Annotated in this window: 52 protein-coding genes and 2 pseudogenes (2 of these 54 only partly in view); 23 read left to right on the forward strand and 31 right to left on the reverse strand. The window is 71.7% G+C overall.

All coding sequences use genetic code 11. From position 1 onward, the window contains the following. The 4 genes and pseudogenes from AB0N90_RS21080 to AB0N90_RS21095 all read right to left on the reverse strand — a co-directional run. Positions 1-456, reverse strand: partial view of an extracellular solute-binding protein gene (locus tag AB0N90_RS21080; RefSeq protein WP_365198667.1) — the 5' end (the start) only. 897 nt of this gene lie to the left of the window's left edge; 456 of the gene's 1,353 nt are visible here — the first part of the coding sequence; it begins with the start codon at positions 454-456; its stop codon lies beyond the left edge, outside the window. Positions 457-587: 131 nt separating this feature from the next. Then, a complete protein-coding gene (locus AB0N90_RS21085; RefSeq protein WP_202441852.1) occupies positions 588-1,586 on the reverse strand; it encodes a LacI family DNA-binding transcriptional regulator in 999 nt (332 codons plus the stop codon). A gap of 120 nt (positions 1,587-1,706) precedes the next feature. Further along, entirely contained in the window at positions 1,707-1,940 is a 234-nt protein-coding gene (locus AB0N90_RS21090) for a hypothetical protein (RefSeq protein WP_365198670.1), read from the reverse strand. Between the two features lie 370 nt (positions 1,941-2,310). After that, positions 2,311-2,628: pseudogene (locus AB0N90_RS21095) on the reverse strand (metalloregulator ArsR/SmtB family transcription factor); the annotation flags it as partial. On the opposite strand from AB0N90_RS21095, the pseudogene AB0N90_RS21100 reads away from it, so the two are divergent. After that, positions 2,628-2,951 (forward strand): annotated as a pseudogene (locus AB0N90_RS21100) (hypothetical protein); the annotation flags it as partial. The pseudogenes AB0N90_RS21095 and AB0N90_RS21100 sit on opposite strands and share 1 nt — an antisense overlap. 181 nt (positions 2,952-3,132) lie before the next feature. On the opposite strand, the gene AB0N90_RS21105 reads toward AB0N90_RS21100, so the two are convergent. Then, positions 3,133-3,783, reverse strand: a complete 651-nt coding sequence (locus tag AB0N90_RS21105) for a TetR/AcrR family transcriptional regulator (protein WP_365198673.1) — start codon at positions 3,781-3,783, stop codon at positions 3,133-3,135. A gap of 74 nt (positions 3,784-3,857) precedes the next feature. Here AB0N90_RS21105 and AB0N90_RS21110 point away from each other — a divergent pair, with 74 nt between their 5' ends. After that, the gene (locus tag AB0N90_RS21110) at positions 3,858-5,462 is read left to right on the forward strand and encodes an FAD-binding oxidoreductase (protein WP_365198676.1); all 1,605 of its coding nucleotides are present in this window, start codon (positions 3,858-3,860) and stop codon (positions 5,460-5,462) included. A gap of 209 nt (positions 5,463-5,671) precedes the next feature. Here AB0N90_RS21110 and AB0N90_RS21115 read toward each other — a convergent pair whose 3' ends face one another. Beyond that, positions 5,672-6,055 carry a helix-turn-helix domain-containing protein gene (locus AB0N90_RS21115; RefSeq protein ID WP_361678689.1) on the reverse strand — a complete coding sequence of 128 codons (384 nt, stop codon included), beginning with the start codon at positions 6,053-6,055 and terminating at the stop codon, positions 5,672-5,674. Positions 6,056-6,147: 92 nt separating this feature from the next. Between AB0N90_RS21115 and AB0N90_RS21120 the strand changes: the two genes are divergently transcribed. From AB0N90_RS21120 to AB0N90_RS21135, 4 genes are all read left to right on the forward strand, one after another. After that, positions 6,148-6,999, forward strand: coding sequence for an NAD(P)H-binding protein (locus tag AB0N90_RS21120; protein WP_365198678.1), 852 nt, complete (start codon positions 6,148-6,150; stop codon positions 6,997-6,999). A gap of 167 nt (positions 7,000-7,166) precedes the next feature. Beyond that, complete coding sequence (locus tag AB0N90_RS21125) at positions 7,167-7,559, forward strand: VOC family protein (protein ID WP_361678683.1); 393 nt, start codon at positions 7,167-7,169, stop codon at positions 7,557-7,559. A gap of 211 nt (positions 7,560-7,770) precedes the next feature. Then, positions 7,771-9,780: an ABC transporter ATP-binding protein gene (locus tag AB0N90_RS21130; protein WP_365198681.1), complete on the forward strand. Its 2,010-nt coding sequence runs from the start codon at positions 7,771-7,773 to the stop codon at positions 9,778-9,780. 172 nt (positions 9,781-9,952) lie between these two features. Further along, on the forward strand, positions 9,953-11,464 hold the full coding sequence (locus AB0N90_RS21135; protein WP_365199120.1) for an MFS transporter: 1,512 nt from the start codon (positions 9,953-9,955) through the stop codon (positions 11,462-11,464). A 294-nt stretch (positions 11,465-11,758) separates the two neighbouring features. Here the strand turns inward: AB0N90_RS21135 and AB0N90_RS21140 are convergent, their stop codons facing one another. Then, positions 11,759-12,265 (reverse strand): MarR family transcriptional regulator, encoded by a 507-nt coding sequence (locus AB0N90_RS21140; protein WP_361678677.1) that lies wholly within the window; start codon positions 12,263-12,265, stop codon positions 11,759-11,761. Between the two features lie 131 nt (positions 12,266-12,396). On the opposite strand from AB0N90_RS21140, the gene AB0N90_RS21145 reads away from it, so the two are divergent. Beyond that, positions 12,397-13,614 carry an FAD-dependent monooxygenase gene (locus tag AB0N90_RS21145; protein ID WP_365198684.1) on the forward strand — a complete coding sequence of 406 codons (1,218 nt, stop codon included), beginning with the start codon at positions 12,397-12,399 and terminating at the stop codon, positions 13,612-13,614. 533 nt (positions 13,615-14,147) lie between these two features. On the opposite strand, the gene AB0N90_RS21150 is transcribed toward AB0N90_RS21145, so the two are convergent. Beyond that, a complete protein-coding gene (locus AB0N90_RS21150) occupies positions 14,148-14,318 on the reverse strand; it encodes a hypothetical protein (RefSeq protein WP_164932471.1) in 171 nt (56 codons plus the stop codon). A 274-nt stretch (positions 14,319-14,592) separates the two neighbouring features. On the opposite strand from AB0N90_RS21150, the gene AB0N90_RS21155 reads away from it, so the two are divergent. Further along, a complete protein-coding gene (locus AB0N90_RS21155) occupies positions 14,593-15,819 on the forward strand; it encodes a cytochrome P450 (protein ID WP_365198686.1) in 1,227 nt (408 codons plus the stop codon). 45 nt (positions 15,820-15,864) lie between these two features. Here the strand turns inward: AB0N90_RS21155 and AB0N90_RS21160 are convergent, their stop codons facing one another. Then, positions 15,865-16,347 carry a hypothetical protein gene (locus AB0N90_RS21160; RefSeq protein WP_361678667.1) on the reverse strand — a complete coding sequence of 161 codons (483 nt, stop codon included), beginning with the start codon at positions 16,345-16,347 and terminating at the stop codon, positions 15,865-15,867. Positions 16,348-16,593: 246 nt separating this feature from the next. Between AB0N90_RS21160 and AB0N90_RS21165 the strand changes: the two genes are divergently transcribed. Further along, positions 16,594-19,026 (forward strand): SpoIIE family protein phosphatase, encoded by a 2,433-nt coding sequence (locus AB0N90_RS21165; protein ID WP_365198689.1) that lies wholly within the window; start codon positions 16,594-16,596, stop codon positions 19,024-19,026. Between the two features lie 7 nt (positions 19,027-19,033). Here the strand turns inward: AB0N90_RS21165 and AB0N90_RS21170 are convergent, their stop codons facing one another. Continuing rightward, positions 19,034-19,660: a TetR/AcrR family transcriptional regulator gene (locus AB0N90_RS21170; RefSeq protein WP_365198692.1), complete on the reverse strand. Its 627-nt coding sequence runs from the start codon at positions 19,658-19,660 to the stop codon at positions 19,034-19,036. A gap of 109 nt (positions 19,661-19,769) precedes the next feature. Here AB0N90_RS21170 and AB0N90_RS21175 point away from each other — a divergent pair, with 109 nt between their 5' ends. Continuing rightward, positions 19,770-20,456 (forward strand): hypothetical protein, encoded by a 687-nt coding sequence (locus tag AB0N90_RS21175; RefSeq protein ID WP_365198694.1) that lies wholly within the window; start codon positions 19,770-19,772, stop codon positions 20,454-20,456. A 150-nt stretch (positions 20,457-20,606) separates the two neighbouring features. Here AB0N90_RS21175 and AB0N90_RS21180 read toward each other — a convergent pair whose 3' ends face one another. Then, a complete protein-coding gene (locus AB0N90_RS21180) occupies positions 20,607-21,215 on the reverse strand; it encodes a TetR/AcrR family transcriptional regulator (RefSeq protein WP_365198696.1) in 609 nt (202 codons plus the stop codon). 122 nt (positions 21,216-21,337) lie between these two features. Between AB0N90_RS21180 and AB0N90_RS21185 the strand changes: the two genes are divergently transcribed. Both AB0N90_RS21185 and AB0N90_RS21190 read left to right on the forward strand, forming a co-directional pair. After that, entirely contained in the window at positions 21,338-21,763 is a 426-nt protein-coding gene (locus AB0N90_RS21185) for a nuclear transport factor 2 family protein (RefSeq protein WP_365198698.1), read from the forward strand. Then, on the forward strand, positions 21,760-22,674 hold the full coding sequence (locus AB0N90_RS21190; protein WP_365198701.1) for an NAD(P)H-binding protein: 915 nt from the start codon (positions 21,760-21,762) through the stop codon (positions 22,672-22,674). Before AB0N90_RS21185 ends, AB0N90_RS21190 begins: the two co-directional genes overlap by 4 nt. Here the strand turns inward: AB0N90_RS21190 and AB0N90_RS21195 are convergent. Further along, positions 22,631-23,251 (reverse strand): TetR/AcrR family transcriptional regulator, encoded by a 621-nt coding sequence (locus AB0N90_RS21195; protein ID WP_365198704.1) that lies wholly within the window; start codon positions 23,249-23,251, stop codon positions 22,631-22,633. The two genes, AB0N90_RS21190 and AB0N90_RS21195, sit on opposite strands and share 44 nt — an antisense overlap. Before the next feature lie 127 nt (positions 23,252-23,378). Between AB0N90_RS21195 and AB0N90_RS21200 the strand changes: the two genes are divergently transcribed. Continuing rightward, positions 23,379-23,837, forward strand: coding sequence for a cupin domain-containing protein (locus AB0N90_RS21200; RefSeq protein ID WP_365198707.1), 459 nt, complete (start codon positions 23,379-23,381; stop codon positions 23,835-23,837). Between the two features lie 58 nt (positions 23,838-23,895). On the opposite strand, the gene AB0N90_RS21205 is transcribed toward AB0N90_RS21200, so the two are convergent. Further along, on the reverse strand, positions 23,896-24,723 hold the full coding sequence (locus tag AB0N90_RS21205; RefSeq protein WP_365198710.1) for an alpha/beta hydrolase: 828 nt from the start codon (positions 24,721-24,723) through the stop codon (positions 23,896-23,898). A 157-nt stretch (positions 24,724-24,880) separates the two neighbouring features. After that, positions 24,881-25,183: a MarR family transcriptional regulator gene (locus AB0N90_RS21210; protein WP_365198712.1), complete on the reverse strand. Its 303-nt coding sequence runs from the start codon at positions 25,181-25,183 to the stop codon at positions 24,881-24,883. Between the two features lie 167 nt (positions 25,184-25,350). Between AB0N90_RS21210 and AB0N90_RS21215 the strand changes: the two genes are divergently transcribed. Further along, on the forward strand, positions 25,351-25,479 hold the full coding sequence (locus AB0N90_RS21215) for a hypothetical protein (RefSeq protein ID WP_365198715.1): 129 nt from the start codon (positions 25,351-25,353) through the stop codon (positions 25,477-25,479). 424 nt (positions 25,480-25,903) lie between these two features. After that, positions 25,904-26,635 (forward strand): enoyl-CoA hydratase/isomerase family protein, encoded by a 732-nt coding sequence (locus AB0N90_RS21220; protein ID WP_365198718.1) that lies wholly within the window; start codon positions 25,904-25,906, stop codon positions 26,633-26,635. A 473-nt stretch (positions 26,636-27,108) separates the two neighbouring features. On the opposite strand, the gene AB0N90_RS21225 is transcribed toward AB0N90_RS21220, so the two are convergent. Then, positions 27,109-28,080 carry an SDR family NAD(P)-dependent oxidoreductase gene (locus tag AB0N90_RS21225; protein WP_365198721.1) on the reverse strand — a complete coding sequence of 324 codons (972 nt, stop codon included), beginning with the start codon at positions 28,078-28,080 and terminating at the stop codon, positions 27,109-27,111. 141 nt (positions 28,081-28,221) lie between these two features. Between AB0N90_RS21225 and AB0N90_RS21230 the strand changes: the two genes are divergently transcribed. The 3 genes from AB0N90_RS21230 (at position 28,222) to gvpJ (ending at position 30,216) form a co-directional block, all read left to right on the forward strand. Continuing rightward, a complete protein-coding gene (locus tag AB0N90_RS21230; protein WP_365199123.1) occupies positions 28,222-28,749 on the forward strand; it encodes a TetR/AcrR family transcriptional regulator in 528 nt (175 codons plus the stop codon). Between the two features lie 42 nt (positions 28,750-28,791). Beyond that, positions 28,792-29,619 (forward strand): DUF4097 family beta strand repeat-containing protein, encoded by an 828-nt coding sequence (locus AB0N90_RS21235; RefSeq protein ID WP_365198724.1) that lies wholly within the window; start codon positions 28,792-28,794, stop codon positions 29,617-29,619. A 225-nt stretch (positions 29,620-29,844) separates the two neighbouring features. Further along, positions 29,845-30,216: a gas vesicle protein GvpJ gene (gene gvpJ / locus AB0N90_RS21240; RefSeq protein WP_365198727.1), complete on the forward strand. Its 372-nt coding sequence runs from the start codon at positions 29,845-29,847 to the stop codon at positions 30,214-30,216. A 24-nt stretch (positions 30,217-30,240) separates the two neighbouring features. Here the strand turns inward: gvpJ and AB0N90_RS21245 are convergent, their stop codons facing one another. The 3 genes from AB0N90_RS21245 to AB0N90_RS21255 form a co-directional block, all read right to left on the reverse strand. Next, positions 30,241-31,689: an aminotransferase class V-fold PLP-dependent enzyme gene (locus AB0N90_RS21245; RefSeq protein ID WP_365199126.1), complete on the reverse strand. Its 1,449-nt coding sequence runs from the start codon at positions 31,687-31,689 to the stop codon at positions 30,241-30,243. 219 nt (positions 31,690-31,908) lie between these two features. Next, positions 31,909-33,159 (reverse strand): NAD(P)/FAD-dependent oxidoreductase, encoded by a 1,251-nt coding sequence (locus AB0N90_RS21250; RefSeq protein WP_365198730.1) that lies wholly within the window; start codon positions 33,157-33,159, stop codon positions 31,909-31,911. Positions 33,160-33,226: 67 nt separating this feature from the next. Continuing rightward, a complete protein-coding gene (locus tag AB0N90_RS21255; RefSeq protein ID WP_365198732.1) occupies positions 33,227-34,765 on the reverse strand; it encodes a DUF1254 domain-containing protein in 1,539 nt (512 codons plus the stop codon). Between the two features lie 319 nt (positions 34,766-35,084). Here AB0N90_RS21255 and AB0N90_RS21260 point away from each other — a divergent pair, with 319 nt between their 5' ends. Beyond that, positions 35,085-35,651, forward strand: a complete 567-nt coding sequence (locus tag AB0N90_RS21260) for a fasciclin domain-containing protein (RefSeq protein ID WP_233534319.1) — start codon at positions 35,085-35,087, stop codon at positions 35,649-35,651. 16 nt (positions 35,652-35,667) lie between these two features. Here the strand turns inward: AB0N90_RS21260 and AB0N90_RS21265 are convergent, their stop codons facing one another. From AB0N90_RS21265 to AB0N90_RS21280, 4 genes are all read right to left on the reverse strand, one after another. After that, positions 35,668-37,035, reverse strand: a complete 1,368-nt coding sequence (locus AB0N90_RS21265) for a cation:proton antiporter (RefSeq protein WP_365198736.1) — start codon at positions 37,033-37,035, stop codon at positions 35,668-35,670. Positions 37,036-37,213: 178 nt separating this feature from the next. Continuing rightward, positions 37,214-38,089 carry an ABC transporter ATP-binding protein gene (locus tag AB0N90_RS21270; RefSeq protein ID WP_365198739.1) on the reverse strand — a complete coding sequence of 292 codons (876 nt, stop codon included), beginning with the start codon at positions 38,087-38,089 and terminating at the stop codon, positions 37,214-37,216. 3 nt (positions 38,090-38,092) lie between these two features. Continuing rightward, the gene (locus tag AB0N90_RS21275) at positions 38,093-39,058 is read right to left on the reverse strand and encodes an iron ABC transporter permease (RefSeq protein WP_365199129.1); all 966 of its coding nucleotides are present in this window, start codon (positions 39,056-39,058) and stop codon (positions 38,093-38,095) included. 56 nt (positions 39,059-39,114) lie between these two features. Next, on the reverse strand, positions 39,115-40,149 hold the full coding sequence (locus AB0N90_RS21280) for an ABC transporter substrate-binding protein (RefSeq protein ID WP_365198742.1): 1,035 nt from the start codon (positions 40,147-40,149) through the stop codon (positions 39,115-39,117). A 284-nt stretch (positions 40,150-40,433) separates the two neighbouring features. Between AB0N90_RS21280 and AB0N90_RS21285 the strand changes: the two genes are divergently transcribed. The 3 genes from AB0N90_RS21285 to AB0N90_RS21295 all read left to right on the forward strand — a co-directional run bounded on the left by AB0N90_RS21285 (position 40,434) and on the right by AB0N90_RS21295 (position 43,755). Next, positions 40,434-41,486: a 2,3-butanediol dehydrogenase gene (locus AB0N90_RS21285; protein WP_365198745.1), complete on the forward strand. Its 1,053-nt coding sequence runs from the start codon at positions 40,434-40,436 to the stop codon at positions 41,484-41,486. Between the two features lie 250 nt (positions 41,487-41,736). Continuing rightward, positions 41,737-42,702, forward strand: coding sequence for an alpha/beta hydrolase (locus AB0N90_RS21290; RefSeq protein WP_365198748.1), 966 nt, complete (start codon positions 41,737-41,739; stop codon positions 42,700-42,702). A 54-nt stretch (positions 42,703-42,756) separates the two neighbouring features. Beyond that, positions 42,757-43,755, forward strand: a complete 999-nt coding sequence (locus AB0N90_RS21295) for a hypothetical protein (protein WP_365198750.1) — start codon at positions 42,757-42,759, stop codon at positions 43,753-43,755. Here the strand turns inward: AB0N90_RS21295 and AB0N90_RS21300 are convergent. Next, positions 43,748-44,143: a darcynin family protein gene (locus tag AB0N90_RS21300; protein ID WP_365198751.1), complete on the reverse strand. Its 396-nt coding sequence runs from the start codon at positions 44,141-44,143 to the stop codon at positions 43,748-43,750. The two genes, AB0N90_RS21295 and AB0N90_RS21300, sit on opposite strands and share 8 nt — an antisense overlap. 33 nt (positions 44,144-44,176) lie before the next feature. Continuing rightward, positions 44,177-45,070 carry an NAD(P)H-binding protein gene (locus tag AB0N90_RS21305; RefSeq protein ID WP_365198752.1) on the reverse strand — a complete coding sequence of 298 codons (894 nt, stop codon included), beginning with the start codon at positions 45,068-45,070 and terminating at the stop codon, positions 44,177-44,179. A 114-nt stretch (positions 45,071-45,184) separates the two neighbouring features. On the opposite strand from AB0N90_RS21305, the gene AB0N90_RS21310 reads away from it, so the two are divergent. After that, positions 45,185-46,186, forward strand: coding sequence for a LysR family transcriptional regulator (locus AB0N90_RS21310; RefSeq protein WP_365198755.1), 1,002 nt, complete (start codon positions 45,185-45,187; stop codon positions 46,184-46,186). On the opposite strand, the gene AB0N90_RS21315 is transcribed toward AB0N90_RS21310, so the two are convergent. The 7 genes from AB0N90_RS21315 to AB0N90_RS21345 form a co-directional block, all read right to left on the reverse strand. After that, positions 46,183-50,631: an amino acid adenylation domain-containing protein gene (locus AB0N90_RS21315; RefSeq protein ID WP_365198758.1), complete on the reverse strand. Its 4,449-nt coding sequence runs from the start codon at positions 50,629-50,631 to the stop codon at positions 46,183-46,185. The genes AB0N90_RS21310 and AB0N90_RS21315 overlap by 4 nt on opposite strands. After that, the gene (locus AB0N90_RS21320) at positions 50,618-50,875 is read right to left on the reverse strand and encodes a phosphopantetheine attachment domain protein (RefSeq protein ID WP_365198761.1); all 258 of its coding nucleotides are present in this window, start codon (positions 50,873-50,875) and stop codon (positions 50,618-50,620) included. The genes AB0N90_RS21315 and AB0N90_RS21320 overlap by 14 nt, the downstream gene beginning before the upstream one ends. A gap of 182 nt (positions 50,876-51,057) precedes the next feature. Further along, positions 51,058-52,641 (reverse strand): fatty acid--CoA ligase, encoded by a 1,584-nt coding sequence (locus AB0N90_RS21325; RefSeq protein WP_365198764.1) that lies wholly within the window; start codon positions 52,639-52,641, stop codon positions 51,058-51,060. A 25-nt stretch (positions 52,642-52,666) separates the two neighbouring features. Next, on the reverse strand, positions 52,667-53,215 hold the full coding sequence (locus tag AB0N90_RS21330; protein WP_365198766.1) for an FcoT family thioesterase: 549 nt from the start codon (positions 53,213-53,215) through the stop codon (positions 52,667-52,669). Then, a complete protein-coding gene (locus tag AB0N90_RS21335; protein WP_365198769.1) occupies positions 53,212-54,123 on the reverse strand; it encodes a TauD/TfdA family dioxygenase in 912 nt (303 codons plus the stop codon). Before AB0N90_RS21335 ends, AB0N90_RS21330 begins: the two co-directional genes overlap by 4 nt. A 39-nt stretch (positions 54,124-54,162) precedes the next feature. Next, the gene (locus AB0N90_RS21340; protein WP_365198771.1) at positions 54,163-54,402 is read right to left on the reverse strand and encodes an acyl carrier protein; all 240 of its coding nucleotides are present in this window, start codon (positions 54,400-54,402) and stop codon (positions 54,163-54,165) included. Continuing rightward, positions 54,399-55,251 carry the 3' portion of a beta-ketoacyl-ACP synthase III gene (locus tag AB0N90_RS21345; RefSeq protein WP_365198774.1) on the reverse strand. 197 nt of this gene lie beyond the right edge of the window, so 853 of the gene's 1,050 nt are visible here — the last part of the coding sequence; its start codon lies off the right edge, out of view — the gene reads right to left on this strand; the stop codon is at positions 54,399-54,401. The genes AB0N90_RS21340 and AB0N90_RS21345 overlap by 4 nt, the downstream gene beginning before the upstream one ends.

Here is a 55,251-nt window from a genome sequence, read left to right on the forward strand (position 1 = left end):
GGTGCGGGGTATGCCGTAGACCTTCCCGTCCACCGTGTAGATGTCCCGCAGCTGCTTCTGGAGGGTGCCGTAGCTCTTCAACTCCTTGAGGTACGGCGTGAGATCGGCGGCCTGGTTGATGTCCACGACATGCCCGGCGTCGGTGAAGTACGTGTAGAACACGTCCTCCATCTGGCCCCCGGCGAGCTTGGCGTCGAAGGTCTTGGGGTCCTCGCAGGGGAAGGCGTCATGGGTGACGACGTCGATGTCCGGGTTCTGCCGCTCGAAGGAGGCGACGTCGTCGTCGAAGAACTTCCGGTCGGTTCTGGAGCTCTTCGGTGGCTCGCAGTTGACGGTGATGCGTGTCTTGCCGCTCGCCGAACCGCCGCCGCCCGAACCGCAGGCGGTGGCGGCGAGGGCGAGGGAGGAGCAGACGCCGATCGCGACGAAGGTGCGGCGGAACCCGGTGCTTGTCATTCGATGGACCCCTCGGTGGCACTCATGGCGGGAGCTGCGGGCGCGGCACACTCAAGCACCGCCGACAAGGGTCCGCAAGATGTCGCGCGACTTCTGTAATTATTTGACAGCCACCCGGATGTACCGGTGCGTCAGTCGTGCGGCGCCTGCCCGGTCGATCCGCGCACCACCAGCTCGGGTTCGAACAGAAGCTCCTCGGCGGGTACGGCGGTGCCGCCGATCTGCGCGTTCAGCAGTTCCACGGCCGCGCGTCCCATGGCCTCGATGGGCTGGCGGACGGTGGTGAGCGGGGGCTCGGTGCAGTTCATGAACGCCGAGTCGTCGTAGCCGACGACGGAGATCCGGCCCGGGACGTCGTAGCCCTTGCGCCGGGCGGCCCGGATCGCACCGAGGGCGAGGGGGTCGCTGGCGCAGATGATGCCGGTGACGCCCCGGTCGATCAGCCGTGCGGCGGCGGCGTGGCCGCCCTCGATGGAGAAGATGGCCCGCGCGACCCGCTCTTCCGGCAGGCCGCCGGTGAGGGCGTGCGCGGCGGCCAGCTTGCGGGCGGAGGGCATGTGGTCGCCGGGGCCGAGGACCAGCCCGATGCGCTCGTGGCCGAGCGAGGCCAGGTGCCGCCAGGCCTGTTCGACGGCGACCGCGTCGTCACAGGACACGCCCGGAAAGCCGAGGTGCTCGATGGCCGCGTTGACCAGTACGACGGGGATGTTGCGGTCGGCGAGCCGCCGGTAGTGGTCGTGCGGGGCGTCGGCCTGGGCGTAGAGGCCGCCGGCGAAGACGACGCCCGACACCTGCTGCTGGAGCAGCAGTTCGACGTAGTCCGCCTCCGAGACGCCGCCCTTCGTCTGGGTGCACAGCACCGGGGTGAGCCCGAGCTGGGCGAGCGCACCGCCGATGACCTCGGCGAATGCCGGGAAGATGGGATTCTGCAACTCCGGCAGCACCAGGCCGACGAGCCGGGCGCGTTCGCCGCGCAGCTGGGTGGGGCGCTCATAGCCCAGGACGTCGAGAGCCGTCAGCACCGCCTGTCGGGTGGCATCGGAGACCCCGGGCCTGCCATTGAGCACCCGGCTGACCGTGGCCTCACTGACCCCGACCTTCTTCGCCACTTCCGCAAGTCGTCGCGTCATGCGCGCAAGAATAGCGCGGTCTACGTAAGCGGCTTGCGTAAAGTTGTTGGGGGCCGACCGGGGGCCGACCGGGCGCGCGGCCGACCGAACAGGGCTGTGGAGCGGGGCCCTGACGGGCGGTCACCAGTTGGCGACGGCTATGGGGTCGACCTCGCAGTGAGCGATCTCCTCGATGAGCCCACTGCTGATGGCGGAAACCCGGTAGGTCGTCCTGCCTTTCGCGGGTACCGACACCTGATCGCCCGCGGTCATGACGACGAGGCCGCGCCCGTTCTTGAAGGTCATCTTCACGAAGAAGACAGCGTCGCGTCCGTTCGGGTTCCTGACCTCGACGACCGCGTACGGATCCGCCACGCTCGCGCATCGCACGAGCGCCGCGGTGCCGTTCTTGAGGGGCCGGGGAGTGGCGGAGGGGGACGCCGTTGAGGTGGAAGGGGATGCCGTAGGTGTGGAAGGGCTGGTGGACCGCGGCCGGGACGAACCACTGTCGGACGCGTCACCGCCCGGCGACGGCGACGAACTGTCGTGGTCCTGGCGGGCACTGCTGCAACCGCCCCCGTCATCACCGTGCCGATCCCGGCTCCCCTGGGCATGGCCCGAGGAGAACCCCGTCAGTGCCAGCACGACCATCGCCGACACCGCTGTGACCTTGAGTCCCCGCCCCTGTGCATACATTCGGCCACCCTATCCACAGCCGTCACGGGCAGAGCCCCTCGGCCGCCGCTCAGCGCAGTACGGCCTCCAGCACATCGCTCCCCAGCGCCGTCAGATCGGGCAGATTGACGGTGTACCGGACGTATCGGCCCTCCCGTCGGGCCGTGAGCAGGCCCGCGCGGCGCAGGGCCGCGAGGTGGCGGGAGACTTCCGGTGCCGAGAGGCCCCAGGCGTGGGCCAGTTCACCGGTGGTGTGCGCGCCCCGGGCCAGGGTGCGCAGCAGCCGCAGCCGTACCGGATGCGCGAGCGCCTTCAGCCGTAACGTGACCGTCTCCAGCGAGACCGGCTCCGACGGGCTCGGCTCGGCGACGGGGTACTGCCTCACCGGCTGCCACCGCGCTCGTCACCGCCCTCGCCCCGGCCCATCTCCTGGGTCGCACCCTCGCCCGCTTCCAGCTCTCCACGGGCCTCGGCCTCGCCGTCTCCCCCGCGGCCATCACCACCCTCGCCGCCCACGGCTCGACCCCCCTCTGGGGCAGCCTCGCCGCCGCGACCCTCCTCTCCGCCTCCGCCGTCGCCGCGGAGAAGGACCGAACGACGCGGCTCAGCGGTCACCACGGCCGGACGCCGAGCGGCTGTGTGAGTTCGGCGGCCGTCACCACGCAGACGGGGCAAAGTGCCGTTGCACGGGAGGGAGTTGAATCGAGATGACGGTCGCCGGTGGAGCGGAGAGCGTGTCTGCCCTCCGGCCGCGGCGCACCCCGTGGCGACGGGCACCTACGACCTTCAGACGTACCGCTTCCGAGAACGGCCCCACCACACTTCTGACAGGTCAACCGATCCCCGTGACCGCCCACAGGACTTGAGCCGAGCGGTGGGGCCGCGGCCCGGTTCACGTGCGGTCGTCGCCGTCGCCATCGCCGTCGGTGAAGGCGGTGCGGGCCGCGCCCAGGAGCCGGGCGCAGCGCCCGGTCATGGCCTCGGCCGACTGGTCGGGGTGGTTGATCCACCAGCGGACCAGCGCGGTGCACAGGCCGCGCCACGCGTACTTGAGGGCGTCGGCGTCGAGCGGGTCGCCGGTCCCGGCGGCGTGCAGAAGCTCGGCGGTGCCGGTCGCGGCGAGGTCGTCGATGGCGTCGCGGTAATGGGCCGCGCGGTGGGCGGCTTCGCTGTCGGGCGGCAGCGACGGATCGTAGAGGACGAACCATGCCTCGCGCCGCCCGTCGAGAGCCGTGAACAGCGCGCGCAGCACCCGCAGCGGCGTGGACGGCGCCGGGGTGTCATGGTCGGCCATCGCGGCGCGGATCGCGCCCAGCAACCGGTCGCCGACCGGGACGAGGCAGGCGAGGTAGAGGTCCTGCTTGCCGCCGAAGTACTGGTGCACGAGCGGCTTGGTGACGCCGACCCGGGCGGCGACGGCGGCCACGGTGGTGGCCTCGTACCCGTGCCGGCCGAACTCCTCGGTGGCCGCGGCCAGGACCTGTCGTTCGCGCGCGGCCCTCGGCACGCCCTTGGTACCGGCCCTGGAGGAGAGCGTTGTCATGGGACCAGATCTTACCCTAGGGTAATTTACCGCTGGGTAAATTCACGTCCCCCGGATCCCGTTGGAGCGCGCCCATGCCAGCCACCGCGACCGACCCGCACGCCTCCCGCACCCGCTCCTGGTGGGGCTGGGGCTATACCGACGCCCACCCCGACGACGCCGAATGCATCGCGACCGGGGCCCTGTTGCCGGGCACCCTGCCCCGCCCGCTGCCGATCCCCCGGGTCGCCGACCTGTCCATCGGCCGCCCCGCCGCGACGCCCCCGACGTCCCTGTCCCATCTGGTCACGGCCGATCCGCAGGCGCGCGCCGCGCACGCCATGGGCAAGGCGTACCGCGATGTCATCCGGGCCCTGCGCGGCCGCCCCGGCCGGATCCCCGATCTCGTCGCGTGTCCGACCCGTGACCAGGACGTGGCGGACCTGCTGGACTGGGCCGGCGGGCAGGGCGTGGCCGTCATCCCCTTCGGCGGCGGCTCCTCGGTGGTCGGCGGTGTGGAGTACCGCGGCGATGCCCATCACGCCGTCCTCTCCCTCGACCTGACCTCGATGGGCCGCGTCCTGGAGATCGACACCGCCGCCCGCTCGGCCCGTATCCAGGCCGGGGCCCTCGGGCCCGCGCTGGAGGGCCAGTTGCGCCCCCACGGACTGACCTTGCGGCACTTCCCGCAGAGTTTCGAGTTCTCCACCCTCGGCGGCTGGCTGGCCACCCGGGCGGGCGGCCACTACGCCACCGGCCACACCCACATCGACGACTTCGTACAGTCCCTGCGGGTGATCACGCCCGCCGGGGCCGGTGCCTCGTGGCGGCTGCCCGCATCCGGCGCCGGACCGTCGCCGGACCGGTTCTTCCTCGGGTCCGAGGGCACGCTCGGTGTCATCACCGAGGCTTGGATGCGCTTGCAGGAACGCCCCCGGCACAAGGCCTCCGCGGCCGTGGCCTTCGCCGACTTCCACCGTGCGCTGGACGCGGTGCGGGCCATCGCCCAGTCCGACCTCGCCCCGGCCAACTGCCGGCTGCTCGACCCGGGCGAGGCCCTGCTGTCCGGTGCCTCCCACGACGGCTGCGCCGTCCTGGTCCTGGGCTTCGAGTCCGCCACCGCCCCGGTCGACGCCCGCCTCACGGCCGCCGTGGACCTGGCCCGCGACCACGGCGGTCGCGGCGAGGCGGCCCCGGCGGACCGCGACACCCCGCCGGACGCGGCGGTGGGCGCCTGGCGCTCGGCGTTCCTGCGGATGCCCTATCTGCGCGACGGCCTGGCCCGTATGGGGGCCGTCGTCGAGACCTTCGAGACCGCCGCCACCTGGGGCACGATCCCCGCGCTGATCGATGCCGTCCGCACCGAGGTCGGCGCCGCCGCCGCGAAGGCCACCGGGCACCCGGCCACCATCAACTGCCGCCTCACCCATGTCTACCCGGACGGCGCCGCCCCTTACTTCACCGTGGCCGTCGCGGGCCGCCCCGGCGAGGAGGTCGAGGTCTGGGACGACATCAAAGCCGTCGCGACCGACGTCCTGCACCGCCACCGCGCCACCATCACCCACCACCACGCCGTCGGCCGCGACCACCGCCCCGGCTACGACCTCCAGCGCCCGGCCCCCTTCGCACTGGCGCTGCGCGCCGTCAAGGACGCCCTTGACCCCCACCACATCCTCAACCCCGGCGCCCTGCTCGACTGACAGAACGCCGGGCCCGTCGGGCATGACGCGGCTCGGCCTCACGGTTTCTCAGCCGGGACCGACCTCCAGGGACCTTCGGCACCATGAACGACGACGTCCCGGCCCACTTCGGCGCCTCGTTCCGCCGTCGTTCCGCCGCAAGGGCTTCGTGGAGATCATCCGGAGCGACCCGTGGCCGGAGTGACGCTCGCCCAGCGACTGCGCCGCGATCAGCCACTGCGCGGCGGGCGCTGATCCGCCGGCAGCCGCTTCGTGATCCGATCGAACAGGTCCGTCAGCGGCTCGCCGATGTCCTGGCCGAACTCGGTGAGTCCGTAGGTGACCTGGGGCGGCGTCGTCGGCTCGACCTCGCGCCGGATCAGCCCGTCCTGGAGGAGCGCCCGCAAGGTCTGGGCGAGCATCTTCTCGCTGATGCCCTGGATGCTGTCACGCAGCTCGAAGAACCGAAGGTCGTTGCTCCGCAAGGAGATCAGCACCCAGATACCCCACCTGCTGGTGACGTGGTCGACCATGTCGCGCGCAGGGCAGTCGGTGTGAAACACCTCATACCGCTTGCCCGCCCCGGCCTGCTTGAGCTGCGCGCCTTCCACCATGTCCGGAGCTTACCCAGAGGTATGTCCTTACGGAAAGTAAGCCCAGCTCCTAGCGTCAACTCCCGTAGCGCACAACGAACAAGGAGCTGAACATGATCGTGGTGACCGGGGCTACCGGGAACGTGGGCCGGACTCTGACGCAGGCCCTGGCCGAGGCGGGCGAGCAGGTGACGGCGGTGTCGCGGCACGCGGCGACGGTGCCGGACGGGGTCCGGCACATACAGGCCGACCTGGCCCGGCCGCAGGGCCTCGCCGCCGTGCTGGACGGGGCGAAGGCACTGTTCCTGCTGCTGTCCGGCGATCTGCACGCCCCCGAAGCCAGGCCGGCCGACATCATCGACCTGGCCGCGGCGAGCGGGGTCCGCCGGGTCGTCCTGCTGTCCTCGCAGGGCGTGGCGACCAGACCGCTCGGCCCGACGCGGATCGCGATGCGGGCACTGGAGGACGCGTTGCGGAAGTCCGGCCTGGACTGGGCCGTCCTGCGACCGGGCGGCTTCGCCTCCAACGCCTTCGCCTGGGCGGAGTCCGTTCGCACACAAGGGGTGGTCGCCGCGCCCTTCGGCGACATCGGGGTGCCGGTCGTCGACCCGGCGGACATCGCCGAGGTCGCTGCCGCCTGCCTGCTGGAGGACCGGCACACCGGCGGGGTCTTCGAGCTGACCGGACCCGAGGTGATCACGCCACGTCAGCAGGCGGAGGCCATCGCCACCGCGCTCGGTTCGCCGGTGCGGTTCCATGAACTCACCCGCGAGGAGGCCAAGGCCGCGATGACCCGGTTCGTGCCGCCGGAGCTCGCCGACGACACCCTGGACATCATCGGCGCCCCGAACTCCGCCGAACTGCGGATCAGTTCGGACGTGGCACGAGTCCTGGGCCGCGCCCCGAGGCCCTTCGGCGACTGGGTCGCCCGTAACATCGCCGCCTTTCGCCGAGGCATGAGCTGAGGCATGAGCTGAGGCGCGAGCTGAGGCTCAACTCGGCTGAAGCGAGCCGACGGAGCCCGGGCCGGCCGCCTCCCCTCACGGCCGGTGGCGGGGCGCACATCACCGTCCGCCGACTGAATCCGCCGCCAGGGGATATCCGCAGAAGAGGTCATCCCCTGGGAGGAAGCATGACATTGGTGAAGGCGGGCGTCGTGGTCCTCGACTGCGCCGAGCCCGAGAAACTGGCCGTGTTCTACAAGGAGTTCCTGGAGGGCGAGCAGACGGACGCCTCCGCCAACCTCGTGGAGGTCCGCGGCACCGACGGCATCCGGCTGGCCTTCCGCCGTGACGTCAACGCCGTATCCCCCAGCTGGCCCCGCCCGGAGAACTCCCTCCAGTCCCATCTGGTCTTCCTCGTCGAGGACTTGGACGCGGCCGAGCGGCGGCTGGTGGGGCTCGGCGGCCGGCCGATCGAGACGAGGGACCCGGCAGGGCCGTACGAGGAACGCGGCTACACCGACCCGGCCGGTCACTCCTTCACCCTGCGCCTGGTGCCCATCACGGCACCCAAGCAGGGCTGAACCCCACGCCCGCGCGCGCTCCGGCGGGCGCCCCGCGCGCGGGCCATGACCGGGGCGGCTGCGACACCGAGCCGTACCGTCTCGGAGCACCGTTCCGAGTGCGGCCACGGGAAAAAACCCGACGCACCATCATTCATCGGCGCTATCTTCCGCATGCTCACCCACGCCCGTCATACCGGGCACCGAACTGGGTCACCTCGGGAGGCGCCCTGTGAAGAGGTTCTTCGGACCGGTGAAGATGGCGGAGCCGCTGGTCTCCGACGCCGAGCAGGAGCTGTTCGGCGGACCGCTGCGCTATGACCTGGGCTGGTCCCAACACGAGCACGCGGGGCTGGACCTGACCATGATGTCCGCGCTGCGCTCGATGCCCGCACTCGTCGGCGCCACCCTGCGCATGGCCTGGCAGGCCGACCGGCGCGCGCTGCTCGCCGTCGCGGTCAGCGAGATCGGCCAGGGCGTCGCCGCCGCCGTGAGTCTGCTCGCCGTCAACGCCGTCATGCACGCCCTGCTCGCCGGAAGCGGCACCGCCGCCCAGCGCCTGCACGCGCTGTTGCCCGGTCTGCTGGCCGCGGCCGCCGTCGCCGTCGTCAACTCCGCCCTCTCCGCGTGGTCCACCTCCCGCGCGGGGCGCCTGGAACCGAAGGTCGAGCGGATCGCCGTCACCCAGTACCTGGCCGCCGCCGTCGACGTCGAGCTGGAAGCCATCGACGACCCCGACTTCAGGCGGCTCGTCGATGTCGCCGAGCACGGCCCCAGCTCCGCCCGCCGGATGATCGGCGCCTGCGTCGCCGCGCTGAACGGACTCATCTCGCTGGTCACCACCGCCGGCGTCCTCACCGTGCTGCACCCGGTCCTGCTGCCCATGCTGATCCTCATCGCGGCCCCGCGCGGCTGGGGCGCCATGCGTGTGGCCCAGGAGCGATACGTATCGGTGATGAGCTGGATCGAGCACGTACGAGCCGGCCGCCTCATCGGCAATCTGCTCACCGAGCGCACCGCCGCCCAGGAGGTCCGCCTGCACGCCGTCGGCGCCTTCCTCCTCAGCCGCTATCAGCGCATGGCCGAGAGCGCCGAGGCGGAACAGGAACGCCTCGCCTCCAGCAAGGCCCTGACCGAATGGGTCGCCTCCGCACTGTCGGGACTCGCCGTGGCCGCCACCTACGGGACCATGTTCTGGCTGATCACGGCCGGTCATATGAGCCTCGCCATCGCCGGCACCGCCGTGATCGCGGTGCGCACCGGATCGGCGAGTCTGGGCGCGCTGGTCATGAACGTCAACCAGCTGCACGAGGAATCGCTCTACGTCCGCGACCACGGCCGGTTCCTGACCCAGGCCGCGCGGCGCGTCATCCCCTCGGGCGGCGACCCGGTGCCCGAGCAGATCGAGGAGGTCGTCCTGGACCGGGTCAGCTATCGCTACCCCGACCGTGACACGGCCGCCCTGGACCAGGTGTCCTTGACCCTGCCGATGGGTTCGGTCACCGCCGTGGTGGGCGAGAACGGCTCCGGCAAGAGCACGCTGATGAAGATCCTCTCCGGCCTGCTGCTGCCCCAGAGCGGCACCCTGTGCTGGGGCCGGGCGGACATCACCGGGCTCGACCGCGCGCAGGTCTTCGAACGCGTCTCCCTGCTCACCCAGGATTTCCAGCGCTGGCCGGTGACCGCGGCGATGAACATCCGGCTCGGCCGGCCCGCCCACGCCGTCACACCGGAGGGCCTGGCGCCGTCGGTCGACTACGCCGGCGCGGGCCCCGTCATCGCCAAGCTCCCCGCGGGCCTGCGCAGCCTGCTGGCCCGGATGTTCCGCGGCGCCATCGAACTGTCCGGCGGCGAATGGCAGAAAATGGGCCTGGCCCGTACCCACTGGCGCAGCTCGACCTCGCAGGCGGACGGTGTCCTCATCGTCGACGAGCCCACCTCCGCGCTCGACCCCGAAGCCGAGATCGAGGCCTTCGACCGCATCCGTGACCTCGCCGCCCCGAACCGGGCGGTCGTCCTGGTCACCCACCGCATGTCCGGGGTCCGGCACGCCGACCGCATCTACGTCCTCAACGCGGGCCGCCTCGTCGAACAGGGCACGCACGACGAACTCATCGCCGCACAGGGCCGGTACGCCGCCATGTTCGACGCCCAGGCCGCCCAGTACGCACCCGAACCCGGCATCCCGAATCCCACCGCACCCAACGCACCCAACGCACCCACCGTCGCGGACCCCGCATGACCCGTCCGGGTCGTACAAGGCCCGTCCGGACGGACGCCCGGACGGACGCCCGTACGCCCGGACGGACGTCCCAGCGCGCGCACCGCGTGCGGCGGGCCCACGATTCGGTGGGTGATCCTGCCGACGGCGAAGGGCTGACTGCCGCGTGAGTGATGCGACGTCCGACGGGTCCATGGGCCCGCCCGGGAACACCAGGCCGCCGAAGTCCGTCGTGGAGCTGCCCCGACAGGTACGGGAAGAGCTGACCCGGCGGCTGCGCCGTAACAAACGGGCCTTTCGCGAGGACGACATCCAGATCGTCGAGGGCCCCCTGCTCCGGCGCGCGGTCGGCGCCTCCGCGCTGGGCAACTGCATGGAGTGGTTCGACTTCGGCATCTACAGCTATCTGGCCGCGACCATCGGCAAGGTGTTCTTCCCGTCGGCCTCACCGACCGCCCAGCTGATCTCCTCGTTCGCGACGTTCGCCGCCGCCTTCGTGGTACGACCGCTCGGCGGGCTCGTCTTCGGACCGCTCGGGGACCGGGTCGGACGGCAGAAGGTGCTGGCCACCACCATGATCATGATGGCGGCCGGCACCTTCTCCATCGGCCTGATCCCCGGCTACACGACCATCGGTGTCGCGGCTCCGGTGCTGCTGCTGATCGCCCGGATGGTGCAGGGCTTCTCGACCGGGGGCGAGTACGGCGGGGCCTCCACCTTCGTCTCCGAGTACGCCCCGGACCGCCGCCGCGGCTTCCTCTCCAGCTGGCTCGACTTCGGCACCTTCGTCGGCTACGCGCTCGGCTCCGCCCTGGTCACCGTGCTGAACCTGGCCCTGAGCGACGCCGCGATGCTCTCCTGGGGCTGGCGTGTGCCGTTCCTGATCGCCGGTCCGCTCGGCGCGATCGGCCTCTACATCCGGCTCAGGCTGGAGGAGTCCCCGGCCTTCCAGCAGCAGCTGGACGAGCACGAGAAGAGCCTCGCCCAGGCCTCGGTGGGCGGCGAGTTCAAGGACATCATCGGCAGACACTGGCGTGAACTGCTGCTGTGCATGGGCATCGTGCTGCTCTACAACGTCACCAACTACATGGTGACCGGGTTCATGCCGACCTATCTGACCGAGGACCTGCACCACTCCCCCACCTTCGCCGACCTGCTGGTCCTCATCGGCATGCTGTGGATCGTGCTGCTGATCACGTTCATCGGCCGGCTCAGCGACCGCGTCGGCCGGCGCCCGGTCTACGCGGTGAGCGCGGCCGCCATGATCGTCCTCGCGGTCCCGTCGTTCCTGCTGCTCATGCGCGGGGGAACCTGGCTGCCGCTGCTCGGGATGCTGATCCTCGCCACCCTGCTGGCATGCTTCGCGGCGCCCAGCGCGGCCACCCTGCCCGCCCTGTTCCCGACGGCGGTGCGCTACGCCGCCATGGGCATCGGCTTCAATGTCGCGGTGGCCGCGTTCGGCGGTACGACACCGCTGGTCACCGAGGCGCTGGTCAATCTGACCGGCGACCGTCTGACGCCCGCGTACTACCTGATGCTCGCCGGCGCCATCGGACTGATCACCGTACGGTTCCTCCCGGAGACCGCCCAGATGCCGCTGAACGGATCACGGCCGATGGTCGGCTCCCGGCAGGAGGAACAGGAACTGATCAGCACCTCGCAGGACCTGTACCTGCTGGCGGAGGGCGGTCCGCGCGCGGTCTAGTACCGCAACGTATGCGAGGGGAACTCAGCGCTCCGCTCAAACGGAGGTACGGCTGGATACCGGCAAAGGAGGCGGCTCACGCGGGACCCGACCGGACCCGGCCGGCTGCCGCGCCTCCCGCCGGTCGGGGTCCAGCTCGGCCGGCGGCGTGCGTCGGACTCGTTGCCGTAATCGGCTCCGTGGTGTGCTCCCCGTCGACGAATGCCGGGCGGCAGCGCCGAGCTGGAGGCCGCCGCTCACCAACTCGCGCCCGCCTGACGGCCATAGCGTGGCCCGGCTCGGGCGGCCCGGTGTTCAGTCCTCGTCCTCCAGCCGGGCCAGCCGGGCCGTCACGTCGTCGGCGAGCCGGGTCAGCAGGCGGGCGAGGTCGTCGCGGTCCCGCGGGGCCCAGCCGGCGAGCGCGTCGGTGAACCAGCCGAAGAGCGAGGTCACGTACCGGTCGGCCGCCTCCCGGCCGGCCTCGGTGGGTTCGACGAGGCTGGCGCGTCGGTCGTGGGGGTCCGCGACGCGCTGCACCAGACCGCGCTTCTCCAGTGCCTGGACCTGGCGGGTGATGTGCGGGCCGACGACCTGCATGCGTTCGGCGATCTCGCCGATCCGCAGCGCCCCGTCGGCCGTGCGCAGGCAGAGCAGGACGCCGATCGCGGGCCGGTCGAGGGTGAGACCGGCCGCCTCGGCGGCCCGCTCGACGAGGCGACCCTTGCTGAAGGCGGCGCTGAGCTGGGTAATCCGGGGCAACACGGCGAGCAGATCGGAGTGGGGAGTCTCCGGTCCGGACACCCCGGGGGACTCGGGGGTCATGACACCTCCATTTACATACCTGAGTTAGTTATCTATATTGGTGGGGACGGTTCGCGTCGGCCACTGCCGCACGATCCCTAAAAGGATACCTAAGGTAGGCATCCTCCTTCTACCGAAAGGACTGATCCGCCATGTCCCACGCCTCCCGCCCGGTACGCCGCGTCCTGATCTCCGGGGCGAGCATCGCCGGCCCCGCGCTCGCCCACTGGCTCGACCACTACGGCTTCGAGGTCACCGTCGTGGAAAAGGCCCCGACCGTGCGCGGCGGCGGCTACGCCATCGACATACGCGGCACCGCCCGCGAGGCCGTGGACCGCATGGGCCTGCTGCCGCGGCTGAGGGCCGCGCACGTCGACACCCAGCGCATCACGTTCATCGACGCGGCGGGTGAGACGGTCGGCTCGCTCGCGCCCGAGCAGATGACCGGCGGCGCGGTCGGTCTCGACCTGGAGGTCCGGCGCGGCGACCTGGCCGACGCGCTGTACACGCCGCTGCGCAACCGGGTCGAGTTCCTCTTCGAGGACTCCATCGCCACACTGGACGACGACGGCGACGCCGTGCACGTCGTGTTCGACAGCGGCGCCCACCGCAGCTTCGACCTGGTCATCGGCGCGGACGGACTGCATTCGAACACACGCAGGCTGGTGTTCGGCCCTGAGGAGCCCTTCCACCACTACCTCGGGCACGTCTTCGCGGGATTCACCCTGCCGAACGAGTTCGGGCTCATGCACGAGGCCGCGATCTGGAACGAGCCGGGCCGCAGCGCGGTGCTGTACGCCCACGAGCCGTCGGACCGGTTGCACGGCTTCCTCACCTTCACCCGCGAGACGCCCCCCTTCGAGGCGTTCCGCGACCCGCGGGCGCAGCGCGACCTGGCGGCGGACCGCTTCCCGGAGCAGGTGTGGCACCTGCCGCGCCTGGTGACGGCGATGCGGGGGGCCGACGACCTGTTCTTCGACATCGTCAGCCAGATCCACCTGCCCACGTGGTCGCACGGCCGGGTGGCACTGGCCGGTGACGCCGCGCACGCCACCTCGTTCCTGTCCGGGCAGGGGTCGAGCGTCGCGCTGGTGGGCGCTTACGTCCTGGCCGGCGAGCTGGCCACGCACGCCAGCCACCAGGAGGCCTTCGCCGCGTACGAGCGCCGGATGCGACCCTTCGCGGAGCGCAATCAGGCACTGGCCACCGGCGGCGGCACCGTGGTCACGCCCACCACCCGCGAGCAACTGGAGGCCCGCAACGCGCTGGTGCGGGACCCCGGGTCGGCGGCGCGGGCCCTGGTGACCTCAGGCGCGGAGGAGGGGCGTGCGGCGCACTCCGGGCTGGTGCTGCCCGACTACGGCGGCTGACCAGCGTCCGGCCAGCGGGGCGCGCCGAGTCGGCGGGTCGGTGTCCCGTGTGCGGAACGCGTCGACGATGGCGGGTCCGGTGCCCAGCGGTCGGCGGTCGGTCATCACCCGATCATCGCGGAGCGCCCGGTACTGAACGCCTCCGCCCTGACCTGGCCGTCCCGGCCGCCAACGGTCCGAAGCCACGCCCGGCCGCCGCGCGCCGCACCCGGACGCGTGACCGCTCGGCCGCGGACCCGGCCCTGGACGCCTTGAGCCCGGCCCGGGTCGATACCGGCCACACCGAGCGCCCACTACCTGGAGCGGATGCTCGGCACAGAACCTGACAGCACCATGGCGCCCCCCGACCGGGAGGGCGCCTCGCCGTTTCCGAGGACCGTGCGCACGCGCGCCGCGGTCTCTCAGGACTGGGGGCGTTTGCCGTGATTGGCGGCGTGGTTGCGGCGTGCCTTCTTCTTACGGCGTCTCTTCGAGGACATGCAAGCCTCCTGGAGGGTGAGTACCGGTGCGAGCGAGCGTATGAACGATGACCGTCAGTCCTCCTCGCGCTCCATCTCCGCCTGCTCCTCCTTCACATCCCGCCGGTCCTCACGGGTGCGCTCGGCGAGTTCCGCCTCGTCGGGCCGGCGCGGCATACCGCGGCCGTGACCGGTGTCCGGGTTTCCTTCGACCTGCTCATTGGACTTGTGGTGATGGTGCGACATGGGATCCTCCTCGGACGAGTACCCCGGGGTCGTGCCACGCCCAGACGTGATCGCATGGCGGCTCCTGCTCCTGGGCGGCGCGCGCCGGCGATCCACGAGGGCGCTGTTCCGAGGGTCCGTACTCACTGAACCCCGCCAGGCATGCCGCCGCAAACGGAAGAAAAGCGCCGGCCACTGTCCGGACACTCGGTGCCACCGCTTGGCGCGCGGCCCCCTTGACCGGCCGCCGGTACGGCTTGTGTCATAGGCCGGTCACCGGATCCGAGGAAGCCCCATGTCCACCGCGCAGGTGCCCGACATCCTCTCGCCCGCGTTCGCCGCGGACCCCTACCCGGCGTACCGCCTGATGCGCGACACCGCGCCCCTCATCTGGCACGAGGCCACGCGGAGTTACATCATCTCGCGCCACGAGGACGTCGAGCGCGTCTTCAAGGACAGGAACGGCGAGTTCACCACCGACAACTACGACTGGCAGATCGAGCCCGTGCACGGCAGGACGATCCTCCAGCTCGACGGCCGCGAGCACGCCGTGCGGCGTGCCCTCGTCGCCCCGGCCTTCCGCGGCTCCGACCTCCGGGAGAAGTTCCTCCCGGTCATCGAGCGCAACTCCCGCGAACTGATCGACGCCTTCCGGCACTCCGGCGCCGCCGACCTGGTCGACGACTACGCCACCCGCTTCCCGGTCAACGTGATCGCCGGCATGCTGGGCCTCGACAAGGCGGACCACGCACGCTTCCACCGCTGGTACACGTCCGTCATCGCCTTCCTCGGCAACCTCTCGGGCGACGCCGAGGTGGCCGCGGAGGGCGAGCGGACCCGTGTCGAGTTCGCCGCGTACATGCTGCCGGTCATCCGGGAACGCCGCGAGAACCCGGGTGATGATCTGCTGTCCACGCTCTGCGCCGCGGAGGTCGACGGGGTGCGGATGAGCGACGAGGACATCAAGGCGTTCTGCAGTCTGCTGCTCGCGGCCGGCGGCGAGACCACCGACAAGGCGGTGGCCGGTATCTTCGCGAACCTGCTGCGCCACCCCGACCAGCTCGCCGCCGTCCGCGCGGACCGGGATCTGATCCCGCGGGCCTTCGCCGAGACGCTGCGATACACCCCACCCGTTCATATGATCATGCGGCAGGCCGCGACCGAGGTGACGCTCAGCGGCGGCACCATTCCCGCGGGTGCCACCGTCACCTGCCTGATCGGCGCCGCCAACCGCGACGAGAGCCGCTTCCGCGACGCCGACCGCTTCGACATCTTCCGCGACGACCTGACCACCGCGACCGCCTTCTCCGCCGCGGCCGACCACGTCGCCTTCGCGCTCGGCCGGCACTTCTGCGTGGGCGCGCTGCTGGCCAAGGCGGAGATCGAGACCGGTGTCGGCCAACTGCTGGACGCCATGCCCGACATGCGCCTCGCGGACGGCTTCGAGCCGGTCGAGGAGGGCGTCTTCACCCGCGGACCGCGGCGCCTGCCGGTGCGGTTCACGCCCGTGCCGGCCGCCTGACCGGCACCGCAGGCCGCAGCCGACCGGCGGCCTGCCCGCGGCCGGTCATTCGGCCTGGGAGCGCCGCTGCCGCTCGTACTCGTCCCAGTCGGCCGGCGGATACGTCGCCTGCGGGGCGGCGAGGGCCACATCGACCGCGATGGAGATCTCCGCGTCGAAGAAGCCGAGGTCCCGGATCAACTCCATGGCCTGTACGGTCGCCTCGCCGAGCGGACGGGCCATGCGGTCCGCACCGGACGGAAAGCCCACCGGGTACATCCGCGCCGTCACCAGCTCGTGCTCGGCCCGCTCGGCCATGCCGAGGGCGGAGTAGCCGGCGGCCAGGGCGACCCGGGTGAGCGCCTGGGACATGGCCCCGGACATGAGCGTGACGCCGTAGAGCGTCTGCGTGGGGCCGCCGGCCGTGGCGTCCGCGCGCGATGCCCGATCGCACCGCTGCTCCAGGCGTTTGCGGTCGGCCTCCAGCAGCGCATGCGCCTCCTCCAGCGCACGGCCGAAACGCGTCAGCTCGGTCAGGTCAAGGGACATCTCGTTTCCTTCCCGTCAACTGGACCGACTCTATGGGTGGTTGCGGTGCGCGTGGGAGCTGTCACGCATAGTCGGCCTGATGTGGTCACAGGGGCGCCCGCCCCCGGCGCCCGGACCCGTGCGCGATGCCGATCGTCGAGCCACCCCCCGCGCGGTCCTCGACCGAGCGAGCGGCCCGTTCGTCTGCGACCCTGAACGTAGTTGACGAGCGGGCGACGCCGGCCTCCTCCGGACGGGAGGGTTGCCATGACCAGTGCGGGCGCGGGGCAGAGCGGCGACGTACCGGCGACACCGCGGGCCGTGATCCTCCTGGACGCCGACGAGACGATCACGGAGTGGAGCCCGGAGGCGGAGCGGCTCCTCGGCCACCGGTCCCAGGAGATGGTGGGCCGGCCGCTGTCGTCGCTCCTCGTCCGGCCGGAACCCGCCGAGGGGGCGGGCCTCCCGCACGCCCCGCCGGGCTGTGGCGGCTGCCGGGTACGCCTGCGCGACCGGACCGGACTGCCTGTGGAGGTCGAATGGTGGATGTGCCCCCACCCGGCCGTCGAGGGCCCGGCGACATGGGCCGTCTTCCTCACCCCCACACGCGGCACCTACCCGTGCGAGTTCGACCGGGCGATCCTCGACGCGCTGCTGACCGAGTCCCCGGTCGGGCTGCATGTCCTCGACACCGACCTGCGTCTGATGCGGTTCAACGTCGCCTCGCCCGGGATGCGCGGCGTTCCCGCCGAGGGCGTGGTCGGCAGACCGGCCCGCGAGGTCGCGCCGACCGTGGTGACCGACACGGCCGAGCGCCTGATGCGGGAGGTCCTGAGCACGGGCGAGCCCGTCATCGACTTCGTCCAGCCCGGATATCCGCCCGCCGACCCCCATGACGAACACATGTTCTCCTTGTCGGCCTTCCGGCTGTGCAACCCCGCGGGAGAACCCCTCGGAGTGGCGACCCTGGCCATCGACATCACCGAACGCCACCGGTACCGGGCCCGTCTCGAACTCCTCAACGACGCCAGCATGCGCATCGGTACGACCCTCGATCTGGCGCGCACCGCGGAGGAACTGGCCGAGACCGCGGTGGGCCGCGTGGCGGACGCCATCAGCGTGGACGTGCTCGACTCCGTGCACCGGGGCGAGGCACCCGAGCCCGGTCCGGTACCCCCCGAGATGACCTTCCGGCGCACCGCGTTCCGCACGACCGGGGCCGCCGGTCTTCAGCCCGCCTACGCCACCGACGAGAAGGCCTCGTACCGCTTTCCGACACCGCTCACCCAGTGCCTGGCCGATCTGCGGCCCCGGCTGATCCGCGAGGTCGACGACGGCGCATGGCTGGCGCACGATCAGCTCCGCGCCGACCGCATACACGCCGGGCGGGTGCACTCGATGATGGTCGTGCCGCTGGCCGCCCGCGGGGTGGTGCTCGGCGTGGCCTGCTTCTACCGTTCCGTGACCTCCGCGCCGTTCGACGACGGTGATCTGACCATCGCCGGAGAACTCGCCGCGTACACCGCCCTGGGCCTGGACAACGCCCGCCGCTACACGCGCGAGCACACCGCCGCCCTCGTCCTCCAGAACAGCCTGCTGCCGGGCCGGCTGCCCGCCCAGAACGCCGTCGACGCGGCGTTCAGCTATCTGCCGGGGCGCGCGGGCGGCCCGTGGTACGACGTCATCCCGCTGTCCGGCGCGCGGACCGCGCTGGTGGTCGGCGATGTGGCCGGGCACGGCATGCGCGCCGTGGCCGGCATGGGCCGGCTGCGCGCCGCGATCCACAGCCTGGCCGCCCTTGACCTGGCCCCCGACGAGGTCCTGGCGCACCTGGGCGACCTGGTGCTCGAACTCGCCGCGGAGGGCCACCCGGCCACCGCCAACGACCCGCTGGAGGTCCAGCCCACCACCGCCACCTGCGCCTACGCGGTCTACGACCCGGTGAACCGGCGCCTGGTCGTGGCCCGCGCCGGACATCCCGCGCCGCTGCTCGCCCTCCCGGACGGGCATGTGGCGGCCGCCGACGCGCCGTCCGGTCCGCCGCTGGGCGCCGACGGGCCGTCCTTCGAGACATGGGAGACGGAGCTGCCGGAAGGAAGCCTGATCGCCCTCTACACCGAGGGGCTCGTCGGCGGATCGCCCGAGGACGGCACGAACGTCGCACGGCTGCGCCGCGTCCTCGCCCAGCAGCACACGTCCGTACGGGAGGCGTGCGACGCGGTGATCTACGCGCAGCTGTCCGGACGGACCGAGGAGAACGTCGTACTCCTCCTCGCCCGGACCCGCGCCCTGCACGACGACCAGGTGGCCTCCTGGACCTTCCCCAGCGATCCGGCGATCGTGGCCACCGCCCGCACCCTGGCCGAGCGGCAGCTCGCCAGTTGGGGGCTGTCCGATCTCGCGTTCACGACGGAGATGATCGTCAGCGAGCTGGTCACCAACGCCATCCGGTACGCGTCGGGCACCATTCAGGTACGACTGATCCGGGACCGCTCGCTGATCTGCGAGGTCAGCGACTGCAACAGCGCGGCCCCGCACATGCGGCACCCCCGGACCACCGACGAAGGCGGCCGCGGGCTGCTCCTGGTCGCCCGGCTCACCGACCGCTGGGGCACCCGCCGCACCCGCCGCGGCAAGACCATCTGGACCGAACAGACGCTGCCCGCGGCCGACACCCCGTCAGCCGCCCCGGACACCTGAGGGCGTCCTAGTCGAGCGCGGCGAAGCCCGTGCAGAGCAGCCGGATGCTTCGGGTGAACTTCTCGTCAGCGCCCGGTCGAGGGATCAAGTCACCCATGACCAGGGGGAATCGCTCGCACAGGTCGGCGTAGAGGTCGGCGGTGACGGCCGGTGGGGCGGTCGGCTGGTTCTGTTCCTGGAGTACGAAGCCGGTGACGTGACTGAGCAGGGTGTCGGCGGCGATACCGCAGTGGCCGGCGGGCAGTCCGCCGTCGAGCAGGGTACACAGCAGCCGTTCCATCAGGGAGAACGCACCGGTACTGAGCATGCCGGGGCTCTCGGCGAGGAGTTGGGCGCCCCCGGCGTGCTCCTTGATCTCCGCGCGCAGGGCGGTGGCCTGGGCTTCGACGCGGTCCTGCCAGACGGCGGCGGACGGAAGGGCGGCCAGGGCGGCGGTGCCCGCGTCGTAGGCGCGGCGGCAGACCCGGTCGGCCATCAGGGCGAGCAGTTCCTCTTTGCCGCGTACGTGGTAGTAGAGGCTGCCGGCGTGGGCGTCGAGGCGGTCGGCGACCTGGCGCATGGACAGGTTCTGGTAGCCGACCTCCGCGAAGACGGCCATGCCCGCGTCGACGATGCGCTCCTTGGTGAGCTTCATGAGTTCATCGTACAGCGTTTTCCAACACCGTTCGAAAACTGTGTTAGTTTTGCACCGTCAGATTTTCGAACGGCGTTGGAAACGTCGGAGTCCGGGGGGAGTGGCAGACATGGGGGCGATCGTCTTCAACGTCACCACGGCCGCGTTGATGGTCATGATGGTGAACTGCGGTCTCGGAGTGGTCGGCCGGGACACCCTGCGCGGGCGACCGATCCCCTGGGCGGCGGTCGCCCTGACCGCGATCGCCGTCGGCGGCGTCCTGCTCCAGCTGGTCTGGTCCGGCGCCATGGACGCGCTGGACGCGGATCCCGCCAAGTCCGGCTGGTGGCGCGAGTTCACCTCGGTGTTCATGCAGAACGGCGGCCTCCTCGGCGCCCTGTGGAACCTCGTCACCCTCGCCGTCGTCGCCGCGCTCGCCCAGTGGTACTGGGGCGGCCCGCTGACCCTCGGCTTCTTCCTCGCCGGCATCGTGCTGCCCGGCCGGATCGACACCCTGCTCGGTTTCGGCGACGGTCCCAGCACCGATCCCCGGAACTTCGCCGGCAGCTCCGGCGCCACCTACTTCCTGGGCGCCACCCTCGCCCTGGCCTTCCTCACCCGCACCCGCCTCCCCAAGGAACTCGCCCTGGCGATCGGCGTGCCGGTACTGGGCCTTGCGATGTGGCTCGCCCAGGACAACGGCCACGGCCTGGTCTCCGTCTACGGCTTCGCCCTCGGCGGAGCGGCCTGGGCGGTCCGCACCCGGTGGCGCGACGACAACGCGAGCTCGGACCATGTCTCGGAGCACGCCCGCTGATCAGCCCTGGACCACACCGACGCCGCCGCGTGGCACAACAGGGACCACGTCATCAACTCCCGTTGTTCCGCGGCCCGATCGAGAGGATCCCGAGAGGAGCGGGCAGTTCTCCACGGCGCCTCGACCCGCACCGACCTGCCCGCCCCTCCGTCACTCCTCCGCGGCCCCTCCTCGCGGTGGGCCGGGAGTCAGCAATCTGGCGGTGAAGTCCGCCAGTTGAGCGCGCATCCTTTCCCGCGGTACGCGCTCCTCTCCGGCCAGGTGCTCCACAAGGTCGGCTCGGGTGGCGGCGAGCAGGGCGTGGGCGGTGAAGTCGCTGTCGGGCAGGCCGGGGATCTGCTCCAGTACGGCCCGGAGCAGGCTGTGCCACCGCTCGTAGTGCTCCGCCCGGTACGGGCTGCTGCTCCCGCCGTCCTCCAGGGCCAGCGCGAGGCGCCGGTTGTCGAGTTTGAAACACAGGACGGCATCGAGCAGCGCGGGCACGCGATCCCGCGGTGCGGCCGTGGGCCCCAGCGGCGGCGGACCGGCTTCGACGGCCGCCCTGATCGGTTCGAGCCGTACCTCGTACAGCGCGCGGAGCAGCCCGGCGCGATCGCCGAACGCCCGGAAGATCGTGCCCTTGCCGACGCCCGCCGCCGCCGCGACATCGGCCATGGTGACGTCCTCGGGACTGCCGCAGCGGGTGAAGAGATCATCAGCGGCCGCCAGCACGGCCTCCCGGTTACGGGCGGCGTCCTTGCGGGACCTGTGCTCCGTCATGCCGCTCCTTCCTTCATCGTGCTCCTCCGTGCCCATGCCGCTCCCCCGTTTGCAAAGCGGACCCGTGGTCCGTATCTTCAAAACGGACCCACAGTCCGGATTCTATGACCTGGAGGACACCCATGTCCGCACCGACCTCCCCGGCGGATCTGTACCGCCACAGCCTGCGACTACTGCTCGACAAGGACATTCCCGCCTGGGTCGCGCTGTGGGCCGAGGACGGCCTCATGGAGTTCCCCTTCGCCCCCGACGGCCGGCCCCGGCGCCTGGAGGGCAAGGAGGCCGTCGCCGCGTACATGCGCCACTATCCCGACCACATCGATCTGCACGACTTCCCCGACCTGCGGATCCATCGGACCACCGAGCCGGAGACGATCGTGGTCGAGATGCGCGGCGTCGGCCGCGTGGTGGAGACCGACACCCCCTTCGACATGACGTACATCGCCGTCGTGACCGTTCGGGACGGGCGGTTCACCTCCTACCGCGACTACTGGAACCCCCTCGCCGTCCGGCAGTCCGGCACCGACTTCACAGGGAGCAGCCGATGACCACCACCGGCACCACTTTGGTCATCGGCGCCACCGGCACCACCGGCAGCCGAACCGCCGCACAGCTGACGGCCGCTGGCCATCGGGTCAAGGCCGCCGCCCGTCGGGCCACCCCGGTCGCCGGCGCCGAGCCGGTCGCCTTCGACTGGTACGACCCCGCCACCCACGCGACCGCCCTCGGCGGAGTCGACCGCGTCTACCTCGTACCGCCTCCGGGAGAGCCCGATCCCGCGGCGCTCATGCTGCCGTTCCTGCGGCTCGCCCGTACCGCGGGTGTGCGCCGAGCGGTCCTGCTGAGTTCCTCGGCGATCCCCGAAGGCGGCCCGGCGGTGGGATCGGTGCACCGGGCGCTGCCCGACCTGTTCGATCAATGGGCGGTTCTACGGCCGTCCTGGTTCATGCAGAACTTCACCGGCGCGCACGCGCACAGCCACAGCATCCGCGAGGAAGGCACCATCTGGACCGCCACGGGAGCCGGCCGGGTCGGTTTCATCGACGCCGAGGACATCGCGGCCGTGGCCGTCCGCGCCCTGACCGATGAGCAGGCCCCCGACACCGACCTCGTCCTCACCGGACCCGAGGCACTCGGCCACGACGACATCGCCACGACCATCACCGAGGTCACCGGGCGCCCGGTGACCCACCGCCGCCTGTCCTACGAGCAGATGCGCGACCGACTCGCGGCGCAACTGCCGCTGGAGTTCGCCGCGATACTGGCCGGCATGGACCGCGCCATCGCCGAAGGCGCGGAGGACCGCACCACCGACACGGTCCAGCGCCTCACGGGTCGGCCGCCGGGCACCTTCCGGGCCCTCCTCGAAAGGGAGACGCGACGTGGCGTCATCGGGGAGGCGTCCTGGCGGGGTGTCAGCGAGCGGGCTTCGTATCCGGATCCAGGGCGGCGCGCGTGAGGGACGTCGCGGTCGCCACGACGCTGGTGACGGCGTCCTCCGGGTCCAGGCCGTACAGATCGGTGAGGTTGAAGAGCGCCTCGGCGCTGACCACCACGGCGAGGCCGCGCTTCAGCTGCTCCAGCACGGCCGGCTCGATCGCCTCGGCCTGCGGGGCCAGCGCGTGGTCGATCAGCCCGAAGCGCAGACCGGGACGGGCGGACCGTTCGGGGCGGGCGACGGTTCCGGCGATCATGGCGCGGACCACGCCCTGCCGGGCCAGTACATGGCGCAACAGGAACTCGGTCGCGGCGGCGACGCGTTCCACGGGATCGGTGGAGTGCTCGACCCCGGCGAGCGCCTCGCCCGGACCGGGGAGCTGGCCGCCGATGGCCTCCTGGAGGAGGCTGACCAGGTCGGGAAAGTAGCGGTAGGCCGTGGCCTCGGACACAAGGGCCGCCGCGGCGATCTCCGCCATCGTCACTTCACGCCCGGTGCGGCTCAGTTCGGCCGCGGCCTGCACGATCGCCCGTCGCGTGCGCAGCTTCTGGTTCGCGCGGCCGGTCATGCCGGAAGCCGGCGAGGTCTGCGGGGACATGGATCCACCTTTCGGTCCGCGGCGGGGAGGCGTCTTTCCTGCGACCAATTCCTGCGGTCAAGACTTGCATCATACGATGCGACTTGACTATTTTCATGCGAGGTAACTCTCACGAAGGAGTCTGGCCATGACCAGCGTCGCGATCGTCCCTTCTGACGGCGGCGAGGTGATCGAGTTGGGACCGGCGAGGGTACGCATCCTGGAGGACGGCGGCACGACCGCGCACCGCCTCGGAATCGGGGAGATCACCCTCGCCCCGCACAGCGCCGGCCCGCCCCAGCATCGCCACGCCGAACACGACGAGGGCTTCTACGTGGTCTCCGGTACGGCCCGATTCACCGTGGGCCACGACGACTACGAGGCACCCCCCGGAACGCTGGTGATGGTCCCGCCGGGCGTACCCCACACCTTCGCCAACCCGGGCGACGAACCACTGGTGATGGTCAACACCTTCACGCCCGACCTGTATGTGCAGTACTTCCGGGACCTGCGGGACGCGACGACGCGGGACGGAGAGCTGACGGGTCCGGCCACGGTAGGGGTCATGGCCCGCTACGCGACCACCCCGGCCACGGAGTACGACTGAGCCGACATTCGTGCGGGGACGCCGACCGGGCATCCCCGCACGAACGACGAGGTCGGCCTCAGGCCGCGGACGGCGCGTTCACCACGCCGTTGGCGAAGTCTCCGATGGCCCCGAGAGTGCGCCCCAGCTGCTCGATGTGCGGGAAGTGCCCGGCCTCGGAGATGGGCGCGAAGTGGCCGTTGGGGAAGGACTTGGCGTAGCCGCGGCCGTAGGTGGTGGAGGCGATGCCGTCCTGCTCGCCCCAGACGACCAGCACCGGCACATCGACGCGGTGCAGGCGACCGCGCAGCTTCGGGTCGTACGAGAACTCCTCGCCCCCGTAGACCGCCAGGGTCCGCTGGTTGGCGGCTCCCTGCGCCCGCTGCTCATCGCTGAAGGAGGCGAAGTCGGGGCGGAAGGCCGGGTTGGCGAACGACAGTTGAGCGAGCTCGGCCGGGGCCAGGGTGCGGGCGTCGATGACCGCGTTCTTCTTCTGCACCGCATGGATGCCCACCGCGTTGAGCAGGGTGAGACTGCCTATGCGGCCCCTGGTGTCACGCAGGGCCATCTCGGAGGCGACCCAGCCGCCGATCGAACTGCCGATCACCATGACCTCGCTCAGACCGAGGATGTCGAGCAGGTCCAGATAGGCGACGGCGAGATCGGCCGGCGAGTCGACCCACTCCGGGCGAGGCGTCCCCTGGAAACCCGGGTGCGTCGGAACGACGGTGTACGCGTGCTCGGTCAGCGCCTCGGCCAGCCCGGTCATCGTCCGGGGGCCCGCACCACCGTGCAGCAGCAGGAAACCCCTGCCCTCGGAACTGCTTCCGCGCTCTTCGATGGTCACAGACAGACCGCCGGGGAGGTCGACGGTACGGGTGTTGCTGGTGGTAACAGGGGAGGTCATTGATGCGCCCTTCACGAGAACCGACTCTCATGAATATAGGCTGGTCGCATCACTCATGCAAGTGAACTCTCATGACGAGGGGGTGCATCCACACAGGGGGGGCACACTTCTCCCCGCCGAGTCCGCGAAGGCATGCCGAAAGCGACCTCGGCCGGCGCTACGTCCGGTCCGTCAGCCGGCTCTGGACCAGGCCCGCGAGTGCCGCGAGTACGCGTTCCCGGGCCGGCGCGTCGAGGGAGTCGTCGATCAGATGGCGATAGAAGGACTTCTCCGCGGCGTAGGCGCGCTTGCCCGTCGCGGTCAGGGCCAGGACGACGGTGCGGCAGTCGGTGGGGTGGCGGCGGCGTTCCAGGTAGCCGTCCCGTTCGAGGCGGTCCGCGAGGCTGGTCAGGGCCGAGGGGGTGAGTCGCAGGCTGCGGCGTATCGCGAGGATCGGGGTCTCGCCGTTGAGGCCGAGCAACTGGATGACCATCCGGGCGCGCAGGTCTGACGCAGTTCATCATCGAGCGGCCGACCGAGGGGCTGACGATCTCCCCGATCCCGTTCATCGACGGCGAGGCGCACTTCTGCCTGCTGACCTTCGACGCCGGTGAACTCCCCAGGACCGAAGCCGCGTTGGTCAAGGACATGGCCACCCGGTTCGAGCAGGAGTGCGTGGAGATCGTCGTACGGCATCCCGGGCGGATGCCCGATCCGTCGTCCCGGGACCCGTTCGAGGCGCTTCTCGCCACCGCCGTGCTGCACAAGCCGTCGTGAACCATCCGGGGTGGCACGACCGAGATCCTGCACAATCTGATCGCGAAGGAGCTCAGCCGATCAGCGACGCCGCCCGCCGCGCCACCCACCGCGCCGCGGACATCGCCGACCATGATGTCGAAGAGCTCGGGGACCCGCTCTTCGCGGACAAGGTCGGGCACAACTCGGTGCTGGACGCGGAGAGTTCGCCATTGCTGCGAGATCTGTGGGACACCGTCGCGGGTCCCGGCCTGCCCGGGATCGGGATCGAGGAGGCCGCGGGCGGGTCGGGCGGGGCGCTCGCCGACGTGGTCACGCTGCTCACCGCGGCCGGGCGGCACGCCGTACCACTGCCGTTGCTGGAGCACCATCTGGCACTCTGGCTGGTCACGGCCTCGGCCGGGCGGGCCGAAGCGGCGCCCCGTGGACCGTCACGCCGCCGCCCGTGGCGCTGGGCGTCGACGGTACGACGGTCACCGGCACCCTGCGCGATGTCGCCTGGGGCGGTTCGACGGAGCGCGTCGTCGCGGCGGCCGAGACCGGCGCGGGGACCGGTGGTCTCGGCCCTCGCGCGTCCGCCGCGGCCGTCTACGAACAGGCCTTCCGTATCTTCCGGTTGGAGATCCCGGTGCTCGCGGCGGTGCAGGGCGCGGCGGTGGGCGGTGGGCTCGGGCTCGCCTGCGCCGCCGGCTTCCGTGTCGCCGGGCCGAAGTCCCGGTTCGCGGCCAACTTCTCCCGGCTCGGCTTCCCTTGCGGCTTCGCGCTCAGCCTGACCCTGCCGAGGATCGCCGGGCAGACCCGTGCCGAGCTGATGCTGTACACCGGTCGTGCGCTGCGCGGTCAGGAGGCGTACGCCGCGGGGCTGGCCGACCGGTTCGCGGAACTCGGCGAGGAACGGGCCGCCGCCGTCGAGCTAGCCCGTGAACTCGCGGCCGCGGCCCCGCTGGCGGTGCGTTCGATGCGGGCCACGCTGCATGCCGGGCTGCTCGACCGGCTGGAGGCGGCGCGCGCACGAGCTCGACGAGCAGGAGCGGCTGTGGCGCACCGAGGACGCCGCCACGGGCATCACGGCGTCCCTGGAGCGTCGCGATCCCGTGTTCCGCGGACGCTGAGCCTCCCGGACGCCCATCCCTTCGGACACCGTCTCCAGGACACCGCCTTCAGGAGGACCAGATGACCCAGCGCGTTGTGATCAGCGGGCTCGCCGACGGTAATCGGCGAGGGGGGCGAGGCATTGCTCGGGGACGGCCGGCTCGCGCCGGGCTCTTCGAAGGCGCCGGTCAGGGTCAGCAGCGCGGCGAACCGGGCGACCGGGATGGCTTCGGCCTCACCGGAGTCGTACAGCCGTAGCGCCTCCTCGCATCGTGCGGCCATCCAGTGACCCCCTGCGGCCTGCCGCCATCCCGCCTCCGGCACGAGCGTGGCGGGGCGCAGGGCGTCAAGCAGGGGCGGCGTCGCCAGGTCCGTGTCCACCCGGGTCCGGCCCCCCGCGTGGCGCTCCCCCAGCCGGTCCGCCTGGAGGGCAGCTCCAGCAGCTGTCGCCCGGGGCGGGGTGCATCCCGGTGAGCCAGGCCGTGCACTGGTCGGCCGGTCGGAGGGACCTGGGGCGGCGAGAGGCTCTATGTGGTGGTCGGCTTCGGCAACACGGTGTCAGGTGCGGAGCAGGCCGGTCGAGACGGTCCAGAGGCGTTCGGCGGTGGTGGGGTCGAGTGCCCATTCCTTGACGCCGTGCGGGTGCTGGGCGAGGTCGGCGTCGTCCGGCACGGTGTAGGCCTCTTGCGCATCGTCGAGGTAGTGGCCTCCGGTGTGGGCGAACTCGGGGGCGACGGCCGCGACCACGGTGGTGGCGGCCCCCTGCTCGACCGTCTTGTAGGTGAAGACCCCGGCGGCCTCGGCCGCGTCGAGCGACCTGCCCTGTTCCGGTGTGAAGTTCCGCTGGAGCCCTGTCGCGACGCCGCCGGGGTTCACCGTGTTGGCGACGATGCCGTCGGGCGCCCAGCGGCGGGTCGCCTCGACGGCGAAGAGTGAGTTCGCCGTCTTCGACTGGGCGTAGGCGATCTGCGGATCGTAGTCGCGGTGCTCGAAGTGGAGGTCGTCGAAATCGATGCCGGAGCGCATGTGCGCCGTAGAGCTGACCGAGACGATCCGCGCTCCGTCGCGGTCGGCCGCCCCCAGGGCCAGGGCGTCATGGAGGCCGGTGGCCAGGGCGAAATGGCCGAGGTGGTTGGTCGCGAACTGCAACTCCCAGCCCTCCTGCGTGCGTTCGAGGCCACCGGTGACCAGGCCGGCGTTGTTGATCAGGAGGTGCAGCGGGCCGCGCCACGCGTCCACGAGTCGTGTGACGGAGGTCCGGTCGGCGAGGTCGAGCCGGACGACCCGGGGTGGGATCCCGCCGGTCGACCTCGCGATCGTCTCGGCGGCGGCAGCTCCCGCGGTCGTGTTCCGGACGGCGAGTGTCACTTCCGCCCCGGCGGCGGTCAACGCCCGAGCCGTCTCGACCCCCAGCCCGGAAGAAGCTCCCGTCACGATCGCACGGACACCGGCGAGGTCGACGCCGCGCAGCACCTCGTCCGCGGTGGTGGCGGCGGTGAAGGGCGTGGCGATGAGTGGGTGAGCAGCCATGGCGGTGACTATACAAACTAGACGTGACTTGTATAGCCCGCCTCTCGCTCATATGCTCGACCCATGAGCAGCCCCGATGTCCGCCACCCGCCGTCGACAGCCGCCGACACCGACCGCCGGGCCCTGGTTCTGGACTTCGCGATGGCCACGTTCGCGCGATTCGGCTACCGGAAGACCTCGATGGAGGAAGTGGCGCGGGCGGCGCGCATCTCCCGGCCCGGGCTCTACTTTCTCTTCTCCTCGAAGGAGGCCCTGTTCCGTGCCGCGGTGACCCAGGCCATGGAGCGGGACATCGCAGCGGTCGAACAGGTGCTGGCCGACTCCGCCCGGCCGCTTCGAGAGCGTCTGCTCGAAGCGTTCGACCAGTGGGCGGGCCGCTATGTCGGGCCGCTGGCGCAGGACGTCACGGCGGTGATCGAGGACAACCCCGAACTCGTCGGCGGGATCGTGGAATCCGCGCCGCGACGGTTCGAGGAACTGATCACGGCCGCCATCGCCGTCGAATCGGGACGGGACGCGGCCCCCTCGGTTGCGCGGACGATGATCAGTGCGTCGATCGGCCTCAAGCATCAGGCCGTATCGCGGGAGTTCTACCGCGACCGGATGCAGGTCGCCATCGAGCTTCTGGTGCGCCGGAGGAGTTCCCGCACCACGCGCCGGACCCCGTGATCGGTGTGCACGAAACCGGCTCCTCCCGGGCACCCGCATCCCATGACGTCATCGTGGAGCAGGCCGAACCGTTCGCACTCCGGGCGCACGTCCCCTCGTCGTGGCCGGGTGGCCCGGGCCGGGTGTGCGTTGGTGTCGCTCCTCGCGTTGGCGGCCTGCGGCCACGGCGGTGATCGGGCGGTGCCGGGGGCCGTGCCCGGCGAACGGGGAGGGACGTTCGAGAAGGCCGCTCTCGCGGGCGGCAGCCGACTCGTCATCACCACGCAGGGCGGTGTGCGGGTCGTCGGGACGGACGACGGCAGCGTGTCGGTGGACGGCGCGACCCTCGCCCGCTGGGCCGGGGACGGCAGCACGCACACCCTCGATCTGCCCTGTGACGAGGGCGATGACCGGGCCAGGGCCAACTGCGGCGGGATGCCGCTCGTCCGGGTGCCCAGCGATGTCACGCTCACCGTGCGGGCCCGTGACGCGGGGATCGATGTGAGCGACGTGCGGGGCGAGTTGAGCCTGAGCACGGTCAACGGCGATGTCACCGTGCAGGATTCGGGCACGAAGCGGGCCCGCCAGCGCCTTGTGACCCGTAATGGCTCCGTCCGCGCGACCGGCCTGGCGGCGCGCGGGGTGGAGGCCGAGACGGTCAACGGTGACGTCGACCTGCTGTGCGCGACCTCGCCCGACGCGCTGGACGGAGTGACCCGGAACGGCTCCGTGCGCGTGACCCTTCCGGCGGGCGCGCCGCCGTACGCGACCGACGCGAGCACCGTCAACGGCCGTTCCACCGTGGACATTCCGGCCGCCGGCTCCGCCGGCCATCCGCGTCGGCTGACTCTGCGCACCGTCAACGGCGACACCGAGGTCCGCCGGGGGTGACCCGCGCAGCCGTCATCCGCCCGCCCGCGCCCCCGCAGCGGCCCCCGGGACAACGGCTGGATTCCGCCGCTTCAGGCGTCATCGCCATGCCGGTCGGCTCGCACGCGCGTTTGATCACAGGGTGTCGGGTCACACGGATCGGGCAGCCTTCGTCGCTGCCGGGCGCGGTGTCGACGGGATCGTTCGGGACTGAGGGACACGCTGAGGGACAAGGGGTTGGTCGTGATGACCGTGGCGACGCAGGGCGGTGGCGGTGGCGGTTCCAGTGGCCTCTACGACGTGCTGGAACTCATTCTCGACCGGGGGCTGGTGATCGACGCGTTCGTGCGGGTCTCCCTCGTCGGCATCGAGATCCTCAAGATCGACATTCGGGTCGTGGTCGCCAGCGTCGACACGTATCTGCGCTTCGCCGAGGCGTGCAACCGGCTGGACCTGGAATCGGGGCCGCGGAAGCCGGCCGGGCTCACCGAACTCCCCGGGCAGCTCAAGGGGTCGGGTGGGCGCGGGATGGCCAAGGGTGTCCTGTCCGGTGCCGCGGAGGCGATGTCGGACGCCTTCCACCAGGCGCGGGACGGGGGCCGGGGTCGGCGCGGATGACGCCTGCGGGTGCCGTACCCCGGATCAGATGCGGAAGAGCGACCCCACGAACTCCGTCAGCATCCGCTCCTTCAGCCGGGGCGGCAGCGCGTCCAGCAGGGCCAGCACCGGCGCCGTCCGGGACGGCAGACCCTGTTCGCCGCCCAGTCCGGCAAAGGCGAGGAACTCCGCCACGTCCTGTGGAGTGAGGGTGTCGGGGTCGAGCGCGGCGGCCAGTTCGGCAAGCGCCGGGTCCACGGTGACCGGCTCGCATGCCCGTGCCGCCGCCAGCGACTCGGCCAGGTCCGCGAGGAGTGGTTCGACCCGGTCGCTGGTCGCCGGGGTCAGTGTCAGGTGCAGGTTCGGCGGGAGGGCGTCGCAGGAGAGCTGGGGTTGGAGGTACCAGCCGCGCTCCCGCATCTCGTCCGCCAGCTGCAGCACCAGTCCCAGATCGGGCGTGCCGGTGGGGCCGTGCACGGTGAACGCGATCAGGCTGCCCGCCGGGTCGCCGAGCACTTGGATGCCGTCCAATGCCCGCAGGCCGGGCAGCAGTTGGTCGGCGGCCAGCGCCACGCGGCGGGCCAGGGCGGTGTATCCGTCGTGGCCGAGGTGGTGCAGCACCGCCCATGCCTGCGCCAGCAGCCCGCCGGACTTGGTGCCCTGCGCGGTGGGGTTGACCACCGGATAGCCGGGCCAGCCCGCGTACGCGAAGTACTGGTGGCGGCGCAGTTCGGCGTCCCGGTACAGGACGACCGAGGCACCCTTGTGGGCGTAGCCGTACTTGTGCAGGTCCACCGAGATCGAGGTGACGCCCGGGACCGAGAGGCCGAACGGTTCGATCGGGAGGCCCGCGCGGGCGAGGAACGGCAGGAACCAGCCGCCGATGCACGCGTCGACATGGCACAGCACGCCCCGTGCCGCGGCGGCCGCGGCGATCTCGGCCACGGGGTCGAGCACCCCGTGCGCGTACGACGGTGCCGACGCGACCACCAGGGCGGTCCGTTCGGTGACCGCGTTCGCGACGGCCGGCGCGTCGGCGCGGAACGTCAGCGGGTCGACCGGGACCACCACCGTCTCCAGCGCCAGGTAGTGGGCCGCCTTGTGGAAGGCCGCGTGGGCCGTCGACGGCAGCACCAGCTGCGGCCGGGTCACCCCGCGCACGGCACGGGCGTGGTCCCGGGCGGCCTTGACGGCGAGCAGGATCGACTCGGTGCCGCCGCTGGTGAAACTGCCCTGCGCGCCGGGCACTCCCAGGATCGCGGAGACCGCGCCCACCACGTCGTTCTCCAGCCGGGCCACGCTCGGGAACACCGTCGGGTCCAGGCCGTTGACCGTGGCGAACACGCCGTACGCGGCTTCGGTCAGCTCGTCCACGTCGGGCAGCCCCGCGTCGTAGACGTACGCGAACGTCCGGCCGCCCCGGGTCGGCGCGTCCGCCGCGCGCAAGTCCCGCAGCTCGGCCAGCAGTTGGTCGGCCGGGCGGCCCGGGGGCAGCGCGGACGCGGGGCGTACGGCGGAGACGGTCGACTCGGTGGACTCGGTGGGCTCGGCGGCGGACTCAGGGGGCACGGTCGGTTCCTGTCTGTCTCGGGCACGAGGGCTGTTTCCGTGCGCGAAGGGCGTGGGAAGCGCGGCGCAGCGTCAGGGGTACCGCCAATTCCCCGTCCGCACAAGGTGATCGGCACGGTGACGTCCGGCCGGGCCGCGTCGCGCTCACTTTCCGCCGAGGTCCTCCAGCACCTCCCGGGCCGCCCGTGCCCCGGAGGCGAGAGCGCCCTGGACGGAACCCGTGCCCCGGTGGTCCCCGCAGACGTAACGCCCCTTGCCGGTACGGCACGTTCGGGTCAGCGGCCAGGGCGGCGGCATGGCGGGCAGCGCGTTCTCGACGGTGCGCGCGACCAGCAGGTCCCAGCCGGTGGTGTCGGTGCCGTACATCTCGGACAGGACCGTGGCCACGGCCGAGCGCCTGGGCTCGGTGTCGCGGCCCGGCACCGAGGTGGCGACGAGGGCGCTGCCGCGCGGCGCGTACTCGGGCGCGACATCGCTGAGGACGCAGGTGTTCAGCACCCGCCGACGGGTGTCGACCAGCAGGACGGGCTGCCGCAGGGGGGAGCGCGGGGCGACGTGGTAGTAGGTGGTGACCGTACGCTGGCCGGGCACGTCCAGGCCGGGCAGCATCCGTGCGGCGGCACCGGCGCCGGTCGCCACCACGACGGCGAGCGCCGGCAGTTCCGTACCGTCCGCCGTGAGTACGGCCCCGTCGGCGAGCCCTGCCACGGGGGTGCCGAGCCGCACGGTGCCCTCGGGCAGGGCCGCGGCCAGGGCGCGGGGGACGGACTGCACGCCGAAGGCCGGCAGGCACAGGGCGCCGCGCAGCATGCTGCGCCACACGAGGTGGAACACCCGGCTGGACGTCTCCAGGGTGTCCTCCAGGAAGACCCCGGAGAGGAACGGCCGGAAGAAGTCCTCGACGAACGGTTCGGAGAAGCCCGCGTCGGCCAGTGCGGTGCGAGTGGTGTACTCGGGTGCGTGCTTGATGGTCCGGGCCGGGGCGAGCGCGTCACGGGCGCCGAGCGCGGCCAGCGCCGCGAGGTCGCGCGGCCGGGCGATCCGCCCGGAGAGCAGCGAGGCCAGCGCGTCGGGGCGGCGGCGCGGGTCGGCCAGCAGCACCCGCCGGTCACCGGTGTGCACCAGGACGCCCGGCAGGAAGGGGCGCGGGTCGACGAACCGCGCGGGCAGGCGCCGGCGCAGCTGCGGGTAGGCGGGATTGACGACCTGGAATCCGCGGTCCACCGTGAAGCCGTCCACGCGGTCCGTCCGCATCCGGCCGCCCACCGCGTCGTCCGCCTCCAGCACGGTGACGCCGAGCCCGGCGGCGGCCAGGTCACGGGCACACGCCAGCCCGGCGACCCCGGCACCCACCACGACGACATCCGTGACCATGGGTCCGTCCACGACGGCCATCACCTCTCCTCGCTCCAGGCGCGTCGGCGGGCGGCGAGGCGCCGCGCTGCGGTGGTCGTACGAGCGGTCAGTCGACGCGGGTCAGGGGAGGGCATTCCCAGGTCGCGTCGATCACCGCCGGGCTGGGCCGGTACATGCGCAGGGCCACGAACCAGGTGCCGTCCGGGGCGGTGGGCAGCCAGTTGGCTTCCGTGTCCTCGTCGGGCCGCTCGCGCTGGAGGTGCAGGGTCAGTCCGCCGTCCGCGTCCCGTCGCAGGCCGGCGCTGCGGTCGCCCACCGAGTAGCGGTCGGCCGGGTTGGGGATGAGGTTCATGTCCTCCCCGTAGGCGGTCAGTGACCAGAAGGCGTCCACCGGGGGCAACGCGTCGCCGGGGAAGCGCAGTTCGTACCGGCCGCCGGAATCCAGCTTGTCGCCGCTCGCGTCCTCGAAGTTGAGCAGGTAGACCGCTTCGGCGGGGTCGTTGGCGGCGACGCCGATCAGCGACTGATCGGCGGCACGCTTGAGGAAGTCGTCGCCGAAGCGTCCCATCTCCGGCGGCGGATAGCGCCAGCCGTGGACGAGTTCGGCCCAGTCGCCGCTCAGGATCTGCTCCTTGAGCATGGGTACGCCGACGGCGGCGGCCCGGATCAGGCTTCGTCTGACGGCCTCCGGCTGCGCCTCGACATCGAGGCCGGGGCCGATGCCGATCTGGGCGAACTGCTGGAGGAGCACCCGGTGACGGGAGGGCGGGGGGTTCTCGGCCAGCATCAGATTGAGGGTCTTCCACGGCCCCAGCGGATCCTCCGCCGCCGGGACGGGCACCAGGACGTCGCGGCTCTCGGGGACCTCCGCGTCCCTCTTGCCGAACAGGCTGAGCGGGGTGAGCCGGTACTGCTCCTGGAGTTCCCGGACGCGGGGCACATCGTCCGGGCCGTCGACCAGGGTGCGGCCGAGGACGAGCACCCAGGGACTCGGCGCCTTCTTCACGTGCCGTACTCCGGCCGGGAGTTTTCCCTTCCAGCCCGGGCCGACGAGGGCGAAGTCGCCCGCTTCGGAACCGGTGGTGCGCTGACCGACGTAGTCGAAGTTGTCAGAGGTGATCCCCACCAGTTCGAAGGTGAAGTACCGGTCGCCCATGTCCGGGTGGGACAGGATGACCGGCTCGCTGCCCAGATGCACCCAGGCCGTCGAGTACAGGGTGTCGTTGTTGGGGCATCCGCCGTCGCGGTACGTCGCGTCCAGCAGGCGCTCGGCATGCCAGAAGTGGTTGACGGGCGCGTACGGGACCGTGGCCGGGTTCCGTGGCTTCGTCACCCAGTCGTGCCTCAGTTGCGCGTTGTAGATGTACGGGAACCCGTAGACGAACGCCTGCTCGCCGAGGGTGTAGGCGTACTCACCGCGCCAGTCGCCCATGCGGCCCGTCAGGATCGGTTTCACCGCGTGACCGAGCGCGGGCACGATCTCCGGCAGATGGCGTGCGCGCTCCATCGTGGCCTTCGGGTGGAGGGCCGCGTGTCCGGCGGCCCGTGCCACCGTGACGGCCGCGCCGGCGACGTCCTCGGGGATGCGCCGCCAAGCGGGGCTTTGGCTCGGGCTCTGGCTCTGGCTCTGTGATGGTTCGGACATGTCGACACCACTTCGCTCAACCGTACGAGTAGCCGGTCACGCGTATGAAGTACCCGGTCACGGGCGCCTTGTCGCTCCTCCCCCGACGACCATTGTGCTCCGCGTCGCCGGGCGCCGCAGCCGGGCTCCGAGATGCGGTCACCCGCACCCGCTGGATACGCTCGCTGGGCAGCCGGGGAACGGCCCAGGGCCGTGGCGGGACAGCAACCCACCCCGTGCGCGGAATCGAGGATTCGCGCGGAGACGAGGATTTCCGCGATCCCGGCCTCTGCAGTGTTCACGCCTCCACGGGAGGAAGGTTGCCATGAGGTTCACCGGCATGCGTACAGCGAAGGCCACCGCGGCGGCTCTGGTCGCCGTACCGCTCGCGCTCGGAGGTATGGCGCAGCAGGCCCAGGCACGGGCCGCGTCGCCCAGCCCGTCGGGGACGTTCGGTCCCGGATGTCCGGCGGTCTCCCAGAAGATCGACACGGTCAAGGACAAGGTCACCGAGGCCGCCGCCGCGTATCCGCAGCTCAGCCAGCTGGTCTCGGCCGCGGTCAGGGCGCGGCTGAACGGCACTCTCGACAGCAAGTCCCACATCACCGTCTTCGCACCCAGTGACCAGGCGTTCCAGAAGGTGACCGCGTCGCAGCTCACCTCGCTGCTCAAGAACCAGGGGCAGCTGAAGAAGGTGCTGACCTACCACGTCGTGGACAAGCAGATCACGCCGGACGAACTCTCCCACGGCTCCTTCACGACGGTGGAAGGCAGCAAGCTGACCACGTCGGGGTCGGGCACCGACTTCAAGGTCAACGGGAAGGCGAGCATCGTCTGCGGCAACATCAAGGCCGCGAACGCCACCATCTACGTCATCGACGCGGTTCTCCAGCCCCCGTCGTCCTGACTCACGTCGTCCTGACTCACGGTCGGCGGTTTCTGCGCGGGGCGCCCCGGGCGGACTCGGGAACGGGGGTTCCCTCGCGCAGTTTCCCGCGCGCGGCCGTGGCCCTCTCGTGCCAGTCGCCGTAGCGGTCGGCGAGGGCGACGGCGGTGACCCCGTGCAGCAGCACGCTCAGGCCGACGGTGACCGCCACGACTCTCGCCATCAACTCGACTCCCTGGACGTGCTCTTCCTCAAGGAGCAGCAGTCCGAGCACGACGGATGCCAGACCGCGGGGTCCGAACCATCCGATGTAGGCGACCGTGGGACCTCGCAGGCCGCTGCCGGCGAGCGCGAGGGCCACGGGCAGCATACGGACGACGGTGAGGCTGAGAACCGCGTAGCCGACGACGCGCCAGCTCAAGTGCTCCAGCGTCGGGCCGAGCAGTACGGCGCCGAAGACCAGCAGGCTGAGTGAGGCGAGGAGTTCGCCGAGGTGCTCGGTGAAACCGGCGGCGGGGTCGGGGGCGTCCGGCGAAGGGTCGGAATTCTCCTGGGAGCCGGGGCTCTTCTGGGGTTCGGTGGCCCGGAGCCTGCGTTCGGTGGCCGGGTACCGGCGCAGTGCGGAACCGAAGGCGAAGCCGCCGATCCAGGCGCCGATGAAGCCGCTGCCGTTCACCACGAGCGCCAGTGCGTACGCGGCCGTGGCGACGGCCGGGACGAACAGTTGCGCCCACTCCCCCGAGACCCACCCCCGTGACCGCGCCGCTCGCAGCAGCCGGCCGCCGACGGCGCCGACCAGGAATCCCAGCACCGAACTGAGCACCAGCGCACGCCAGAAGACACCCGCCGCTCCCTCTCGCGCGGCGGACGTGCCGGATATGACGGCCAGGAAGAGCACGAAGAACGGCAGCACCATGCCGTCGTTCAGGCCGCTCTCCACATTGAGGCCGTGCCGGACGAGCGCGGGGACTCGTGGACTGAACATGGCGGTCTTGCCGAGGGCCGCGTCCGTGGGCGCGAGGACGGCGCCGACGAGGGCGAGTTCCCACAGGGTCAGCCCCGGCAGCAGGGGCCACGCCAGCAGCCATCCTGCCCCGATGCTCAGCGGCAGGCCGACGCTCAGAAGCCGGGCCGGGAGAAAGCCGTCGGTCCGCAGGTCCCGCCTGCGGACCGTCATGGCGTCGGTGAACAGCACCAGGGTGAGCGCCGCTTCGAGCAGTGCGATGATCGGCTCGGAGTCGTGGTTCAGATCGACGATGCCGAGCGCGGCGGGGCCGAGCAGGATCCCGCAGCCGACGAACACCATCGCCGACGACACAGGGGTCGATGCCAGCCGCCGTGAGCAGAGCGCGTACGCGGCCGTGCTGCCCGCCACCGCCACGCCGACCCATGCTTGGCCGCTCATCGCCCTTCGCCGCTCATCGCCGGGGCCTTCCGTCGGCACACTTCGCTCGACAGCGCCGAAGGCAGGTTCCCGGTGGTGGTCCGGGCCCTGACAGTCCGCGCGGATCCATCCTCCTCCGGTTGTCCGGCCGTCGCAGCCGGAGAACGGGGGCGGCCGCACCCCACGCGTCAGCCTCGGATCACTTCGGGGACCGCGCGCGGTCCGGGGCGGGCGCGCCCGGCGGTGGCGCGGCGGCAGGGGTGCCGTCCCGCCGGCAGAGGCGATCGCGGAGATCCCCGTCCCCCGCGAGCGGCCGGGCAGCGTACGTGATCCGGATGACGCCGTCGGCGTGCCGTTCGGTGCGTGCGTGGACGCCGAAGACATCGGCGAGGAGGTCCGGGGCGAGCACCGTGAGGACCGGTCCCGCCGCGGCCACGGTTCCGTCGCGCAGGACGACGAGGTGGTCGCAGAGACGGGCGGCGAGATCGAGGTCGTGCAGGACGGCGAGCGTGGTGACGCCGGTGGCACGGATCAGGTCCAGCAGCTCGAACCGGGCCCGGATGTCCAGGTGGTTGGTGAGTTCGTCCAGGACGAGAAGCCTGGGATTCTGGGCCAACGCCCGTGCCAGCAGGACGCGTTGCCGCTCGCCGCCGGAGAGGGAGGCGTAGTCCCGGTCCGCGAAGGGCCGTACGCCGCAGCGGTCGATGGCCTTGGACACGGCCTCCCGGTCCTCGGCGCCGTCGCGGCCGAGCAGCCCGTGATGGGGGGCGCGGCCGAGGGCCACGATCTCGGTGACCGTCAGGCCGGTGGGGTTGCCGCCGGTGTCCTGGAGGACGGCCGCGGTACGGCGGGCCGCCGCGCGGGGGGACAGTTCCCACACGTCGTCGTCGCCCACCCGGACGACACCGGCCGCCGGGCGCAGTGAGCGGTAGACGGTGCGCAGCAGGGTGGACTTGCCGCTGCCGTTGGGTCCGACGAGTCCGACGACGTCGCCCTGGCCGACTTCGAGGCTCACGTCGCGCAGGATCGGGTTGCGGTCGAGGGTGATGTGGAGCCGGTCGACGATGAGTCTCATGGTTCAGTCCAGGCCCTTGTCGCGGCGCAGCAGCCACAGGAAGAAGGGGGCGCCGAGGAGTGCGGTGAGGATGCCCAGGGGCAGCTCGTTGGGGCGGTCGAGGGTGCGGGAGAGCAGGTCGACGAGGACCAGGTAGAGGGCTCCCAGCAGGGCCGTCAGGGGCAGCAGCCGGCGGTGGTCGGCGCCGGTGGTCAGCCGTACCAGGTGCGGGATCATCAGCCCGACGAAGCCGATGCTGCCGGCGACCGCGATGACGGTGCCGGTCAGCAGCGCGCTGAGGACCAGGAGGACGGCGCGCAGCCGGTTGACGTCGACGCCGAGCGCGGTCGCCGACTCGTCGCCGGCCAGCAGCACATTGAGGCGCCGGCCGAACAGGGACAGCAGCATGGTCGTGGCGAGCACGACGGCCGCCACCGTGGGGAGTTGGTCCCACTGGGCGCCCGCGACGCTGCCCAGCATCCAGAACATCACCGTCCGCAACTCGGTCGGGGTCGCCTGGAGTTGTACGAAACTGGTCGCGGAGAGGAAGACGTAGCCGACGGCGACACCGGCCAGGACCAACCGCGTCGGCGCCATCCGTCCATGGCGGCGGCCGAGCGCGAAGACCAGGGCTCCGGCGGCCACCGCGCCGAGGAAGGCCGCCGCCGACACTCCCAGCCCGGCGAGAGCGACACCGCCGCCGAGGGTGATGACGAGGACCGCGCCGAGCGTGGCGCCGTAGGAGAAGCCCAGCACGATCGGGTCGGCCAGCGGATTGGACACCACGGTCTGGAGCACCGCGCCGGACACGGCGAGGCCCGCGCCGACCAGGGCGGCCAGGACGACGCGCGGGGTGCGGAAGTTCCAGACGATCTGGTCGAGGGCGGGGTCGGCGGGCCCCGTCCGGGCGCCGGTGACATGGTGGAGGACGATCCCCCACACATCGCCGACGGGCACGTCGACCGCGCCGATGCTGATCGCCACGATCATGGTGGCGACCAGCGCGACCGGCAGCAGCATGAGGGCGAGCGGGGCCCTGAGCCGGGTCAGAAGGCGTTCGGGTGCAGCATCCCGGCGATCTTCCGGACGGCCACGTCGTTGCTGGGGCCGAGGTACATCGAGTCGGACAGCGTCACGTACGTGTCGTTCTTCGCGGCCGGCCACTGGGGGAACTCCTTGAGCAGTTTCCTGGCGTAGGCCGCCGGGTTCGGGTCGTTGTAGCCGATGACGACGAGCGCGTCGACGTCGGTGGCGGCCACCTTCTCCTTGCTCAGGTCGGCGAAGGAGGTCCTGGAGGCGTTCTCGAAGGCGTTGGAGCCGCCCGCCCTGGCCAGGATGTCGTTGTAGATGCCCTTGGCGACGACCGAGCTGAAGTCGTTGCCGCCCATGGACATGTTGGAGAAGAGCACCATGACCTTCGGCTTCTTCTGCCCCTTCACCTTGGCGGTGACGGCCGCGATGTTCTTCTCGGAGGCGGCGATCAGCTTCTCGGCCCTGTCGCTCACGCCGAAGACCTTGCCCATGTCGCGCAGCAGCCGGTAGCTGTCGGCGATGGTCATCCCGGACGTGTCCTGGTCACAACCCCGCGGGGAGACATAGGTGTTGGCGCCGACGTCCTTCAACTGCCCGCGGGTGGCGAAGCCGTTCTTCCGGTCGAATCCGTACGACGTCGTGGACAGCACCAGATCCGGGCGCAGTCCGAGCATGGCCTCCCGGGGGATGTCGTAGGCGTCGTTGAGCTTCACGTCCCCGGTGGGCAGCTTCTTGATCGCCGCGGCCCGGCCCGGCACCTCGGACATGCCGTAGCTCTGCTCATTGGCGACGATCCTGTCCCCGAGGCCGAGGGCGAGCAGGGTGGAGACCTCGGCGACGGAGGCGCCGTTCATCACGACGACGCGGCCGGGGGCCTTCGCGAAGGTCTCCTTCACACCGCAGTTGTCGAGGGTCACCGGGTATCCGGTCGCCGGGGCCGCGGCCGTCGTGTCGGTCGCCTTGCCGGCGGACGACGATCCGCACCCCGCCGTCAGCAGACAGAGTGCTGCGGCCAGGACGGCGGCAGCGGCCGGCCGGTTCATCGACATGCGGGCTCCTTGCGTGAGTGCTCAGGGGGGCGGGCTCTGATGCAGTAGTCGGGGCGAAGCGGGCTCGGGTTCCCGCGAGTTGCCGACCAGGGACAGGCACGCTCATGAGGGGCCCCGGCAGCCGTCCGGACGTCCCTGTTTCCCGGGCGCGCTTCCCGGGCGCGCGAATGGCGGGCCGGGTCCTCCGTATCCGCCGCGCATGGCGGTGGCCTGCGAAAACAGGGTCGCGTGACGATGAAGGACGACCGGCGGTCCCCGGTCGTCGCACAGCAAGGAGAAGCAGAATGAAGGCAGCGCGTTTCTACGGCAAGGAGGACCTCCGTATCGAGGAGGTGCCGGAGCCCGGTCCCGGCCCGGGGCAGGTGAAGCTGCGCAATGCGTTCGCCGGCATCTGCGGCTCCGATCTCCACTTCTTCTTCTGTCCCGAGTCACTGCCGTTCGACCTGGACCAGCCGCATCCGCTGACCGGCGCCACGCTGCCGCAGATCCTCGGCCATGAGTTCTCCGGCACCGTCGTCGAGGTCGGCGAGGGCGTGACGGATGTGAAGGTCGGTGACCTCGGCGCCGTCTATCCGCTGGCGGTCTCCTGCGGCGAGTGCGCGGCCTGCCGGAAGGGCCTGCCCTTCTCCTGTCCGCTGATGGGCTCGCTCGGGTCGAATGTGGAGGGCGGTGGCCTCGCGGAGTTCACCACCTGCGACGCGTCGAAGCTGCATGTGCTGCCGGACGGCGTGGACCTGCGGCTGGGCGCGCTCGTGGAGCCGATGGCGGTGGGCTGGCACGCGGTAGCGCGCAGCGGCGTCGAGCCCGGTGGCACCGCGCTCATCGCGGGGGCGGGGCCGATCGGGATCGGTGCCTGGTTCGCGTTCAAGGCGCGCGGTGTGGAGCGGGTGCTGGTGTCCGAGCCGAGCGCGGACCGTCGCGCCATCATGGCCGCGCTGGGCGCCCGGGTCGTCGACCCCGTGAACGAAGATCTCGCGGCCGCCATCGCCACGCTCACCGACGGCGCCGGTGTGGACGTCGCGGTGGATGCCGCGGGCGCGGGCACGGCGATCAGCTCCGCTCTGGCGGGCCTGGTCCCCGGCGGCCGGCTGGTGGTGGCCGCGCTGCACGAGCACGCGATGGAGTTCCAGCCGACAGGGCTCATGATGTCCGAGAAGGAGATCATCGGCGCGGTCGGATACCGGCCCGAGGAGTTCGACGCGGTCATCGCGGCCATGGCCGACGGGGTCTACGACACCACCGGCTGGGTGCGGGAGCTGCCGTTGGAGGGTGTGGTCGGCGCCCTCCGTTCGCTGCGCGACGGCGTCGGCGGGAAGATCCTGCTGAAGGTCGGCTGACCTTTCTCGATACGGCACGGTCCGGTGCGGACGGCCTCCGGAAGGTCATCCGCACCGGACCGTGCCGTATCGGCAGGCCACGCCCGTCCGCGGGCCAGGCCATCGGCAGGCCACGCCCGTCGGCGGGCCGGGCGCGCGAACGGCGGGGTACGGCGCCCGAGACCGCGGCGTTCGGCGGTTCCGCGCGCCGCCGCCTCCGCAGGACGATCGATCCACGCCGCGGACACGCGGCGCAGATGAAGGAGTCCCGATGTCCGTCACCGTCCCGCGCCCCCCGTTCGACCCGGAGCTCGAAGCCGTCCTCGCGGTTCTCAAGGATGAGATACCGCCGACCTTGACCGCGGACATGATCCCCGACATGCGCCGGACGACGACGGGAGTGGTCACCGCTGAGATGCTCTCGGACTCCGGTCTGACCCGGCGCGACGTCACGATCCCGGGGTACCTGGGCGACGGGATCACCGTCTCGGTGATCGCCCGCCGGGACCATCAGGGGTTCGGCCCCGGGATCTACCACACGCACGGCGGCGGCATGGTCTCCGGCGACCGCTTCGCCGGCCTGGCCCAGGTCCTGCCGTGGGTCGTCGAGCACGACGCCGTGCTGGTCACCGTCGAGTACCGGCTCGCGCCCGAGCATCCCGACCCCTACCCGGTCGAGGACTGCTACGCCGGGCTGCTCTGGACGGCCGAGCACGCCCGAGAGCTCGGCATGGACCCCGACAGGCTGATCATCGCGGGCCAGAGCGCCGGGGGCGGCATCGCCGCCGGAATCGCGCTGATGGCACGCGACCGGCGGGGACCGGCCCTGGCCGGTCAGGTGCTGATCTATCCGATGCTGGACGACAGGGACCGCACGGTGTCCTCGGCCCAGTTCGACGCGGTCGGCGTATGGGACCGCGGAAGCAACGTCATGGGCTGGACCGCGCTCCTCGGCGAGCGACGCGGGACCGACGACGTGTCGGTCTACGCCGCGCCCGCCCGGGCGCGGGACCTCACGGGGCTGCCGCCCGCGTTCATCGACTGCGGCTCGGCCGAGGTCTTCCGGGACGAGGACGTCGCCTACGCGACCGCGCTCTGGCACGCGGGCGTACAGGCCGAACTGCACATCTGGCCCGGCGGATTCCATGGCTTCGACCTGGCCGCGCCCCATACCGCGCTCGCGCACGCCATGACGGCCGCGCGCGATGCCTGGGTGGCCCGCGCCCTGGGGTCCTGAGGCGACGCCTCATCGGATCTCGGTAAAATGCGGGAAGAGCGTGGAGGACCGCAAGTGCACCAGTTGGTCGGAAGGCTGAGTTCACTCGACCCGGAGGCGAGCGAATCGCTGCGGATCGTGTCGTACTTCGATGTCCTCATCGCCCGCGGTGCCGGGCTCGACGGGCTGCTGCGCGGTGCCGCGGTGCTTTCCGGGACGGTCGCCGGTGCCGAGGTCCGGGGGCGGGTGAGCCGGCGTGATCCCGATGGACGCCTGCTCGGCGATGCCACCGACGGCCACCGGCGTTCGTCCCTGCTGTCCCACGCGGGCTGGACCGTGTGGCTCGAACGGGACGGGGAGCCGGAGCCCCACGACGAGATGATCGCGGAGCGCCTCGCCCTGGGGGTCGAGCTCCTGGAGGCGCGCCGCCGCCCCGAGCGCGGCATCGACGCGGTCATCGACCCGGCCCGTCCGATCGCCGAGCGCATGGCACTCCTCGCGCGTCGCCGGATCGATCCGGCGACCCCGGTGCGGATCCTGGCGACCCTGGCGGACGCGGCCGAGACCGACGCGCCCTCCGCGATCGTGCCGACCCGGTACGGACTCCTGAAGGCCACACTCGACATCTCCGGCGAGCTCAGCCCGCCGGAACCGGTCGGGTTCGGGACCTGGGTGCGTGCCGACCGGGCACCCGAGTCCTGGGACGCGGCGGTCATCGCGCTCCGGCTGACGGATGCCACCGCACCGGCCGTCGACGCGGCGGACCTCGGAGCGATGCTGCTGCTCGCCCAGGCCTACGACCCGGGGGCCCCGCACGAGGACGTGCTCGCCCTCGCCGGTCTCGACCCCCGTTCCGCGGACGTGCTGCGCACGCTGGTGGAAGCCGACAGCATCCGCTCCGCGGCAGCCGAGCTGGGCATGCACCACTCCACCGTGCAGGCCCGCCATGAGTCGCTGACCCACACACTGGGGTACGACCCGCGCAGCAACGTCGGCAAGATGCGGTACATCGCCGCCGCGCTGCTGCTCCGGCTCACCGGCCCGATCACTCCGGGCCGTGCGCAGGTCAGGTGACGATGGTGGCGACGGGTTCGAGGCCGTACGTCCGCGCGTAGCCGTTCTCGGTGCCGACGAGGAGGTCGACGATCTCGAAGTAGCGGTCCCAGAACGGGGTTTCGCGCAGCGCGTCGACGAGGAGCTGGTAGGCGTGGTGGTCCTTGGCCTCCCACACCCATACGTCGGTGACGCGCGCGGAGTAGAACTCGGTGTCGTAGAAGCGTGATCGGACGCCGGTGGTCCGGGCCTCGATGGCAGGCAGGACCTGGGTGGTGAAGGCGTCCACGCGTTCCTGAACGGTCAGGGCGAGCCATTCGGGCGTGGTCTTGACGAGCATGAACGCCGTGACGGGCGGTTCGGTGTCGCCGGTCGTGTCAACGGGATTGCCGGTGGTGTCAACGGACATGGAAATGCCTCCGCGGGAGGTGGGTGCCGGGCTTCAGGAGAGGACGGCGGGCTTGAGGGTCCGTGCGAACCACTGCTCGAAGCTGGTGGGCGAAGCGGTGTCCGGGGTGCGGGCGACACCGGCGTCCAGGCCCTCGTCCTTGGCCCGCTTCATGTCGACGATGCCCTGGACGAACGCCTCGTGGAGGCCGTAGCCGACGAGGGTCGTGTACAGCTCGTCGAGCGGCTGGCGTTCGTAGCGGACGGGGCGGCCGAGCTGTTCGGTCATGATGCGGGCCAGGTCGTCGGGCGACAGGTCCTGCGGCCCGAGGACCGGGACGCTGCCGGTGCCGGTCCAGGAGCGGTCGAGGAGCAGGCCGGCCGCGGCCGCCGCGATGTCGGCTACGGCCACGAAGGGGGCCTTGCGGTCCGGGTCGACGGAGTCGGTGAAGACGCCCTTCTCGCGGATCGAGTCGCATTCCTCCAGGAGGTTCTCGAAGAAGGACGGGTTGGCCAGGGCCCGGTAGGCGACGCCGGTGCCGGCGATCAGGTCGTCCATGGCGAGCGAGGCGGTGACAAGTCCTGCCCGGTCGGCGAGCGGGGTGCCCCGGCCGAGCGCGGAGACACCGACGACATGGCCGACGCCGTGGGCGGTGAGCGCCTCGGCGGCGGGGCGGGTGAAACCGGTGTAGGCGTCGTGCGGGGCCAGCGAGGCGTCCGGGGGGACGAGCCAGAAGACGGCGTCCGCGCCCTCGAAGGCCCGGTCGAGGACGTCGGCCTCGGCGTGCGAGCCGGTGATCACCTCGACGCGTCCGCGCGCCGCGTCCGGAAGCCGGGCGGGATCACGCACGATCACGCGCAGTTCCTCGCCCGCGGCGGGGGCGGACTCCAGGAGCAGGGGGAGCAGCTGACGGCCGATGTTCCCGGTGGGAGCCGTAATGACGATCATGAAAAACCTCGGGGGTCGTGCTGATCGGGTACGTCCCTCATCCTGCTGAGCGCTGCGGTGCTGCCACAATGGGAACTTCGGCACGGAATCATTGACTGAAATGGAATAACGCTGGTGAGCAGCCCGGATCCGGTCATCGACGCCAATCTCGCCCTCGCGCTGGACGCCCTGCTGGCCGAGCAGAGCGTGACGCGCGCCGCCGCACGTCTGCACACCTCGCCCGCCGCCATGAGCCGCACCCTGGCCCGGCTGCGTCGCGTCCTCCAGGACCCCCTGCTGGTCCGGGCCGGGCAGACCATGGTTCCCACCCCGCGCGCCCAGGCCCTGCGCGAGGAGGCCGCCGCGGTGGTGCGCGGTCTGGCAGCGCTGCTCAGTCCCGGCGCGAGCGTCGACCCCGCCGGCCTCAACTGCACCTTCACCCTTCAGGCCGCCGACCTGGTCGGTGCGGCGCTGACCCCGGGGCTGCTGCGGCTGTCCCGGCGGGAGGCGCCGGGGGTCTCGTTCCGGATCCGGGCCGAGGAGCTGGAGGCGGGGCCCGCCCTGCGCGACGGCCGGATCGACCTGGAGATCGGAGCCATCGACCATGTGGACCCGGAGACGCGGGTCGAGGAGCTGGTCAGCCTCCGTATGGTGGCCGCCGTCCGGTCGGGCCATCCGCTCGCCGAGGGGCCGCTGACCCCGGACCGGTTCGCGGCCGCCCCGCATGTCGCGGTCAGCCGCCGGGGCCGGTTCACCGGGCCGCTCGACGCCGCGCTGGCCGAGCAGGGCCTCCACCGGCGGGTCGGTGTCGTCCTGCCGAGCCATCTGGCCGCGATGGCTCTCGCCGCCCGCAGCGACGTCGTCTGCCTCGTGCCCGCCGCGCTCCCCGGCGCCGCCCCCTCGCCCCTCACCCACGACGCCCACGCCCTCGGACTGCGCCTCCTCGACATCCCTCTCACGCTGCCGCCGCTGACCATCGGCATGGCCTGGCACCCCCGGCACACGGCCGACGGAGCCCATCACTGGCTGCGCGACGCCGTCCGCCGGGCTCTGCGGTCACCGGCGACGGCTTCAGGCCCGACCGCGGCGGCGGATGCGATCGAGCCCGAGCCGGACGACACGGGAAAGCACAACTAGCCTGCGGGCGACCGGGTGTTGGGGGCAGGCAGGGCGCCGGTCGTCACACAGTGGTCCACGTAGCGGAAGAAGAGCTCGCGGTCGACGGGCGGGCAGGTGATGCCGCTGCCGGCCAGGCCCGCGCGAACCCGGTCCGCGCGAACGGGCCCGAGGCACAGATCGGTCGCACCGCCCTGGCCGTCCGAGTCGTCTTCCGCCGAGTCGAATTCCGCTGAGTCGAAGAAGGCGAGCGTCGTGGCCGCCGCGTCGGCCGAACGGGGAAGCAGCTCACGCCAGTTCGCGAGCGGCAGGACCCGTACCGGATAGCCGTACTCCCGTACCCAGTCGTACACGTCGGCGAGCCGGACCCGGGGCAGGGTGGCGTGGTTGAAGACCCCGGCCGTCCCGTCGCCCCGGCGCAGGCACAGATGGACGAGGGATCGCGCGACGAAGTCCACCGGGGTCCAGACCTCGTCCTCGAAGAGCTCGGGCACGATGCCCGCGGGGATGCCGGCCCGCAGCACGCTCCACAGGAAGTCGCGCTCGTTGACGTATCCCGTGCGGGCGGGTCCGAGCACCCGGCCCAGCCGGTGGACGGTGACGGGCAGACCGCGTTGCGCCGCCTGTTCCAGGAGGTGTTCGGAGGCCCACTTGGACCGCTGGTAGCCGTTCCGCAGGCCCTCGTGGAACGGCAGGAACTCCTCGGGCACCTCGGGGCTGTGCCGCGCCGGAGGGGCGACGGACAGGGTGGAGACGTAGTGCAGGGGTGTCCCGCCGACGGCCGCGAGGCGCAGCAGGCGCCGGGTGGACTCGGTGTTGGCGGCGCGCAGGGTGGCGTAGTCACGCAGGATGCTGACGGAGGCCGCGTCGTGGAAGATCGCGTCGCAGCTCGCCGCGAGGTCGGCCAGGGCCTCCCGGGACAGGCCGAGGTCGGTACGGGCCAGATCGGCGGGCAGGGCCGTCAGGCGGGCCGATGCCCCTTCACCGGGGGTGATGCCGTGCCGGGCGAGGGCCGTGTGGACGCGGGCGGTGGCCTCCGGCGCGTCGGCCGCCCGTACCGTGCAGACGATCTCGGCGTCCGTGTCGGCGAGGAGTCGCGCCAGCAGGTGGGAGCCGACGAAGCCGGTGGCGCCGGTGAGCAGGATGCGCCGGGGGGCTTCTCGCGGGGTGCGCTTCGTGCCCGGCCGGATGTCCGGATCGAGTCGGGCGTCGCGGAGGAGGGCGCTGGGCGGCGGGAGTACGGCAGGTGCCGGGGCGGGGGCGGGGCGCGGCCGTTCGGGCTCGGAGTCCACTTCTGATTCCGAGTCCGTTTCCACTTCCGATCCCGTTCCCGTTCCCGTTTCCAATTCCGCCTCTGCCTTCGCTTCTGCTTCTGCTTCGGCTTCTGCTTCGGCTTCTGCTTCGATCAGGAATCGGGCCAGGCCCGCGGTGGTGGGGTGCTGGAAGAGCCAGGCGACCTTGACGTCCCGGCCGAGTTCCACGCCGAGCCGGTTGGCGGCCTGGATGGCCTGCAGGGAGTGGGCGCCCAGGTCGAACACGTCGTCGTGCACGGCGATGGCGTCGGTGCCGAGGATCTGCCGCCAGACGCCGGTGACGGTCCGCTCCATCGGGCTTCCGTCGGCGGGTGTCCCATGGGCGGGCGACTCGGCGAGGGCAGCCCGGTCGATCTTGCCCGAGCCGGTGCGGGGCAGCCGGTCGACGATCTCGACGGCGGAGGGGACCATCGCCGCGGGCAGCCTCGCCCGAAGGTGGTCCCTGATCTCGGCGGCGGACGGTGCCGGGGCATCGGCCACCGCATGGGCGACGACATGGGCGACCAGCCGCCGGGTGCCGTCCGGCAGGACCTGCCCGACGACGGCCGCCTCCCGGATGCCGGAATGGGTGAGCAGGGCGTTCTCCACCTCGGCGGGCTGCACCCGATGCCCGCTGATCTTGAACTCGGCGTCGGCGCGGCCGAGATGGCGCAGCTGCCCGTCCTCGCCGATGCGGACCAGGTCCCCGGTGCGGTAGGCGCGCGGGGCGTCCGCGAGGGCCGTGAGCGGGGCGAAGCGCGCGCTGTCCGGCGGGTCTCCCCGGTAGCCGTCGGCGAGGGTCGGGCCCAGCAGATACAGCTCGCCGTCGACGACGGCCGCCCTGGTACCGGGCAGGGGCAGGCCGATGGGCACCTCTCCGGCGGCGAGCCCGGGGGCGCTGAGGTCGGCGACGGTGGCGACCACGGTGGCCTCGGTGGGGCCGTAGGTGTTCAGCAGCGTGACCGAGGTGCCCACCGATGTGCGCCAGCGCTCGACCCGTTCGGGCAGGGCCGGCTCGCCGCCGATGACGACGGTCCGGACACCCTCGGGCAGGGTGGCGGTGCCGGTGGAGACCGCGTGGGCGAGTTCGTGCCAGTAGGCGGTCGGCAGGTCCAGCACGCTCACCCGCAGCCGGGCGCAGGCGTCGAGGAAGCCCGGTACCGAGTCCGTCATGTCGTCGGTCCGCACCACCAGGGTGGCACCGGCGCACAGGGTCAGGAAGATCTCCTCCACGCTGGCGTCGAAGTGCGGGGGCGCGAACTGGAGGACGCGGTCCTCCCGGCGCAGCCCGTAGCGGTGCGTGGCCGCGGCGACGAAGTGCGCGAGCGCGGCATGACCGACCGCCACGCCCTTGGGACGGCCGGTGGAGCCCGAGGTGTGCAGGACGTAGGCGAGGTCCGTGAGCGCGGGCGCCGAGGGGGTAACGGTGGTGCCGGGTCCCGCATCCGGCCCGTCCAGCAGCAGTACGGGGTGCTCGGGGTGCTCCCTGAACCCGGCCGGGTGATCGCCGGTGGTCAGGACGAGCGCCGGGGCGGCGTCGGCCAGCAGCCGGGCCGTACGGCCGGCGGGTGCCCCCGGGTCGAGGGGGCAGTAGGCGGCGCCCGACAGCAGCACGCCGAGCAGGGCGGTCACCGCGTACGTCCCCCGGGGCAGGCTTACGGCCACCAGGTCGCCCTTTCCGACGCCCCGACCGGCGATCTCCCGGGCGATGTCGCGTGCGGCGCCGAAGAGTTGGGCGTAGGTCAGGGTCGCTCCGGCGTGCTCGACGGCGACGGCTCCACCCCGGCGGGCGGCGTGGTCGGCGATCAGGCTCAGCACCGGGCGGGCGGGGACCGGCAGGGGGCCGCCGTCGAGGACGGGCACGGTGCGGTGCGCCCGCCTTCCGCCGAGCGGCCGGTCCGGGTCGGCGAGCGCCTCCGCCAGCAGGGCGAGCAGTCCGTCCCGGAACGCGGCCGCCTCGGACTCGGTGTACAGGTCGGGGTTGGCGTCGACGGCGATGCGCAGTCCGGTGCCGTCCGCGCGGTCGTAGACATTGACGGCCAGGTCGTCGACGGGGCCCGCGGACACGTTGTGGACGGTGCTGGGATGCCCCGCGAACTTCAGGTCGTACGCGAACGGCATGATGTTCACGCCCGGCCCGGACAACCGGCGTTGCCCGCCCACCAGCTTCAGGTCGCGGCGCAACTGCTCGTAGCGGTAACGCTGGTGGGGCAGCGCGGCGCGCAGTTCGCGCGAGATCCGGGGGGCGAGGACGCGGAGGCTGTCGTCGGGGGCGACGGGGACCCGTAGGGGCAGGATGTTGCGCACCGTGGCGGGCACCCGCAGCGCCACCGATCCGAGGCGGCCCATCGCGGGCAGGCTCAGGACGATCTCCGGTGCCCGGGTGAGCCGGTGCAGTCGGGCGACGGTCGCCGCGAGGAGTATCTCCGACCAGGTGACCGACAACGCGCGGGCCACGGTGCGCAGTCGGCCGGTCGCGGCCGGGTCGAGGTCGGCGAGGTGCCGGTGGAAGGTGCGGGCGGGCAGGGCGGCGCGGCCCGCCGGGCCGGGCACCGGCGGGTGGTCGGCGTAGCGGCCGGTCCAGTAGGCGCGGTCCTCGGTGTGGCGGGCGGATCCCCGGTAGGCGCGTTCCTCGGCGCGGACGGATTCCAGGGTGCCGAAGCCGCTCTCCGGTACGGGTTCGCCCGCCATGAGCGCGGTGTAGACCTGGGCGACGCGCCGGGCGACGAGGGAGAGGCCGAAGCCGTCGAGGGCGATGTGGTGGACGCGGTGGTACCAGAGGAACTCCTCGGGCGCGGTCCGCAGCAGGGCGTGACCGAAGACCGGGCCGCGGGTGAGGTCGACGGGGCGGGCCATGTCCTGGTCCATCCAAGTCGACGCACTGGCCCGCGGGTCGGGTTCGGCGGTGAGGTCCGCGAGGTGGAGGTGCCAGTCGCCGGCCGGGGTGTCGATCTGCCAGGGGTGGCCGGTGTCGTCGGTGTCGAAGGTGACGTTCAGCGCCTCGGTCTCGGCGACGACATGCCGCAGGGCCCGCTCGAAGAGGGCCGCGTCCAGCGGACCGGCGATGCACAGGTACTCGGCGGTGTTGTACGCCGGGCTGTCCGTATCGAGTTGCTGGCCGGCCCAGATCCCCTCCTGGGCGGCCAGCAGCGGACGTCGTTCAGGTGTCGGCACGACAGGCTCCCGGTATGCGTTCGGTGAGCAGCTGCCACCACTGGGCGAAGGAGGTGCGCTCGGCGAGGTCGACGAAGGTCACCTCGGCGCCTGCCGCCTGCCAGCGCTCCAGCAGGGTGACGATGCGCAGCGAGTCCAGTCCGGCGTCCAACGGGCCCTCCTCCAGGTCGACTTCACCGGGCTCCAGGAACAGGCACTCCGCGAGATCGGCGCGGAAGCCGTCCAAGGTGAGTTGTCCAGGCATGAGTTGAGACGTAGGTTGAGGCATGGGCTGAGACATGGGTTGAGACATGGGTTGAGACATGGGTTGAGGCATGCGTTCTGGCATGGGGTCAGGGGGCTCTCTCTCGGTGGTTCGTCCGCCGGTGCGGCAGTGCCTCGCCGGGCAGGGCGGCGTGCCGGACGCGAACGGCGCGGGTGGGGTGGTCAGTTGACCTTGCGGGCGGAGTCGCGCCAGTAGCGGTCGCGCAGTTCGCGGCGGAGGATCTTGCCGCTCGGGTTGCGCGGGACCTGGTCCGTGAACTCGTAGCTCGCGGGCAGTTTGAACGCGGCCAGCCTCGGGACGAGGAACGTGTGCAGGTCCCGCCCGCTGGGGCGGGTACCGGACGCGGGCACGACGAAGGCGTGGACCCGCTCGCCCCACCGCTCGTCGGGAATCCCGATCACCACCGCCTCCCCCACCGCGGGATGGCGTTCCAGCACGTTCTCGATCTCGGCGGGGTAGACGTTCTCACCGGCGACCAGGATGGCGTCCTTGATGCGGTCGTGGATGAAGAGGTAGCCGTCCGCGTCGAGGTAGCCGGCGTCACCGGTGTGGATCCAGCCGTCCACGAGCGTCTCCGCGGTCTTGTCGGGCAGGCCCCAGTACTCGACCATCCGGGCGGGGGTGCGCAGGCAGACCTCGCCCACGGCGCCCGGCGGCAGTTCACGGCCCCGGCCGTCGACCGCCCTGGCCCGCACCCCCGGATAGGGGCGCCCGGCGGCCTGCATGAGGGGGCCGCCGGGGACATGGGCGGCCGGCGGCAGGCAGACCGCGGTGTTCCCGGTCTCCGTCAGGCCGTAGATCTGGGCGAACTCGCAGTCCAGGACGGCGAGGCTCTCCTCCAGCAGCGCCTCGGAGATCGGGGAGCCGCCGTACACGGTCTTGCGCAGGGTGGTGAAGTCCGCGGCACGGACGCCGGGTTCGGTGAGCATCATGCGCAGCATGGCCGGGACCACGCAGGCGGTGGTGACGCCGAGGCCGCGGATCAGGTCCACGGTCCCCCGGGCGGCGAAGGCGCGCAGGGCGACGATCGTCGTACCGGCGTTGAGGTTCTGGGTGGCCCACCACAGACCGCCGACATGGAATCCGGGGATGCCGACCAGGGCGATGTCGCCCTCCCGCCAGTCGATCCAGTCCAGTCCCTCGCTCGCGAGGGCGTCGCGGATCGCGAAGAAGCTGCGGTGCGCGAGTACGACTCCCTTGGGCAGCCCGGTGGTGCCGCTGGTGTAGAGCTGCGCGACCGGAGTGTCCGCGGTGGCCTCGAACTCCGTTTCGCTGTCCGGGTGTTCGGCGCGCCAGTCGGTGATCGAGTCCACCGGGACGACGGTCCCCGGAGGCCGGGTGGGCATGGCCCGAACGATCGGGGCGAACTCGTCTTCGAGGAACAGCAGTCGGGTGCCGGAGTCCTGGAGGATGTGGCCGACCTCGGGCGCGGTGAGCCGCCAGTTGACCGGGACCAGCACGGTACCGGTCTTGGCGCAGGCGAAGAGCGCCTCGTAGTAGTGCTCGGACTCCTTTCCCAGGTAGGCGACCCGGTCGCCCTCGCCGAGACCCGCTGCGCGCAGGGCGTGCGCCATGCGGTTGCTGCCGCGATGCAGCTCCCCGTACGTCAGGGTGCGGCCCTCGCAGATCACCGCGGCGGCCTCGGGCTGCCGGGCGGCGTGGAAGCGGGTGGTGTGGACGAGGGTGCTCAGTTCGGGGTGGTGGAGCCGCGCGCCCCGGGGCCGGGGCGCCGTGGTCGTCTCCATGAGCGGTCTCCCAACGGTGAGTGGTTCAGGGGACGTTGACGAAGGCGAGGGTCACCTCGCCGTCGCACCGGCCGCCATGGGCGTCCTGGTAGCGGAACACGGTCGAGGCGTGGAGGAAGGGACCGGCCGCGCCGGAGGTGCGCCGGGTAACAGAGCGGAACTCCAACTCCCCCGTGAACCGGCGGGGTTCGACGGGCCGCCGGAAGTTCGCCGCGAAGCGGGCGATGAGGATGTCCGGGAGCTGGTGGCGCCAGAAGTCGTCCAGGGTCCAGTCCTCGAACCCGGTCAGCAGCCCCTCTTTCACGGACTTGGCGACCAGGTAGTACATCATCTGGTTGTAGGCGATGTTGACCTCGACCGAGTTCAGATGGCCGGTGTCGTCGATGTAGCAGGACTCGGGGATCGCGAACGCGCAGCGGGCGGAGGCGAGTCCGTCGGACGCCGTGACCTCGGCGGACCTCAGGTAAGCGCAGTGCTCCTTGTAGGGCGCCAGGACGCGGGCCAGCAGTTCTTCGTCCGTGGCGTACGACCGCTGCGGCGGGGCCGTGGGGCGGTCGGCGGCGGGCGCGGTCATGCGGCGCGCATCCCGTCGTGCGCGCCCCGCATCCCGTCGTACAGTGCCCGCTCGTCGTGGACGGTGACCCGGTACGAGACGGTGGGCTCCGGGGTGGTGGTGTGGCGGGCCCGGTGGACGAGGCTGCGGTTGTCCCAGACCAGCAGGTCGCCCTGCTCGAAGCTCTGCAGATGGATGCCCTCGTGGGTGAAGGTGTCGTCGAGCTGGCCGGTGGCTTCGAAGAGGCGCTCCAGCAGCTTGCCTTCGAGCGGTTCGCCGTCCTGGTCCTCGATGCCGACGGTGAAGCCCTCGCTGAGGTAGAGGACCGTTTCCCCGGTCATCGGGTGGGTGAAGGTGGTGGGCCGTACGACCGGCGGGGTCTTGGTCTCGACCTCCTCGATGATCTCGGAGATCGGGCGGTAGACGTCCTGCGGCCGGATCTTGAAGTACTTGCGCACGGAGTGCCGGCAGCGCGTTCCGCGGACCGCCGCTCTCAGCTCCTCGGACAGCCGCTCGTACGCCCTGCCCATGTCGATGAAGTAGGTGCCGCGGTTGTTCTCCGGGATCACCTGCGGGTGGATCAGGGTGATGCCGAAGGGGTCGGGCATGAACTGGTAGTCGGCGTGCCAGAACTTGCCCGTCTTCGGCACACCTATCTGCCTGCCTCCCTCGGGGACGTTGGAGGAGACGAACACCTCCGGGACGTCCGGGTGCCGGTACATCGGTTCGTAGTACGTCTCGGGGCGGCCCAGGCGCTTGCCGAGGGCGAGGAACTGGGCGGGGGTGAGGTCCTGTCCCTTCAGGACGGCGATCTTCTTCGCGTAGACGGTCCTCTTGAGGGCCTGGATATCGGCTTCGGAGGCCGTGGTGTGGTCGAAGTCCTCGACGGTGACGCCGAGCGCCGCGCCGGGCTGGTCCTTGATCTGCATGGCTGCCGGTCCTTCCGGATTTCGGTCGGGGTGCTGGGGTCAGACGGTGGTGGTGCGCCGGGAGTCGACGAGTTCGGCGATCTCGGCAAGGGTGCGGCCGGGTTCGAGTTCGTCGTCGCCGACGGTGACGCCCAGGTCGCGCGCGATGCGGATGCTGATCTCGACCGTGGTCAGGGAGTCGACGTCCAGCGCGCCGAGGGTGGCGCCGGGGCGGATGAGGCCGGTGGGTATGTCGTGCAGGCCGACGATGACGGCGACGAGCCGGTCGTAGGTGGTCATGGTGTGATCCGTTCCGGTTGCGGGTTCAAGGTGAGCTCTGGCCAGGTCAGGAGGCAGGAGCCCCAGGTGAGGCCGCCACCGAAGGCGGTGAGCAGGAGGCGGTCGCCGGGCCGGAGCCGGCTTGCCGCCATGGCGTCGGCCAGGGCGAGTGGCAGGGAGGCGGCTCCGGTGTTGCCGCGGGCGTCGACGTTGGTGACACAGCGGTCCCGGGACAGCCCCAGGTCGTCGGCGACGGAGTGCAGGATGCGCAGATTGGCCTGGTGGGGCACGAAGTGGTCGAGGTCGCCGATCGTCCATCCGGCGCCGGACAGCGCGGTGCGGGCGGAGGCGGCCATCCGGGTCACCGCGTGCCGGTAGACCTCCTTGCCGCGCATCGCGAAATGCCGCTCGGCATGGGTGGGTTGGCCGTCGGTGGCCCGCCGGCGGGAGCCACCCGCGGCGACCGTGATCAGGTCCTCGTGGGCGCCGTCGCTGCCGAGGTCGAAGTGGCCCACCGCGCCCGGCTCGTCCGGGTTCCCGGCGCGCAGGACCACCGCTCCGGCGCCGTCCCCGAAGATGATCGCGTTGGCCCTGTCCAGCGGGTCGACGATGGTGGAGTAGGTGTCCGCGCCGATCAGCAGGACCCGTTCGGCGATGCCGGAGGCGATCAGTCCGGCCGCGGTGGCGAGGCCGTACACGAAGCCGGTGCACACCGCGCCGATGTCGAACGCCGCGGCTCCCGCGAGGCCGAGGCGGGTGGCGACCAGGGGCGCGGTGGCGGGGCAGGGGCGGTCCGGAGTCGTCGTGGCGACGATCACCGTGTCGGCCGTTCCGGTCCCGGCCGAGCGCAGTGCCTGCCGCCCGGCCTCC

The organism is Streptomyces sp. NPDC093018 (assembly GCF_040684035.1).
In the GTDB taxonomy this organism is placed as follows: Bacteria; Actinomycetota; Actinomycetes; order Streptomycetales; family Streptomycetaceae; genus Streptomyces; species Streptomyces murinus.

Bases quoted from the DNA above. Each gene is read 5' to 3' on its own strand.
- AB0N90_RS21305 (WP_365198752.1), bottom strand. From the start codon at position 45,070: ATGATCGTCATTACGGCTCCCACCGGGAACATCGGCCGTCAGCTGCTC.
- AB0N90_RS21085 (WP_202441852.1), bottom strand. From the start codon at position 1,586: ATGACGCGACGACTTGCGGAAGTGGCGAAGAAGGTCGGGGTCAGTGAG.
- AB0N90_RS21180 (WP_365198696.1), bottom strand. From the start codon at position 21,215: ATGACGGAGCACAGGTCCCGCAAGGACGCCGCCCGTAACCGGGAGGCC.
- AB0N90_RS21335 (WP_365198769.1), bottom strand. From the start codon at position 54,123: ATGCAGATCAAGGACCAGCCCGGCGCGGCGCTCGGCGTCACCGTCGAG.
- AB0N90_RS21170 (WP_365198692.1), bottom strand. From the start codon at position 19,660: ATGAAGCTCACCAAGGAGCGCATCGTCGACGCGGGCATGGCCGTCTTC.
- AB0N90_RS21115 (WP_361678689.1), bottom strand. From the start codon at position 6,055: ATGGTGGAAGGCGCGCAGCTCAAGCAGGCCGGGGCGGGCAAGCGGTAT.
- AB0N90_RS21105 (WP_365198673.1), bottom strand. From the start codon at position 3,783: ATGACAACGCTCTCCTCCAGGGCCGGTACCAAGGGCGTGCCGAGGGCC.
- AB0N90_RS21270 (WP_365198739.1), bottom strand. From the start codon at position 38,089: ATGAGACTCATCGTCGACCGGCTCCACATCACCCTCGACCGCAACCCG.
- AB0N90_RS21125 (WP_361678683.1), top strand. From the start codon at position 7,167: ATGACATTGGTGAAGGCGGGCGTCGTGGTCCTCGACTGCGCCGAGCCC.
- AB0N90_RS21135 (WP_365199120.1), top strand. From the start codon at position 9,953: ATGGGCCCGCCCGGGAACACCAGGCCGCCGAAGTCCGTCGTGGAGCTG.
- AB0N90_RS21225 (WP_365198721.1), bottom strand. From the start codon at position 28,080: ATGGCTGCTCACCCACTCATCGCCACGCCCTTCACCGCCGCCACCACC.
- AB0N90_RS21250 (WP_365198730.1), bottom strand. From the start codon at position 33,159: ATGGCCGTCGTGGACGGACCCATGGTCACGGATGTCGTCGTGGTGGGT.
- AB0N90_RS21165 (WP_365198689.1), top strand. From the start codon at position 16,594: ATGACCAGTGCGGGCGCGGGGCAGAGCGGCGACGTACCGGCGACACCG.
- AB0N90_RS21275 (WP_365199129.1), bottom strand. From the start codon at position 39,058: ATGATCGTGGCGATCAGCATCGGCGCGGTCGACGTGCCCGTCGGCGAT.
- AB0N90_RS21200 (WP_365198707.1), top strand. From the start codon at position 23,379: ATGACCAGCGTCGCGATCGTCCCTTCTGACGGCGGCGAGGTGATCGAG.
- AB0N90_RS21290 (WP_365198748.1), top strand. From the start codon at position 41,737: ATGTCCGTCACCGTCCCGCGCCCCCCGTTCGACCCGGAGCTCGAAGCC.
- AB0N90_RS21265 (WP_365198736.1), bottom strand. From the start codon at position 37,035: ATGAGCGGCCAAGCATGGGTCGGCGTGGCGGTGGCGGGCAGCACGGCC.
- gvpJ (WP_365198727.1), top strand. From the start codon at position 29,845: ATGACCGTGGCGACGCAGGGCGGTGGCGGTGGCGGTTCCAGTGGCCTC.
- AB0N90_RS21145 (WP_365198684.1), top strand. From the start codon at position 12,397: ATGTCCCACGCCTCCCGCCCGGTACGCCGCGTCCTGATCTCCGGGGCG.
- AB0N90_RS21195 (WP_365198704.1), bottom strand. From the start codon at position 23,251: ATGTCCCCGCAGACCTCGCCGGCTTCCGGCATGACCGGCCGCGCGAAC.
- AB0N90_RS21190 (WP_365198701.1), top strand. From the start codon at position 21,760: ATGACCACCACCGGCACCACTTTGGTCATCGGCGCCACCGGCACCACC.
- AB0N90_RS21140 (WP_361678677.1), bottom strand. From the start codon at position 12,265: ATGACCCCCGAGTCCCCCGGGGTGTCCGGACCGGAGACTCCCCACTCC.
- AB0N90_RS21255 (WP_365198732.1), bottom strand. From the start codon at position 34,765: ATGTCCGAACCATCACAGAGCCAGAGCCAGAGCCCGAGCCAAAGCCCC.
- AB0N90_RS21260 (WP_233534319.1), top strand. From the start codon at position 35,085: ATGCGTACAGCGAAGGCCACCGCGGCGGCTCTGGTCGCCGTACCGCTC.
- AB0N90_RS21340 (WP_365198771.1), bottom strand. From the start codon at position 54,402: ATGACCACCTACGACCGGCTCGTCGCCGTCATCGTCGGCCTGCACGAC.
- AB0N90_RS21175 (WP_365198694.1), top strand. From the start codon at position 19,770: ATGGGGGCGATCGTCTTCAACGTCACCACGGCCGCGTTGATGGTCATG.
- AB0N90_RS21185 (WP_365198698.1), top strand. From the start codon at position 21,338: ATGTCCGCACCGACCTCCCCGGCGGATCTGTACCGCCACAGCCTGCGA.
- AB0N90_RS21280 (WP_365198742.1), bottom strand. From the start codon at position 40,149: ATGTCGATGAACCGGCCGGCCGCTGCCGCCGTCCTGGCCGCAGCACTC.
- AB0N90_RS21155 (WP_365198686.1), top strand. From the start codon at position 14,593: ATGTCCACCGCGCAGGTGCCCGACATCCTCTCGCCCGCGTTCGCCGCG.
- AB0N90_RS21120 (WP_365198678.1), top strand. From the start codon at position 6,148: ATGATCGTGGTGACCGGGGCTACCGGGAACGTGGGCCGGACTCTGACG.
- AB0N90_RS21215 (WP_365198715.1), top strand. From the start codon at position 25,351: ATGGCCACCCGGTTCGAGCAGGAGTGCGTGGAGATCGTCGTACGGCAT.
- AB0N90_RS21300 (WP_365198751.1), bottom strand. From the start codon at position 44,143: ATGTCCGTTGACACCACCGGCAATCCCGTTGACACGACCGGCGACACC.
- AB0N90_RS21110 (WP_365198676.1), top strand. From the start codon at position 3,858: ATGCCAGCCACCGCGACCGACCCGCACGCCTCCCGCACCCGCTCCTGG.
- AB0N90_RS21320 (WP_365198761.1), bottom strand. From the start codon at position 50,875: ATGCCTGGACAACTCACCTTGGACGGCTTCCGCGCCGATCTCGCGGAG.
- AB0N90_RS21150 (WP_164932471.1), bottom strand. From the start codon at position 14,318: ATGTCGCACCATCACCACAAGTCCAATGAGCAGGTCGAAGGAAACCCG.
- AB0N90_RS21160 (WP_361678667.1), bottom strand. From the start codon at position 16,347: ATGTCCCTTGACCTGACCGAGCTGACGCGTTTCGGCCGTGCGCTGGAG.
- AB0N90_RS21325 (WP_365198764.1), bottom strand. From the start codon at position 52,641: ATGGAGACGACCACGGCGCCCCGGCCCCGGGGCGCGCGGCTCCACCAC.
- AB0N90_RS21285 (WP_365198745.1), top strand. From the start codon at position 40,434: ATGAAGGCAGCGCGTTTCTACGGCAAGGAGGACCTCCGTATCGAGGAG.
- AB0N90_RS21330 (WP_365198766.1), bottom strand. From the start codon at position 53,215: ATGACCGCGCCCGCCGCCGACCGCCCCACGGCCCCGCCGCAGCGGTCG.
- AB0N90_RS21230 (WP_365199123.1), top strand. From the start codon at position 28,222: ATGGCCACGTTCGCGCGATTCGGCTACCGGAAGACCTCGATGGAGGAA.
- AB0N90_RS21235 (WP_365198724.1), top strand. From the start codon at position 28,792: ATGACGTCATCGTGGAGCAGGCCGAACCGTTCGCACTCCGGGCGCACG.
- AB0N90_RS21205 (WP_365198710.1), bottom strand. From the start codon at position 24,723: ATGACCTCCCCTGTTACCACCAGCAACACCCGTACCGTCGACCTCCCC.